This is a genomic window from Brevundimonas sp. UBA4553, assembly GCF_002387245.1.
Classification (GTDB): domain Bacteria; phylum Pseudomonadota; class Alphaproteobacteria; order Caulobacterales; family Caulobacteraceae; genus Brevundimonas.
The window spans coordinates 53,494-107,273 of record NZ_DGLD01000021.1 but is presented as its reverse complement, the minus strand read 5'-3'; the positions used below and the strand labels follow the sequence as shown (position 1 = coordinate 107,273).

Genomic DNA, 53,780 nt, shown 5'->3' with positions numbered 1-53,780 from the left:
CCTCCATCGCGGAGGTAACGGCGTTGCGGACGGCATCGACGTTGACGCGCTGCTTTTCCAGATCCGGACGCCCGTTCGCGCGCATGGGCATGGGAAACTGGATAACCGCCTCACGCTTGAAATCCTTCAGGCGCAGGCTGATGCCCAAGCCTTCCCACTTGCCGCCGCCCTTGGGCTGCGGCTGCCGACGAATTTCCCATTCGTAGATTTCGCCGTCGACCTCGACGGTCCCGCTGGCATCGCGTGTGTACTGCATGACCGCCTGATAGCACAAAGCTCCTGAGAGCCTAGACCCTGCGCTAGCCCATCATCCGCGCTGCAGTATCGTCCTTCCAGATGAAACGGTGGACCAGAACCATCAGGACATGCCCCGCGATCGCGGCCAGAAGCACCCAGGCGGCCAGACCGTGAAAGGCGTTGGCCGGCGCCGTCATCCAGGCGGTTTCGACCCCGCTGCCGGCAATGAACGGCAGACCGAACAGGTCCATGGGCTTGCCAGAGCCATACTGGCGCAGCAGGGCCGACGCGGGCACGATCAACATCAGGGCGTAGAGCACCAGATGCCCGGTCAGGGCCGCTCGCCCCCAGAAGCCGCCGCCATGGGCCGGGCGCACCTTCAGGTTATAGAGCCCCCACCCCGCGCGAAGGATCAGCAGGATCAGAAGCGCCACGCCAATGCTCTTGTGCGTACCGACCCAGAAGGCGGTGATGGGCGCCTTGCCCACGATCAGCTTCACGCCCATGCCAGCGAACTGCCAGACGAGCAGCGCCACCATGGCCCAGTGCAGCAATCTGGTCATGAGACCGTACTTGAACCCGCTGTCGCCCATTTGAACGGCCATGACTGTCTGCTCCTGTCCAGCTTCAGGTCGTCAAACACGATTCGAGGCGGGATCCGTCGCCGGACCCCGCCTCGCAAATTGTCGCAGTTACGATTCGCTGGCTCTTAGGGAGCCTTCACGCCGTCGTCATCGGCTTGGGTGCGCTTGTCATAGACGTGGTCGACGATGCCCCAGGCCTTGGCTTCCTCGGCGGTCATGAAGTGGTCGCGGTCCAGAGTGCGCTCGACTTCCTCATAGGTCCGGCCGGTATGCTGGACGTAGATTTCGTTCAGGCGACGCTTGGTGGCGATGATGTCCTCGGCGTGGCGCTCGATGTCCGAGGCCGTGCCGCGGAAGCCGCCCGAGGGCTGGTGCACCATGACCCGCGCGTTCGGCAGGGCGATGCGCTGGCCCGCTTCACCGGCCGTCAGGATCAGCGAACCGGCCGAGGCGGCCATGCCCATGACCACGGTCGAGACCGGCGACTTGATGTATTGCATGGTGTCGTAGATCGCGAGCGCCGAGGTCACCTGACCGCCGGGGCTGTTGATGTACATGCTGATTTCCTTCTTCGGATTTTCCGATTCCAGGAACAGCAGCTGGGCGCAGATCAGCGACGCCATGCCGTCCTCGAACGGTCCGGTCAGGAAGATGATCCGCTCGCGCAGCAGGCGCGAAAAGATGTCGAACGACCGTTCGCCGCGGCTGGATTGCTCCACCACCATCGGCACCAGGTTGCTGGAGATGTAGTCGATCGGATCGCGCATGAAAGCCTTCTCGAATGCTTGAGGGGCGCGACTCACCGAGCGCGCGCCTGTTTCCCAGATATCGCGTCGCTGAAGGCCGTACGCAAGCCGTCCGAGGTCAATCGGGAGCCGTAGCCGCCAGACGTTGCTCCTCGCGGCGGAGTCTATTCGTAACGCCTGTCGCCTGATCAGCCCGGTCAATGCGCTCCGGGTGGGCTTCATAGAGCGCGGCCAGATAGGCCCTATCCCATTCGGAAAGTCCTGCAACAGCGCCCGGGTTGTTGAAGACATTCAACACGGTGTCGTATCGCTGCATGTCGCTCTCGGGATCAATTTGAGCCAGCGTGACCAGCGCCAGGTAGTCGGCCAGCTGGGGCAGCATGATACCCTCGACCCGGTTCACATCAACGATGATGATGACCTTGTTGAACTGATCCGAAACGGGTCGCCCCCTGTTAACCCGCCCCTCGCCCGGCACCAGGGGCGCCCCCCCCCTCCCCGGCAGAGCAATCGCGGCCTTTCCGTTCCATCCGAGCACCGGAATGCTGACGTGCCACCAACGTACCGGCGCATCCATCTCCTGAAACCGGGACAGGGCTATCGACCCGCGGTCGAGCTGGCGGGTCCATCGAACACGGAACGCCTCTGGCTCAGCCGCCACCAGGGCTTTGGCGAGGTTCGGCGCCTCATCCGTGAAGATGATGACGACGTTGGGGTTGCACCCTGGCTCACGCACCTTCAGCCCATAGGAGGCCCCGACTCGGGCGACGTGATCGATAATCGGCTGCGCCACGGCGCGATCAACGTTTGCCGTGGCGATACACAGGGGATCACGCCATCGCGCCAATCCCCTTTGCGGTGTGGGTGCAGCGACTTCGTCAACGAAGGACTGAACACGATCCCTCAATTTTCTGCCCGAAACCAGAACATCGTCAACAGGCACCGCCACTTCGGGAGCCTGAACTTCCGATGGGGTCTGGACCGCCCCATCCTGCACCGAAGCAGCAAGGGCCAAGGCGATCAGAAGGCCAGACAAGCCAGACATGGCAAACCCCGACGTTGACGAAACGCCGATATAATAACCTTTAACCTCCAAAAAAAAAGGGCGACCGTGAGGCCGCCCTTCCAAGAACTCAGAGATGAAAGGGCAGATCAGCCCTCGTCTTCTTCCTTCAGCAGCTCTTCCTTCGAGATCGGCGTGTCGGTGACATCGGCGACGCCGACGATCAGGTCAACGACCTTCTCTTCATAGATGGGCGCGCGCAGCTGGGCGGCGGCGTTCGGGTTCTGGCGGTAGAAGTCCAGCACCATCTTTTCCTGACCCGGGTAGTTGCGGGCCTCGGTCATGATGGCGTTCGACAGTTCCTGATCCGTCACGCCGACGTTGTTGGCGCGACCGATTTCAGCCAGCACCAGACCCAGGCGCACGCGGCGCTCGGCGATCTTCTTGTACTCGGCCTTCAGTTCGTCTTCCGACTTCTTGGCGTCTTCCTCCGGCAGGCGGCCGGCGTCCTTGTCAGCCGACACCTGGGCCCAGATGCCTTCGAACTCGGCGTCCACCATCTTCGGCGGCAGAGCGAAGTCGTGGGCTTCGTCCAGTTGGTCCAGCAGGGCGCGCTTCAGCTTGAAGCGGGCGGCGCCGGCGTACTGCTGGTCCAGATTGGCCTTCAGCAGCTCTTTCAGCTTGTCCAGCGACTCCAGACCGATGCGGGTGGCGAACTCGTCGTCGATCTTGGCTTCGGCCTCGGCCTTGATAGCCTTGACCTTGATGTCGAACGTCGCGGCTTTGCCGGCCAGGTTCTTGGCTTGGTACTCTTCCGGGAAGGTGACCTCGATGGTCTTCTCTTCGCCGACCTTGGCGCCCTTCAGCTGCTCTTCGAAGCCCGGGATGAAGCGGTTGGAGCCGATCACCAGGTCTGCGTCTTCGGCCGAACCGCCTTCGAACACTTCACCGTCCAGCTTGCCGACGAAGTCGATGGTCAGTTGGTCGCCTTCGGCTGCCTTAACCGACTTGCCGGCTTTATCCTCGTAGGACTTGGCCTGCGAGGCCAGTTCCTTCAGAGCTTCGTCCAGATCCTCGTCCGACGCGGTATAGGTCGGGCGCTCCAGCTTCAGGGTCTTGGGGTCGACCGGCGTGAAGTCGGGCATCACTTCCAGCGACATTTCGTAGGCCAGGTCTTCCTGACCGGCGATGACCTTGTCCATGTCCGAGATCAGCTTCATCTCAGCCGGAGCGGCCGGGCGCAGCTTGGCCTCATCCAGAGCCTTCTGGCTGGTTTCGTTCAGCGAGGCGTTGATGATTTCGCCCATGAAGTCACGGCCGAAGGTCTTCTTGACGTGGGCGGCCGGCACCTTGCCCGGACGGAAGCCCTTGAGCTTCATCTGCGGCGCGACTTCCTTGATGCGCGCTTCGAGCTTTTCGTTCAGCTCGGCGACGGGAATGGTCACCGCGATCACGCGGCTGAGGCCTTCGTTCGACTTTTCGACGACTTGCATGGTCGGGATTCTGACGCTCTGTGGCGACGCCGAACGGCGCGCGCGGTGGATAAAGCAATAGGGCCGCCCTTTTTGGAGCGGCGCCTCGAAGCCCGCCCTTATGTCGAGAAGGGGCCGAAAGGTCAACGCGCGCGGGTTCCTTTGGCGTCATCGCCTCGCTATCTGGGAAGCATGAGCCAGCCCACCTCCCCGATAGGCGTCTTCATCACGCCGGTGACGCCCCTGCAGCAGAACTGCACCACGGTCTGGTGCACGAAGACGAACAAGGCGGCGGTCATCGATCCCGGTGGTTCAACCGATGCGATTCTCGGCGAAATCGCGCGACGAGGTCTGACGCTGGACGCCATCTGGATCACCCACGGCCATCTGGATCACGCCGGGGATGCGGCAGCCATGCAGGAAAAGACCGGCGTCGACATCATCGGCCCTCACGTCGAGGACCAGTTCTGGATCGACCTCATCCCCACCCAGAGTCAGAAATATGGCCTGCCCGAGGCACGCACCTTCACCCCGACGCGTTTCCTTTCGGAAGGCGACGTCCTGTCTCTGGGTGATACCCGCTGGGAGGTTTTCCACTGCCCGGGCCACACGCCGGGACACGTCGTCTTCTTCAATCGCGAGGCCCGCTTCGCCCAGGTCGGCGACGTCCTTTTCCAGGGCTCGATCGGCCGAACGGATTTTCCGCGCAGCGATCATGGGGCTTTGCTCCACGCCATCACGACCAAGCTCTGGCCGCTAGGCGACGACGTGACCTTTGTGCCGGGGCACGGCCCCCACTCCACGTTCGGGGCCGAACGCCGCACCAATCCCTACGTCTCGGATCAGGCGATGGCGCGTGCGCCGCTCGCCCGTCCGGCGTCTGGCCCCGCTTGATCTAGCGAGCAGCCAGCAGGCCGATGATCACGCCGATGCCCAGGGCGTAGAGGCTCGCGCGCACGGGCTCATCGCGAATGGCGTCCCGCGCCCTTTTGACCCGCTGATCCGCCCAGACGCGCGCCTGTGCAGCATCTTCGCGCACGGCCTCGTGGATAGGCAACGGCCGAACGTCCTTGGCGAGAATGGCGTCGGCCTCCTGTTCCAGCCGCTGAGTTTCCGTTGCGGCGCCGTTGATGATGTCCTCTGGCAGGACGGACGTGCGGGGCTCAGCCATGAGCGATCTCCTGAGGTGTCGGGTTGTTTTTGAACCCGTCGATCCGCTGCCGGTTCCTGATCGAACCACCTTCTCTGCCCGGACGTTGGTGTCGTCCAACAGGGAGAACCGCATGACCTATATCGAGCCTGACACGCCGGACGGGGCGCCCGAAATCCAGCCGCCCTCGACGCCAGAACCCGATCTTCGACCCGGAGAAACTCCCGAGGAGTTGCCTCCGCTCGAACCGGGTGGCGGGCGACCCGGCGATTCCCGCCCCCACGACTGACCGCCCACAGAACAAGGAAATCGTTCTTGTTCGGAACCACGGCGGCGGCGCCGGGTTCTTTTCCGCAAGCGCCACCGTCTTTGAAAGGAACAGCCGAATGGCCGAAGGTCAGCCCACCCGCGGGTCCGGTGTTTCCAAACGAGGATTCGCCTCGATGGATCCGGAACGCCAACGCGAGATCGCCCGTAAGGGCGGGGCTAGCGTCCCGAGCGAGAAGCGCAGCTTCTCCCAGGACCGTAGCCTGGCCGCTCAGGCCGGCCGCAAGGGCGGCGAGGCCTCGCACGGCTCCCGCAACAAAACCGACACCGACAAGGACAGCGACACGCCTCCGAAGGGCTGAGCGCTCCAAAGACCACAATATTCAGGCGGCGTGCCGGGCACGCCGCCTTTTTTCTGTCTGAACGGATCAGGACGACAGAAGGGCCAGGGCCACCGAGGGACTGTCGCTGATCTCGAAAGCTTCGAGACGCCACCCCGCCGCCTGGGCCAGCGCCTCGACCGAAGCCTGGTCGAACTTGCGCGAGCTCTCGGTATGGATCGTCTCGCCTTCGGCGAATCGGAACGCCAGCTTGCCCAGATGAACCGTCATGGGTCGCGCCGCTCGCAGGTGCATTTCCATGCGCGAACGCTCGGCGTTCCAGACGGCGACATGTTCAAAGGCGTCGAGCGCAAAGTCCATGCCCAGTTCGCGGTTGGCACGAACCAGCAGGTTCCGGTTGAACGCAGCGGTCACGCCCTGGGCATCATCATAAGCGGCGACCAACAACTCAGGCGCCTTGGCCAGATCGACCCCCAGAACGAACAGACTCCCCTCGCCCAGAACCTGGCGCGCCGACTTCAGCAGCGACACAGCGGCTTCCGGCGTCAGATTGCCGATCGTCGACCCCGGGAAAAACCCAATCCGTCGACCCTGCCCGGCTTCGACCGGCGGCGGCGACAGATGCTCGAAGTCCCCGACCACCGGCAGGACCGTCAAGTTCGGGTAGTCAGCCCGGATACGCTCGGCCGCTTCATTCAAGGCGGTGGCGCTGATGTCGATCGGCACATAGGCCGCCAGATCTTGCGCGGCGTCCAGCACGACACGGGTCTTCTCGCTGGCGCCGGAACCCAGCTCGACCAGAACAGCGCCAAGACCGAACCGCTCGGCCCATTCCGGCATGACCCGCCGCAGCAGCGCCGCTTCCTGACGGGTCGGATAGTATTCAGGCAGTTGCGTGATCTCCTCAAACAACCGCGAACCCTCGGCGTCATAAAACCACTTGGGCGCCAACGTCTTGTCGCGCCGCGACAGGCCCTCGATCATTTCCTGTCGAAAGGCCTCATGCGTGTCCGGGGCATCGACCAGCGCCTTGTCCGTCGCCAACCGGACCCCGGCGAACATCCACCGCTGATGCGGATAATAGAAGTTGCGATAGCTCGGACGGGCGTGTCCCTCTGGCGTGGCGAAGGCGCCTCCGCGAAGGACCATCTGATTGGCCATGAACTTGCCGTTGTATTCCGCGGCTGTTCCTGGAGTCGCTGCAAACGCCGGATAGGGAAGATAGGCGCTGGCCGTCCACTGCCACACTTCGTTTCCCAGATTGGAAAAGCGGGCCGGCTCAAGCTGCGCAGCGCATTCCCATTCGGCCTCGGTCGGCAGACGTCGTCCTGCCCAGCGCGCGTAGGCGTCCGCCTCATAGAAGCTGACGTGTCGCACCGGCATGGCCGGATCTATGGGACGTCGCCCGGTCAGGGTCATGGCGCTCCATCCCTCGGGCTCCTCGCGCCAGTATAGCGGCGCGGTCCACCCCTCCGCTTTCACCTGCGCCCATCCGTCGGACAGCCAGACCTCCGGCCGCCGATAGCCGCCGTCCTCGATGAAGGCGATCCACTCCTGATTGGTCACCAGATCCGCAGCAAGCGAGAAGGGCTCAAGCCAGACACGGTGCCTCGGCTTTTCGTTGTCGAACGCGAATCCGTCATCGCCGGCGCCGATGCTGGTCAATCCGCCTTCACACTGAATCCATCCGCCCTTCGGGTTCTCCACGGGTCCGCCGCGTGGCTCGGTCTCATAGGCCTCGGGATCCAGCGGCGAGCGGGCCATCAGGTTCAACAGATCCATCAGGAACAGCTCCTGATGCTGCTGCTCGTGATTGAGGCCCAGCTCGAACAGGTAGCGCTCCTCCTGATCGCCGAGGCCAGCCAGCAGGCGCGCCTCCATGCGCCGATCGATTTCCTTGCGGTAAGCCATGACCTCGTCGAGCGAAGGGCGGGTCATCAGCCCCCGCTCGCTCCGCGCCACGCGCTGGCCCAGCGCCTCGTAATAGGAGTTGAGCAGCGCCTGGAGACGCTCGTCGACGGTCACGTAGTCCGGCGCTTTCGCGAGAATCATGGCCTCGAAGAACCAGCTCGTATGCCCCAGATGCCATTTGCCGGGACTGGCGTCGGGCATCGCCTGCCCCGCCAGATCCTCGACCGAAAGGTTGGCGGCGAGTTGCGGCAAACTCGCTCTATGCCTTCGATATCGCTCGACATCCTGCTCGACGATCTCGGCAAGCCTGAGGGGTAGGTTCATTCGTCCAGATCTCATCCAACACTCGGTCCACCAACCTTGTGAATGCCCGCTGGTCGATGCCGGTTCCGGCCAGCGCCCCTGTTCTGGGACCACGGAACGGTCGTCGTCGGGACCGCGTTCCTGCCTCACGTCGTCCGATCATGGCCGGCGTCAGAACTTCAGGATCCCCGTTGCATGCCCCATGTTCGCGTGCCCGACGGGCCGCAGGACAAGGGCCCCGTTCGCGTCTCCGCCGCCCCCGACGGCATTGTGGACCCGTCTGATTGGCGCCGGGCCATCAACGGATACCTGCCCTCCTTGCGCGCCTTCGCCTTCACCCTGTCCCGGAACTCGGCCGACGCCGACGATCTGGTGCAGGAGACGCTTACCAAGGCCTGGGCGCACAGGGGTCGGTTCGAGCCTGGCAGCAACCTTCGCGCCTGGCTTTTCACCATCCTGCGCAACAGTTGGTACACGGGCGCGGCCAAGCGACGCCGCGAGGTGGCCGATGAGGAAGGCCGATACGCCGCCGGCCTGACTGCGGAGCCCAGTCAGGAATGGACCGCCGAACTGACGTCCTTGCGCGCGGCTCTGAACGCCCTGCCCCCCGAGCACCGAGAGGCCATCGTCATGGTCGGCGCGGCCGGGCTTTCCTATCAGGAAGCGGCCGACATCTCGGGTTGCGCGGTGGGCACGATCAAGAGCCGCGTCAACCGCGCGCGTCACCGCCTGGCCGCGCTTCTGGACATGGAGGTGCCCCTCGAAGCTGTCCAAAATGTAATCGAGGATGGCAGCTAGGCAGGAGGAACACGGCTCAATCTACCCGGTTTTAGATGCAGACCTGGGAGAATCGACCATGATGAACCCCCTCCACACCCAACCGGGCGCTTCGTCCGATCCGAACGCCCCAGACTCATCCAACAACCCGCCGCAGGCCAGGAAAGTCGGGTTCGCCGACTGGCTGAGGCAGCGTTTCGGCGCCAAACCCCGCACCGCCACAGCGAAAACTTCTTCATAAGCGACGTGACCGAAGGCGGCATCGGCTCGCACCACCGCCAGCAGGTCTTTCGCCAGGAAAAGCGGCACTGATCTTGTCTGATGATTACGCGACGGGTTTCGGCCGGCGGCCGCCCCGTCGCGCAACCTGTCAGCGACGCAGACCGCCATGCTTGGCGTATTCCAGCCGGGCGATAGTCCGATTGTGCACCTCATCCGGACCATCGGCGATCCGCAACGTGCGGACCGTGGCGTAGAGCTCGGCCAGCGGAGTGTCGCCTGATACGCCAGCGCCGCCGAAGGCCTGGATGGCGTCGTCAATGACCTGAAGCGCCATCTTGGGGGCCGCCGTCTTGATCTGCGCGATCTCCGACTTGGCGTTCTTGGCCCCGACCTCGTCCATCATCCACGCCGCCTTCAGCACCAGAAGACGGCACATCTCGATATTGGTCCGCGCCTCGGCCACGCGCTGCTCCCACACCGAATGTTCCGCGATCGCCTTGCGGAAGGCGGTGCGCGTCAACAGCCGCTCGACCATCAGCTCCAGCGCGCGTTCCGCTGCCCCGATGACGCGCATGCAGTGGTGGATACGGCCCGGACCAAGCCGCCCCTGGGCGATCTCGAAGCCCCGCCCCTCGCCTGCGATCAGATTTTCGATCGGCACACGGACGTTCTCCAGCACCACCTCGGCGTGACCGATCGGCGCTTCGTCGTAACCGAAGACCGACAGCATCCGTTCGACGCGGAAACCGGGCGTGTCCGTCGGCACGATGATCTGGCTCTGCTGCTGGTGCGTCGCCGCCTCGGTGTCAGTCTTGCCCATGACAATGGTCATGGCGATGTTCGGGTGCGCCATGTTGGTGGACCACCACTTGCGGCCGTTGATCACATAGTGATCGCCGTCGCGAACGATGCTGGTCTGGATATTGGTGGCGTCGGAGGACGCCACCTCCGGCTCGGTCATCAGGAAGGCCGAGCGAATCTCGCCCGCCATCAGCGGCTTCAGCCACCGCGCTTGCTGCGCGGCGTCGCCGTACATGTGCAGGACTTCCATATTGCCGGTGTCAGGGGCGTTGCAGTTGAACACCTCGGCCGACCACAGCCGCCGCCCCATCAACTCGGCGAGCGGCGCGTATTCCAGATTGGTCAGCCCCGCGCCGTGCTCGCCCGGCAGGAACATGTTCCACAGCCCCGCCTCCCGCGCCTTGGCCTTCAGCGCCTCCATCACCGGGGCCTGGACCTTGGGGTTGGCGTGAACCTGGGCGCGGTATTCCGCCTCGGCCGGCACGACATGGGCGTCGATGAAGTTCGAGAGACGCTCGCGCCACATCAGGCCGCGTTCGGAGGGGGCGAAATCCATGGTCGTGTCCTCAAGTCCTTAACCGCGCTTCTGCGAGCGCCGATAGCAAAACGGCGCGGCCCCGATGGAGCCGCGCCGTCCTTGTTCTGGTTTCCTAGAAACGCATCAGCGTTTCAGCAGCGGCGCCAGCTTCTGGGCGATCATCATGTCGCCCGCGATCTTCAGCTTGCCCTGCATGAAGGCCATCATCGGATCCAGCTTGCCTTCCGACAGAGCCACGAAGTCGTCCCACTTCATCGAGACGGTCGCGTCGGCGGGCTTGTCTTCGTTCGTCACCGAATTCGGCACGGACGCGCCGTCGATGAAGATCTTGCCGACATCGCCGAGGTCCAGCTTGACGGTCTTGCCGAGGCCGGAGTTTTCGCCCACGGCGTTACGGATGTGATCGGTGACGGCGTTGAGGTCCATGTGCGTCTCTCCCAAGAGCAAGTTTGAGGCGCAGGGGTAACCCGCTGCGAAGGCGGCGCCAAGATCACGCAAGGGAAGGCATATGGTCGCCCTCCCTCGCCCGGCTTCAGAAGCCGACCCCCAGCGTCGCCACCAGACGATCATCGCTCAGATCGCCGTCCACGTCGGTGCCCCAATAGCGCAGGTCGAGCGAAATCTTTTCGGTGACCCCAAACTTCACGCCCGCATTCCAGGTCGAATAGTCGTCGCCCACGTCCAGGTATTGCTTCCCGTAGGCCCCGGTCAGGTTGATGTTGTCCCTCAGCGCGTAGCCCAGGTTGCCCTCGACATAGGACGCCTGTTCGTCGGCGCCGAAAAAGTCCGGCGAGTAGTAGATCGCCGCGCCCGCGGTCAGCGGACCGAATCCGCGCGAGACCGCGGCCTTGAACTCGACATTGTCATAGTCGGCACCGTTGGGTGCGCCGACATAGTGATAGGCGATGACCCCGACATTGAAATCGAAACCGCCGCTCGACACGGCGACGCCGCCGTAGATGTCCAGTTCGGCGTCCGTGTCATCGCCGAAGTCCACCTGCGACGCCCAGGCGCCAACGTAAAAAGCCCCCGCCGTAAGATCGATGCCTCCTTGGACCGCCGGACTGGTGTCCGTCTGACTGAACCCGCGGAAGACATAGTCGCTGGTGATGGCCGCGTTGAAGGCGACCTCCGGTGTGACCTGGGCCTGGGCCTGCCCCGTCCCCACAGTCAGCGCCAGCAGTGAAACGCAAGCAAAAGCAACTCTCATGACATATCCCCTCAACGTCTGATTGTTATTGGCTAAGCCTACTCATCCGGCCGCTGGTGGAGCGCGGTCGGGTCTTGGTGAGCGGAGGGTTGGACGCGACGTGCGACCGCCGCGTCCCGCCCCCTCGCCGTCAGACTGCGTCCAGCACTTCGCCGTGAAGGTGCGCGTCCAGACCTTCCGATTCCTGTTCGTCGGTGACGCGCAGGCCGGTGGTGTATTTGCAGATCAGCAGGATGATCAGGGTGCCGACCGCGCTCCACAGGATCGTCCAGACCAGGCCCAGGGCCTGGGCCCCGATATTGGCGCCTTCCGACAGACTGTTGATCGCGGTGGAGGCGAAGACGCCGGTCAGCAGGGCGCCGACCAGACCGCCCGCGCCGTGCAGGCCGAAGGCGTCCAGGCTGTCGTCATACTTGAGCAGCTTCTTCAGCCAGACCGACGAGACATAGCAGGCCGGACCGGCGATTAGGCCGATGACGACCGCGCCCTTGGGATCGACGAAGCCAGCCGCCGGCGTAATAGCGACCAGACCGGCGACAACGCCCGACAAGACCCCGATCAGCGACCACTTCTTCTTGTAGACGACCTCGACGAACTTCCAGGCCAGCGAGGCTGCGGCCGCCGCCAGCAGGGTGTTGATCAGGGCCGCGCCCATCAGACCGTTGGCGGCGCCCGCCGAACCGGCGTTGAATCCGATCCAGCCGACCAGCAGCAGCGAGGCGCCGATCATCGTCAGCACCGGATTGTGCGCCGTGATGGGCTCGACGCCGTAGCCCTTCCTCGGCCCGAGGAACAGGGCGCAGACCAGACCCGCCACGCCTGAGTTGACGTGCACCACCGCGCCGCCGGCGAAGTCCAGAACGCCTTGCGCGCCCAGGAAGCCCCCGCCCCAGACCCAGTGGGCGATCGGGGCGTAGACGATCAGCGACCACAGGGCCGTGAACAACAGCATCCCCGAGTACTTCAGCCGCTCAGCGAAGGCTCCGGTGATCAGCGCCGGCGTGATGATGGCGAAGGTCAACTGGAACGACACCCAGAGGAACTCCGGTATGCCCGGCAACAGGCTATGCGCCGTATCGACCGTCACCCCGTTCAGGAACAGGGCGTCCAGACTGCCGATGTACTGATTGATCCCCTCATCGCCATTGGTGCCGAAGGCGATGGTGTATCCGGCGATGAACCAGGTCAGCGAAACCACCGCAAAGGCGGCGACAGATTGGGTGATGGTGGCGATTACGTTTTTGCGGCGCACCATGCCCCCGTAGAAGAGAGCCAGACCCGGCAGGGTCATCAGCAGGACCAGGGCGGTGGAGGTCCCCAACCACGCCGTGCCCGCCGCATCCAGCTCCAACGGAACCTGATGTGAAAACAGCGCCGGAGCAGGCTCCGACGCTGTTACAGCGGCACTGGCGACATTTGCGACGGCGGCGGCGTCAGGCGCTGCGAGCGCCGCTCCCACCGCGAACAGGCCGCCGGTTAGACAAAGCAGGGCCACAAGCCCCGGTAAGCTGTTCTTGAACTGCGTCATGCGCGTATCCCCTCATGCGTTTCGCAGCTGCGAACTGTTTATTGCAACTGCGAACTCGACAAGAGGGAAAATGCGGCCAGCTGAGAATTTTTAACCCTGGCGTCATGAACCGTGCGAGCGACAAGAGTTCTTTTCTCCTCAGATTTACGAAACGCCACACGGATATCGCCACAACGCCCAACAAGCGGGGCGGTTATCGCAAATCGGCCTGCAGCTCGGCGCATCCTTCATCCCGGCGATAAATTCGGAAATCTTCGCCAGCAGACGCGACAGAACGCCCACAGCCCTCGCCCGGCTTTGCGGGGAAGGCGACTGGCTTTCACGATGGCGGGAAGTTCTGGCGGAGACGGAGGGATTCGAACCCTCGGTACCCCTTACAGGGTACGACGATTTAGCAAACCGTTGCCTTCAGCCACTCGGCCACGTCTCCGGCAGGCGGCGTGGATAGCGAGTCATTTGATCCGGCGCAACGGGGGAGCTGAAATCTATCGCGTTAACGGGGGATAGACGCACAGCATGCAAAGAAATAGCGGTTGGAAAGCTGCTGGATCATACTGTTCGCGTCATGACGTCCGCCGAAAATCTTCTTCCTGCTGCGGACGGCGCCGATCTCGGGGTTAGACGCGTCCGCGATTCCGCCAAAAACGCGCGCGATTCGGCGGCCTCGGCGGGTCGAGCAAGGCGCGGCCCCTTCCGGCCGGACATCTGGCTGAACACGCGCCAGCGCAACGCCGCCCGGCGCAGGGTCTTCTATTTCCGCTCCCTGGATGTTCTGGCTCTCTGCATGGCGGTGATCGCAGGCGTGGCCCTGCTGTCGAACGGCGCCCCGCTGACCGCGCGTTTAATGGACGCCGCGCCGCTGGCCGTAGGCGCCTGGGCGATCCTGAGCCTGCTCCGCTCGCTCGGCCTCTACGGCTTCGACAGGGGCCACGGCTTGCGGTCACATATCGCCGCCATCGTCTGCGTGGTCGCCATCGGCGCCATCGTGACCCTGGCTCTGGGTTTCATCCTTCACGGGCAAGGCGCCACGCCGTGGGACGCCTATGGTCGTTGGCTCGTGGGCGTTCTGATCCTCCTGCTGGCGCTTCACCTCGGCTGGAGCCTTCTGGTGGCGCATTGGCGGCGCAAGGGCGCGCTGACGCCCAACATCGTGTTGGTCGGCGCCACCCGTCACGCCGAGCGGCTGATCCAGGAAGCTCTGCAACGCCGCGACCTCAACGTCCTGGGCGTCTTCGACGACCGGCTGGCGCGTTCGCCTGACGCGGTGGAAGGCGTGCCGGTTCTCGGCGAGGCGGACGCCCTCATGAACCATCGCCTGACTCCTTATGTGGACTGCATCGTCCTCGCCATCGATCCCAAGGCGGAGGCGCGGGTGCGCGACCTGACAGCCCGCCTGAACGCCCTGCCCATTCGCCTGACGCTGCTGGTCGATCCCAAGACGGCTGAACAACGCAACGCGGCGCTGGAAAAGCTGTCGCAAGCGCCGATGGCCCCGCTCGATGGTCCGGTCGATCCGGATCGGCGCGCTTTCAACAAACGGCTGCAGGACCTGGCCCTGGCGGCAACCGGCCTGCTGCTCCTGTCGCCGCTGCTGCTGATCATCGCGGCGCTGGTTCGGCTCGACAGTCCGGGCCCGGCCCTGTTCCGCCAGCGCCGCCACGGCTTCAATCAGGAAGAGATCGTGGTATGGAAGTTCCGCTCCATGCATCACGCCGCCGCTGACGCCACCGCCAGTCGCCAGGTGACGGCCGACGACGACCGCATCACCCGGATCGGCCGTTTCCTGCGGGCGACCAGCCTGGATGAACTGCCGCAACTGCTGAACGTCCTCCGGGGCGAGATGTCCCTGGTCGGCCCCCGCCCCCACGCCATCGGCATGAAGACCGGCGCGGTCGAATCCGCCCGCCTGGTGGCCGACTACGCCCACCGGCACCGCATCAAGCCCGGCATGACGGGTTGGGCGGCCGTAAAGGGATCGCGCGGCCCCATGCACACAGCAGCCGAGGTCCGTCGCCGGGTTCAGCTCGACATCGATTATATCGAACGCCAGTCCTTCTGGCTGGATCTGTGGATCATTGCGGTAACCGTTCCCGTTCTGCTCGGCGACCGGATGTCGGTGCGCTGATGTTCTGGCGCGGGGTGCTGGGCTATCTGCCCGCCAATATTGTTCAGGGCGTCGTCGGTTTCCTGGCGATCATCGTCTATACGCGCCTGCTCAGCCCCGAGGATTTCGGCCGCTACGCCTTGGCCTTCTCGGTCATGACCATGGCCCATGTCGCCACCTTCAGCTGGCTGGAGGCCGCCATGGCCCGCTTCTGGGCGGCCCAGCGCGACGGGGCCGACATGGCCAGCCATTTCGCCAGTCTGTATCGCACCGCCTTCTTCATGATCGGCCTGTTCCTGCCCCTGGCCGGCCTGGCGATCTGGTTATGGCCCATGCCCGAGGGGTTTCGCCTGCCTATCGCCGTGGCCCTGCTCGGCATCCCGGTCCGCTGCCTGACCAAGCTGGCGCAGGAACGCTATCGCGCGGCGGGCGAGGTCCGAAAGGCCGCCAGCCTCGACATCTGGAACACCCTGGCCGGCTTCGGCGTCGGTGCGGCCTTCGCCCTGTCCGGCGGCGGCGCCGCCTCCCCGCTGGCGGGGCTGCTCATCGCCCCCCTATTCGCGCTGCCCTTCATCCTGCCGGCCGAACTGAGCGAGGCCCGCAAGGGGCGCGTCGACCGCGAGCGACTGAAGAGCTACGCCGTCTACGGCTATCCGATCGCCGCATCGCTGGGTCTGGCCCTGGTGCTGGCCTCGACCGATCGCTTTCTGCTGGCCCTCTTCATGAACGAGGCGGCGGTCGGCGCCTATCACGCGGGCTACAGCATCGCCAACCGGACGCTTGACGTCCTGTTCATCTGGCTCGGCACGGCGGGCACGCCGGCCCTCGTCATGGCGCTGGAGCGCGGCGGGCGCGCGCAACTGGCGACGGCCGCGCGTGAACAGGCTTCGACCCTGATCCTGATCGGCCTGCCCGCCGCCGTGGGCGTCGCCCTGGTGGCCCGCCCCCTGGCGGAGTTCATGATCGGCGAGGATCTACGTGACGCCGCGACCCTGGTGACGCCCTGGGTCGCCCTGTCGGCCCTGCTCTCGGGCCTGACGGTCTACTACTTCCATCAGGCCTTCACCCTCGGACGCCGCACAGGCTGGCTGCTGGCGGCCATGAGCGTGCCGGCGCTGTCCAACATCGCGCTCAACATCCTGCTCATTCCGCGCTTCGGCGTTCTGGGCGCAGCCTGGGCCACGGCGGCCAGCTTCGCCATCGGCCTGGTCGCCTCCTGGGCCATGGGCCGCCGCATCCTGCCGCTGCCCCTGCCGTGGAAGACGCTGTTCAAGTGCAGCCTTTGCGCCGGGGTCATGGCGATCGCGGTCTGGTTCCTGCCTCCCATCGGCGGCTTCCCCGAGTTGATGCTGGACGCCTCGGTCGGCGCGACTGTCTACGGTGTCTGCGCTTTCGGCCTGAACGCGGGCGGCGTGCGCGACCTCGCCCGGCGCCTTCGGGGCGTGCTCCAGGCCAGGAGAGCCGCCGCATGAGCCAGTCTCCCGCCATCCACGACAACGCTGCCTGGGCCAACGCCGCCCCCGAACTGTCGGTGCTGATTCCCTTCTACCGCGACGATCCCGAGTCCCTGATCGCCAGCCTCGACCGGGAGGCCGGCGCTCTGAACGGCTCTGTCGAAATCGTCCTGCTCGACGACGGCGCACGAGACACGGCGCTCATTACGCGCCTGGTCGCCCGGATCGAGGCGTGCGACCTGCCCATCCGCCTTATCTCCCTGTCGTCGAACGAAGGCCGCTCCACCGGGCGCAATCGACTGGCGGCCGCAGCGCGCGGGTCCAGCCTGCTGTTCCTGGACAGCGACATGCGTCCTGACCACTACCGCTTTCTGCAGACCTGGTCCGACCTGGCGCGCGCGGGTCAGACCGCTGTGGCGTTCGGCGGCTTCTCCCTGCTTCAGGCCCCAGAAGACGCCCGCTTTGCGGTCCACCGCAGCATGGCGGCGCGATCCGACTGCCTCCCTCGCGAGCAACGCGCCCTACAGCCGGAAAAGCACGTCTTCACTTCCAATCTTCTGGTCCGTCGCGACGTTTTCGAGGCCGAGGCCTTCGATCCCGGCTTCACGGGATGGGGCTGGGAGGACGTCGAATGGGCCATGCGCGTCTCACGCCGGTTCAAGGTCGAGCACATCGACAACCCTGCCACCCACATGGGCCTGGATACGGTCGAAAGCCTCGCCGCCAAGTATGAACAGTCGGCGCCCAACTTCGCGCGCGTGGTCGCGCGGCACCCCGATTTCGTGTCCGCCTATCCCAGCTATCGCGTCGCGCGCCGCCTTCAGACCGTGCCGGGCCTGCGAACGATCCGTCCCCTGTTCAAGCAGGCGGCGCGATCGTCCCTCCTGCCGGTCCGCCTACGCGCCTTCAGCCTGCGCCTCTACCGCGTCGCTCTCTATGCGGAGGCGATATGATCCAGCCCTACACGCCCGACGTCAGCCTGGCGGGCAAACTGCGTCGCCGCGTCGCCCGCCTCACGCACCGTCGTCCGGCGTCGATCGATCTTCGCCGCCCGGTCGTCAGCTTCACCTTCGACGACATCCCCGCCAGCGCCGCCCATGCCGGAGCAGAGGCCCTGGAACGGCATGATGCGCGCGGCACCTTCTACGTCTGCGCCGGACTGTTCGGGCAGGAAGGGCACATGGGACGCTTCGCCGCCGCCGACGAAATCGGCACCTTGGTCCGCAAGGGCCACGAGGTCGCGGGCCACACCCACAACCACGTGGACTGCCATCGCACATCGTCAAACGACCTGAAGGCGGACCTCGACGCCAACGACGACGCGCTGCGCGCGCTGGGCTCTCCGTCGCTTCATTTCGCCTATCCCTATGGCGAGGTTTCGCCTCGATCCAAGAAGCAACTCGCCGCACGCTACGCCTCCCTTCGCGGCGTCCACAAGGCTCTGGTCCACGACGGCGATGACCGGAATCAGTTGCCCGGCGTCGGCATTGAGGGCGCAGACGGCGAGGCCGTCGCTCGCGCCTGGATCGACCGCGCCGTCGCCGAGCAAGCCTGGCTTATCCTCTACACCCACGACGTGCGCGAGGCACCGTCGCCCTGGGGCTGCACTCCGGCCGCCCTGGATCGGCTGATCATCCACGCCCGCGCCCTCGGCTGCGACATCCACACAGTCGGCGAGGTGCTGGGCGCATGAGGCCCGACGTCGCTGTCATCATTCCGACCCTGCGCCGCCCCGAAAGTCTGGAGCGCGCCGTCCGGTCGGTGCTCGCCCAGATCGGCGTCTCTGACCGCCTGAAGGAAATCGTCGTCGTCGACAACGATCCTCAGGCCAGTTCACGTGAACTGACCGCACGCCTCGCCGCCGACGCGTCCATCGCCATCATCTGGCGCCACGCTCCACGTCCCGGCGTGGCTACGGCAAGGAACGAAGGTCTGGCGGCGACGACCGCGCCTTTCATCGCTTTCCTGGACGACGACGAAGCCGCGACTTCGCGCTGGCTGGCCGCGCTTCTTGACGCACAGTCCCGAACCGGAGCCGACGCCGTCTTCGGCCCCATTCGCGGCCGTGTGCCAGAGCAAACCGGGTGGACCCGCCCCTATCTGGAACGTTTCTTCGGCCGCACTGGCCCCTGCGAGACCCGACTGATCGATATTCCCCACGGCTGCGGCAATTCCCTGCTGGTCCGCGCCACTGCCCTGCCGGGCGTCGCTCCCTTCAGCACCGCCGCCGATCAATCGGGGGGCGAGGACGATATCCTCTTCTCCGGCCTCAAGGCGCGCGGCGGTCGCTTCGGGTGGGCCGCTGACGCCTGGGTGGACGAGTTCGCGCCCGCCCATCGCGCGACGCTGCGCTACGCCCTCACACGGGCCTTCGCCTATGGCCAGGGCCCCAGCCAGACCGCCGCCGCCGCGCACGACTGGCCCACGGTCGCCCGCTGGATGATCATCGGCGCAGGACAGACCGTCGTTTGGAGCGTCGCCGCACTGGGCCTGTCGCTGATGGGCGACCCGCGACGCGCGGACATGCTGGATCGCTCCGCGCGCGGACTGGGAAAACTGTTCTGGATGAAGGGCCTGGAGCCCCATTTTTATGGTGAGCGCGAGCTGGCGCGTCTCGAACGCCAGACGTCGTCCTAGCCGGCGAGACGGCTCAGAATCGGCGGCGGCGCCCAGGTGGATCGGTTCATCACCACCCCGGCGATATGCCCGCCGACAGCATCGATCTCGTCGCGCAACACGACCGGCGCCCCGGCCGCGGTGGTCTCGGCGGCCACGACAATGATGGTTGAGTCCACGAACGGGGCCAGCGTGATGGCCGTATCGCTGCGGTCGGCCGCAGGGGTGTCGATGATGACGGTGTCGGCGTGGCCGCGCAGTGCGGACCAGTAGCGCGCCTCGGCCAGCGGCTCCACCCTCTGGCCAGCCCGGGTCAGCTCCATGTGGAAGCGTGTCACGAACAGCCGTCCGCCCAGACAGGCGCGGGCCGTCATCAAACGCGCCGGCGCCACCGGACGGCCGTCCCGCCCCCGCATTGGCGGCGTGACAGCGTAGAAGGCCGAGCCGTCCGGCGACGCCTGGACCGGGGCGGCCAGTCGGCCAAAGCGCTCGGGCTCGGCGGCGATCGCATCCATCTGTCCCTGCTGAGCCAGGTCGCCATCGATCAGCCAGACCGGACGCCTGGCCCTGACCGCCGCCAGCCGCGCGTATTCCCGCGCCACGGTCGAAACGCCTTCTCCCGAGGTGGCCGAGACGAATTGGATCACGCGGCCGCGATGAGCCGACGAGGGCCCCAACGCCGCCCACAGTCCCGCCATTTCCGTCGTCAGATCGACCATCGAATCGGTTACGCGCTCGCCCTCATCCCTTCAGCCTAGCATGGGCCGTGGATCAGACGCGCTTCATCGGGGCCACGGCCAGCACGGGAAGCTGCAACGTCCGGCTGGCGGTCGACGGCATCGAGAAGCCCTTGCGCAGGAAGACCCTCAGCAGACCGACGCACAGCGCCGTGAATCCCGCGAACAGGAAGGCCGCGATCAGCAGCAGCGCCTTCATGCTCTTGCCCTTGGACGGGGGCTGGGCCCGCTCGATGACGGTCACATTGTCCGCGCCGGCCTTGACCAGTTCGTTGTCGGCGCGGCTCTGGGTCTCACGCAACTGGAACTCACGGATCGAGGCCGACAGGACCTCACGATTACCGGACAGCGTGGCGTTGCGCGACTCCAGCTCGGTCAGACGCGCCTGACGCGCCCGCAGATCCACGACCTGCCGGTCCAGCACGGCCAGGCGCGCCGCCAGGGCGTCCCGCTCGGCTGCGGCGTTGATGCGGGTCGTCTCCAGTTCGACCCAGATGGGGTTCGGCCCGGTGCGGACCTCCTTGGCGCCGACCGCCGTGCCGGTGCCGACATAGGCTTGCAACTGGGCGATCTGGCTCTCGATCTCGCGCACCGGAGCCGCATCCGGCTGATAGCGGGCCAGCAGGGTCTCGCGCTGCGTGCGCAACTGCAGGATCTGGTCCTGCGCCGAGATGTTCAAATCCTGCTGCAGGGCGATTTCCGCCGGGGTCCGGTTCTGTTGCGCCACCAGGGTCGTCAGCCGCTGCGCCGCCTGGTTCAGCTGCGCCTGCACGTTCATCCGCTCAGCGAAGACCGACTGATAGGTGCCTGCCAGGGTCGCCTTGGCGGTCGCGAAGTCGCCGATGTCGTTGCTGCGCAGGAAGGATTCGTAGGCCCGGTCGGCGTCCGCCAGTTCGCCTTCGAACGTCTGACGCTGAGTCTGAATCGCCGGGGTCGCCCGGTCCTGAAACACTTCGCGGCGATAGGTCAGATACTGGTCGATGACCGTGTTCAGCACCCGCGCCGACAGGGCCGGATCGTCGCTCTTGTAGGACAGGCCCACGACAGGGCTCAACGGCGCGGCCGTCACGTCCAGACCGGCGTTGACGGCGCGAACGGCCGAGGCTTCCTGTTCCTGAGACGTCCCCGTGGCGGGATGCCCTTCCTGGAAAGTCTCCACGCCCAGGGCGCGGACGACGCGTTGCTTGACCTCCAGGCTGTTCAGGATGGCGGCCTCCGACTGCGCCACCTCCCCCGCAGCCGGCGGCGTCGCCCGGTCGGTCGCGCCCACGCGCGGCTGATAGACGTATTCCTGGCCCACGCCGACAAACAGACTGGCCCCGGCGGTGTAGGTCTTCTTCATCATCAAGGCCGCCGCGGCGCCGATGGTGAACAGGACCGCGAACACCAGAGCCATGATCCACAGCTCACGGAACAGCAGCGCCACGACGTCAACGACGCCGTATCGTGGCCGGGCTGCTGCATAGGCTGTCGAACGCATGAACAGGGCGAATCCATTGAAATCGTCGAAGGCAGCTTTGACGGCGGCGCGTTAACCACGCGTTACCCATAACCGTTCAGCCTTGCAGCATTCTGAATTCCAGCCTGGTCTTCGCCTGCATGATCCTTGATCGCCGCCTCGTCCTGATGGCCCTCGCCGCCGGCCTGAGCGGCTGCGCCGGCTCGCGCACGGGCGACGCCTACGCCACCCAGACTGCTCCGGCCGATCAGTTCCCCGACGTCCCCTTCGCCGACTGGACCGACGTAGAACCCGAATACCTGCTCTATCCCGGCGACGAGATCGAGGTGGCGCTGCCGACCGCCACCGAGCTGACACGCCAGTTGAGGGTGGGGCCGGACGGCCGGGTATCCCTGCCCCTCCTGGGCCACGTCATGGCGGCCGATCGCACCCTCTCTCAGCTGGAGGCGGATATCTCCGCCGGCTACGCCAGCCAGCTGCGCCGCCCCGAAGTCGAGGTCACGCTGCGCCTGGCGGGTCCGCTCAAGGTCTGGGTCGATGGCGAGGTTCGCAATCCGGGCGTCTTCGACATGCCAGGCGACATCGACGCATACCAGGCCGTCGTCATGGCCGGCGGCGTCCTGCCCTCCGCCAAGGCCGAACAGGCCGCCCTGATCCGCAGGGGGCCGGGCAATGTCCGAATGATGCGCGTGGTCGATCTGCGCCCGCGCCAAGGCCAACTGGTCGCCTTGCGCCGTGGCGACATCATCTTCATCCCGCGCACCACCCTGGGCGAACTCGCCGCCTTCTTCACCCAGGTGAGAGCGGCCCTCCCCATCGGCTTCAGCTACTCGCTGAACGGCGGCTACGCCTCGACCTGAACCCGCTTCCGGGGCGGCAAGGATTTCAGCCAAGGGTGTAAAACTGTTGGGGTCGGATCGGCGCGATTTGTACGCCTTGGGGGAGCAATTCCAAATCCCGCTTTCGACCCGTTGCGGACAGTCGGAGCTTCCGCTTTAGAATATAGCGTTTGCAGAGTTTTCCGGTGGAATGATGCCCTCAGCTATCTGGCCGTTGCGCTCCAAGACTTCCTTACGAGAGAAGCTCCGACTGACTTTGTCCGATGGTGACACGGTCGTCCTCGTTGAAGTGCTTCGTAATCGGCGTGGTACCGAAGAAGACAATCGCAACGTTTATCGCCTCACTCCGGCAGGCAACGTTGTCTGGCAGATCCAATCTGGTGCAATACGGGAGGCATTTGAGCCATTCGCCAATGTCTATTACGATGATGCTGGCGAGTTGATGGTCTACTGCTCGAATGGGGTTGAGTATCCGGTTGACCTCAGATCAGGCGCTTTAGGAAAAGGCGAGTTGATCAGGTAGTTGACGAGCGGGGATTCCGCTCCCCACCCATTCCTGACGTCGAGGGCGACTGCTTTCCGACATGGGGGCCGATGCCCGCTTTCGGCGTCGAAGCCCAGGACCGAAATCGACCCGTAGCGGACATCAGCGGCTTGCGGCACACTCCGTCCATGGCTCTGAACGACTACCACGGCGAGTATGTCACCGGCGGCACGTTTCTCTACGACGGACTTGTCGCCAAGCGTGTAACCATCATCGCGAAAGACCATGACGCCTCTTACGCGCTTGGCAAGGCAGAGGACTGGCTAGAACCCGGCGAGACACCGATGCCGGTAGGTCCGGACGGCGTTCTATATTACCAGCTTGGCGAGATCACTCCGCACCAGACGCTGGCCCAAGTGAAGGCTTGGATCGATGGAAAGGCCTATGGACCTATTGAATGGGATGCGCCCGTGAAACCATCGACGGATGCTTCCGGCACCAGCGGTCCGTGGGGACGGCGACCATAGGCGCGATGTCCAAGTTCCACCCCTAAGCGAACTTCGCTTCACGACCCGTAGCGGGCTTTGAACAGACACGGCTCTGAGGTATCGTTGTTCTTAGAGCAATCTTCAGGGCAGGGTCATGGATCGCCGAAACTTCGTCGCGTTCGCCACATTGGGCTCCTTGGTCGCTTCGCCCCCCGGGCTTGCCGCTTCGCCAAGTGATGCCACAGCGGTGTCGGCCTTGCTCGTCGAGTATCAGGCCGCCTGGAACGCGGGCGACGCCGCTCGAATGTTCCGCTTGGCAACGGATGACGTTCACTGGGTTAATATCGTCGGCATGCATTGGCAGGGCAAGGCGCAGGCAGAGTTGGCCCACAGGATCTACCTGGAGATGATGTTCAAGGACGTGCCCCTGACACTGGAACAAGTCGAGAGTGTCGTGCCCATTGGAGCGGACGCGCTGGCTGTCGTGGCGCGATGGAATATGGGGGCGTTCACCACACCGGACGGCAATGCCGTGCCACCGTCAAAAGACCGGATGAGCCTCGTGCTTCAGCGAACCGCAGACGGACTTAGGATCGCGCATGGGGCCAACGTGCAGATTGACCAAGTTGCCCAGCAGTTCGACCCGGCTAAAGGACCTCCGCCGGCTCAACGCTAGGCTCGAACCCCCGCACCCCAAGAGCAACGTCTGCTTTCCCCCTTTAGCGGACGTTCAACAGGTCTGCTTTTAGGGAGCAATGACCAGTGCCGATCAACGGAACCGACCGAACGGCGACTTTTCCGCTTTTGGACGAGTGTAAAACTCGTCCAGCCCAAACGGGCTAACCCATGGTCGGGGCGAGAGGATTCGAACCTCCGACCCTCTGGTCCCAAACCAGATGCGCTACCAGGCTGCGCTACACCCCGAACCGATGGAGCGCCCTCATGGCACGGGGCGCGGCGCGCCGCAACGTATTGAATGGCTTAAAGGCGCCTAGGGACGAAAGAAGCTGTGGCGAACTTCATCGCCAGGCTTGGCGCCGATCTCCGCCGCGCGGCCGGCGCGCAGTTCCAGCACCCCGTTCGCGGCGCCGTTCGACGGCAGCGGTGTTTCCGAATAGGGCGTGGCGTGGCTGGCGATCGAGACGATCCGGCCTTGCGGGTCGATGTAGATGATGTCCAGAGAACTGGGCGTGTTCTTCATCCAGAAGCTCTGCTCGGTCGCCGTCGGGAACTGGAACAGCATCCCCCGGTCGTCATCCAGCGGCGGTCGATACATCAGGCCGCGCTCGCGCTCCGCTTCGTCGTCGGCGATCTCGACCATGAAGTTGTGCTCGCCCGAGGCTGTCACAATGCTCAACGGCTCGAGGGCGCGTCCGGCGGCGTCCACCGGCCCCTTGGGCGCACAGGCCGACGCCAGACCCACGACGGCCAGAGCGCCTGCCAGCAATACACGACGCGAGAAATCCATGACTTCGCCCCTTGAGGGCGAATCTAGTCACCCGGCCTGATCTCGGCGACCACCAGGCCCTTGGGACCATCGGCGAACCGCACCTGCACCACGTCGCCGGGGACCAGATCATCCAGCCCGCAACGACGCAGCGTTTCGACATGGACGAAGATATCGCCGGCCGCGCCGTCGCGCACCACGAATCCATAGCCCTTGGTGCGATTGAACCATTTGACGACCGCCGTCTCCAGCGGGCCGCTGTCGCCCAGGTCGAGCGTGGCGCGCGGCGAAGGCGAGCGCGGCGCCTCGCGGCGGATCGGCATGGGCGCGCCTTCACCCAGATCGATGACGCGCACGACTTGCCACCCCTTGGGACGGCGGGCGCATTCACAGGTGATGGCTGCACCTTCAGCCGCGGCCTCGTGGCCGCCGTCGCGCAGGCTGCTCACGTGCAGCAGCACATCCTTCAACTCGGTCAGGTCGGGCTCATCAGGCACGATGAAGCCATAACCCTTGCCCGGGTCGAACCATTTCACCGTGCCGGCGATCAGGACAATGTCCGGCGCTTCCATCTCGTCGTAGTCCGACAACTCATAACCCCCGCCTGCAAAGCGTGCAGGGGCCATGATTAACACGGTTCTGTGAACCACGGGAAAACAAAAATGACGATTTTAAGCCCCCACGGCCGCAAAAATGAAGCCTTCTGAAACAGGGCGGCGGCTATCGATGTGGGGGATAGCTCCGCGTGGCAGTCCCTAGGGGAATCGAACCCCTCTTTTCAGGTTGAAAACCTGACGTCCTAACCGATAGACGAAGGGACCGCTGCGCGGAGGAGCGGCCTGATAGCCCTCCCTTTCGGACGACGCAAGCCTGTTTTTCGACTTTACGAACAAAGACATCGCACGCCACGCATCCGCGCGACAAACCCTGCGCGAAGCAGGCGAACTCGATACCGATGTCGGGGGGAGGAAAACTCCGCGTGGCAGTCCCTAGGGGAATCGAACCCCTCTTTTCAGGTTGAAAACCTGACGTCCTAACCGATAGACGAAGGGACCGCTGCGCGGAGGACCGGGGTAATAGCCGCCGATTCCGCCGCTTGCAAGCGCTTGCTGCGCAGTTTGTGTGACTTTTTCAAAGACCTGCGCTCGTCCAGGCCTGAACCTCAGGCCATGCGCGGGTCGGCCACGTCCTCGATCTCGAATTGCACGCCGCGACGGCCGTTCCAGTCGTCTGCCTTCAACCGCCCGACCAGGTTCAGCCCCCCCTGCCCCGCCAGCAGCGCCTTGCCGCCAGGCAGGTCGGCGCAGCGCCAGGCGATGGCCCGCACCGAAGCCCCGTCCGCACCGACCAGACGGCACCGCACATGGCCGCCGTTCATGGCCACCGGCTCGCGCGCCTGCACGCCCTGCAGCGCGAACAGGGGCTCCGGATTAGCCGGCCCATAGGGAGCCAGTTGTTCAAACGCCTCGAACAGGTCACGCGTCGCCGCCCGCGGGTCGATCAGGGCGTCGATCTCCACCCAGTCCTGGGCCACGGCTTCGGCCCGCTCGCCGGACAGTCGCTCGTTGAGGAAGGCCCGTAGTTCGTCAATCCGGTCCGCCGCCACCGTCAGGCCCGCCGCCATGGCGTGCCCGCCCCCGGCGATCAGCACGCCCTCGTTCCACGCCGCCTGCACCGCCCGCCCCAGGTTCATGCCCGGCTGCGACCGGCCCGAGCCCTTGCCCACCCCGTTTATGGCGTCCACGCCGATGACGATGACCGGCTTTCTCCACCGCTCGCGCAGACGCCCCGCGACGATGCCGACCACCCCGGGATGCCAGTCCTCGCCCGATACGACGATCAGGGCAGACTCGTCATTGTGCGCGCCGGTCGCCTCAACCCGGCGCACGGCCTGTTCGGTCACCTGGGCCTCGACCTCGCGACGGGCGATGTTCAGGGCGTCCAGCTCCTGAGCCAGCATCTTCGCCTCGTCGGCGTCGTCGGTGGACAGGAGGCGCGCCCCCAGATCCGACTTGCCGATCCGCCCGCCTGCATTGATGCGCGGCCCGAGGATGAAGCCCGCGTGGTTGGACTTGGCTGGCCCCGGCTCGGCCCCGGCGGCGGCCAGCAGAGCGCGCAGCCCCGGGTTGTTCCAGTCCGACATGACCTTGAGACCCAGGCTGGTCAGGGCTCGATTAAAGCCGGTCAGGCCCGTCACGTCGCAGATGGCGCCCATGGCCGCCAGATCCAGCCACTGTCGGATGTCGGGTTCGGCGCGCCCCTCGAACAGGCCCCTCGCCCGCGCCTCGCGGTTCAGCGCCGCCAGCAGGACGAAGACCACCCCTGCCGCCGCCAGATTGCCCTGCCCCGAGCCGCAGCCCGGCCGGTTCGGATTGACCACGGCCAGACAGGCCGGCGGCTCCTCGCGCATCATGTGGTGGTCGATGACCACGACCTTCAGGCCAATGGCGGCGGCATGGGCCACGGCCTCGTTGGCCGCCGCCCCGCAGTCCACGGTGACGACCAGATCGGCGCCGCGGCTCTTCAAGGTGTCGAACGCCCGCGCGCTGGGTCCATAGCCCTCGGTCAGCCGATCGGGGACATAGATGGGCAGGTCCGCGCCGAAGGTGCGGAACCAGCGCACCAGCAGCGCCGCGCTGGACGCCCCGTCCACGTCGTAGTCAGCGAAGATGTGAATGCTGGCGCCCGCCTGCAGCGCATCGATGATCGCCGTCGCCGCCTTGTCCATGTCCATGAAGCTGGAGGGATCGGGAAACAGCGCCCGTAGAGTCGGCGTCAGGAAGTTTCGCCCCTGATCCGCCGCTACGCCGCGCGCCGCCAGCGCCCGCGCCATCAGTTCATCAAGGTCCAGCGCCTGCATATGGGCCCGGATGGTTGCCGCCTCGGCCGGGCGCTGTCGCCACGCGCGCCCGGACAGGGAACGCGAAACGCCGAGGAAGGCGGGACTGTGTCCACCGTCAGCCATGAGAAATCCTTGTCAGTCCCGCATCATTCCGGGATTCTGTCGGTCCGGCGACAGGACGGATCAGGAGCGCGGCCGGTCGATCGGCGGCGGCGCGGCGGCGCGACGGCGCAGGGTCTCGGCGAAGGCCTCGACCTGCTCCGGCGTCTGGGCCCCGATGGGCGCCATGCGGGCGGGATCAAAGCGACGGTTGATCGATTCGACGAAGGCGGTCGGATCACTGTCCAAGACCCAGTCGATGCCCGCCACCTGGCTCGCCAGGGCGCCGCTCTGGACGCCCAGCGCACTAACGTTCGCCGCCACCTGCGCCGGCTGCGGCAGGTCGGTCGGTTCCGCCGGAAAATCGGCCCAGCGCGGATAGTCGCGGTTGGCGTCCACCAGTTCCTGGATACGTGGCGCCAGCGGCGAGGTCGCGTCCGTCTGGGGGTCGAACGAGCCGACACAGCCGCCCGTGGCCAGCAGCAGGCCGGTCATCGCCGGCAGGATCGTCTTTTTCGACAGGAACACGTTCATCTCACCCCCGGTCATATGCCATCATCGATCCCGGAGGAAGGCTCGCGGCCGCACGCGAGACCGGTTCCGGAGGTTCGCCCATGGCCAAGCGCCCGACCAAGGCTCCCCCCGCCCCGCTGCCGGCCGCCGCCGCGCCGCGGAAGTCCGGCCGTCCCACCTCGGCCAAGCCTCGCGCGAAGAAGGCCCCGCCGCCTGACGCCGCCTCCGAATCGCCACCCAAGGCGGAGCCCCAGCCGCAGACGCCGCCTCAACCCGAGGCCGCCGTCGATCCCTTCGCGTTTGGGGCCGATCAGCGCCACTTGCTGGAAACCCTGTCGCTGAATCTGGCCAAGGCGGCCATGACGGCCCAGTCGGCCATCGCCGAGGCCGCCCTCAGCCAGGCCGACCGCCCTGCCGCCCTGTCGCCGGATCCATTCAACGTAGCCCCGGCCATGACCTCGATCATGACCAGCCTGGCGGCACGCCCCGAGAAGCTGTTTCAGGCCCAGGCCGACCTGTTCGGCCGCTATATGGATCTGTGGTCCTCCACCGCCCGTCGCGCCATGGGCGAGGAGGCGGCGCCCGCCCCGTCAACCGACAAGCGCTTCCGCGACCCGGCCTGGAGCGAAAATCCGGTCTTCGACGTCATGCGCCAGTCCTATCTGGTCACGTCCGACTGGATGAACGGCTTGGTCGCCAGCGTCGACGACGTCGATCCGCGCGTGAAACGCCGCGCCGAGTTCTTCACCAAGCTGCTGACCGACGCCTTCTCGCCGTCCAACTTCCTCGCTTCCAACCCTGCGGCGCTCAAGGCCCTGGCCGACACCGGCGGCGAGTCTTTGGTCAAGGGCATGCAGAACTTCGCCGCCGACCTGGAGCGCGGCGCCGGCAAGCTGAAGATCAGCCAGGCTGACTATGGTCAGTTCACGGTCGGCGAGAACGTCGCCACCGCCCCCGGTCAGGTGGTCTGGCGCGACGAACTGTTCGAACTGATCCAGTTCGACGCCGCGACCGACGCCCAGCACGCCGTCCCCCTGCTGATCTTCCCGCCGTGGATCAACAAGTTCTACATCATGGATCTTCAGCCGGCGAACTCGCTGATACGCTGGTTGTCGGCCCAGGGCTTCACCGTCTTCGTCTGCTCCTGGGTCAATCCGGATAAGGACAAGGCCGGGTTCGGCTTTGACGAATACCTGCATAAGGGCGTCTATCGCGCCGTCGAGAAAACCCTGGAGCAGACCGGCCAGAAGCAGTTGAACGCCGTCGGCTACTGCATCGGCGGCACCCTGTTGGGCGCGGCCCTCGCCCATATGGCGGCCAACAAGGATGCTCGCGTCGCCTCCGCCACCTTCTTCGCCGCCCAGCACGACTTCGCCGAGGCCGGCGACCTGCTGCTGTTCACCGACGAGCACTGGCTAGCCGAGATCGAGCAACAGATGGACGCCGCCGGCGGGGTCCTTCCCGGCAGCGCCATGGCCGAGACCTTCAACGCCCTGCGCGCCAACGACCTGATCTGGTCCTTCTTCGTGTCCAACTATCTGATGGGCAAGGCGCCGCCAGCCTTCGATCTTCTGTTCTGGAACGCCGACCAGACCCGGATGCCGAAACGCCTGCACCTCGACTACCTGCGTCAGATGTACGGTCGGAACGCGCTGGCCCAGGGCCAGTTCGAGATTGGCGGCCAGCGGATCGACCTGTCGACGGTCCAGACGCCCCTCTACTTCCTGGCCAGCCGCGAGGACCACATCGCGCCGATGAACTCGGTCTATCGTTCGGCGCGCCTGTTCGGCGGCCCTGTGACCTACACCCTGGCCGGATCAGGCCACATCGCCGGCGTCATCAACCCGCCCGCCGCCAACAAATACCAGCACTGGACCAACCCCGCCCTTCCCGAGACGCTCTCGGAATGGCAAGCGGAAGCACAACAACACCCGGGCAGCTGGTGGATCCACTGGGCTACCTGGCTGCACGAGAAATCAGGCGAACAGATTCCCGCCCGCGACCCGAAGACCGGCCCGCTGAAGCCCATCGAGCCTGCGCCCGGCGCCTATGTGAAAGTGAAGTCTTGAAGCGTATCGAACCCAACCTGCTGCTGGCGCTCGCCACCGCCGTCCCTCTCGCTCTTCTGGTCGCGACCGCCAGCCTGTTTGGCGAACCGGGCCAGATGCTGAAGTATGTTCTTCTGGCCGTGGTCTGCTCAGTCCTGTTCGTCGTCTTCAACGGCGTCCTGGCCAGGCGGTCGGGATCGCAGCGCCCGCCGATGATCCACCCCGAGGCCGCCGCCACCGCGGTCTGGGCCAGCCTTTTTCCGCTGATCCTTATCTTCTGCGCCGCCATCCCGGTCTTCTTTCCGGGCCACGACTACGGTCTGCTCGTCATCATCGCCGCTATCCTGTTCGGCGGGACGGTGGAATCCGCGCTGAAGGCCCGAAAGGGTCAATGAAGTCGGTCCTTTTCGGAGCCTTGACGCTGGCTATGGCGGCCAGCCCGGCGGCCGCCCAGGACGCTCCCATCCAGGCTGACAAGATCATCCTCGTGGGCGATTCCACGACGGCGGTCGGCAGCGGCTGGGGCGGCGCCTTCTGCGACCGTCACGTCCTGTCGGCCCTGGCCTGCGTCAACCTGGGCCGACAGGGACGCAGCACCTCGACCTATCGAACCGAAGGCTCCTGGGATCTGGCGCTGAACGAGATGGCGACGCCGGGTTATCAGACCGTCTGGGTGATGATCCAGTTCGGTCACAACGACCAGCCCGGCAAGCGCAGCTCCACCGATCTGGCGACCCAGTTCTCCGCCAACCTGCGCGCCTATGTGGCAGAGGCCCGCGCCCGCGGCGCCCGCCCTGTTTTGCTGACGCCCCTGACCCGTCGCCATTTCAAGGACGGCCAGCTTCAGAACACGCTGCTCCCCTGGGCCGAAGCCATCCGCGCGGTCGCGGTCGAGACGAACACGCCCCTGATCGATTTGAACGCCGCCAGCGCCGAGCTGGTCCAGCGCCTTGGCGCGTCTGAGGCCGCGCGCCTGTCGCCGGGCGCGCCTCCGCCGGATTTCGAAGCGGCCCTGCGCGCAGGAAACACCCCGCCGACTCCGCCCGCCGCGACGCCGCCCGCGACCGCACACGGTCGCCATGTCGATGATTTCGACTACACCCACCTCGGCCCCGAAGGCGCCGCTGTCATCGCCAGCCTGGTGGCGCGCGACTTGATCGCAGTCGCGCCGGACCTGGCCCCTCGCCTCGTCCCCTGAACCATGTCAGGCGGGCCGAAAGCTCAGCGCCACCCCGTTGTTGCAATAACGTCGCCCCGTGGGCGCCGGTCCATCCATGAACAGATGCCCTTGATGCCCCAGACAGCGGGCGCAGTGGTATTCAGTGCGGGCGATGCCGATCAGGCGGTCGGTCTTGGTCCCGATATTGTCCTGCATGACCCGCGTGAAACTGGGCCAGCCGGTGCCGCTGTCGTACTTCCACCCCGACTGAAACAGCGGCAGGGCGCAGCCCTTGCAGACAAAGACTCCCCGCCGATGCTCGTCGTTCAGGGGGCTGCTGAACGGGCGCTCCGTCCCCTCATGACGCAGCACACGCCATGAGGCGTCACCCAGCCGCCGCTTCCAGTCCGCATCACTGATCCGGCGAAAGGGCGAGCCGCCCCACTGGCCCTCCGAGGCGTCCGCCGCCTCCGGCGCACAGCCCGACAGGGCGACGGCGACGCCGCCCAGCAGCACGGACCTTCGATCAAATACGGCGTCCATGCCCCCCTATACGGCGGCCGGCCGTCTTTGGTTCAGATCAGGCCGGTCGCTTCGTCCAGACCCAGCATGATGTTGAGGTTCTGCACCGCCGCACCCGAGGCGCCCTTGCCCAGATTGTCGAGCATAGCGACCAGACGCGCCTGCTCCCCGCCCCGATCACCAAAGACGTGCAGACGCATCCGGTTGGTGCCGTTCAGGGCCTCGGGCTCGATGCCCGTCATGGCCTCGGTCTCGTCCAGATCGGCGACCTCGACGAAGCGCTGGCCGTCATAGGCCTCCAGCAGCGCGCCGTGCAGCCGCTCGACCGAGGGCGTCTCCGGTAGAACGGACAGGTGCAGCGGAACCTCGACCAGCATCCCCTGGCGATAATTGCCCACGGCGGGCGCGAACAGGACGTTGCGCGACAGGCCCGTATGCTGGGTCATTTCCGGCACGTGCTTGTGCTTCAGCGTCAGGCCATAGGCACGATAGGCGGTCGACGCGCCCTCGGCCTCGAACTCGGCGATCATGGCCTTGCCGCCGCCGGAATAGCCCGACACCGCATTGACCGTGACCGGATGCCCGGCCGGCACCAGACCCGCCCGCACCAGCGGCCGCATCAGGCCGATGAACCCGGTCGGATAGCAGCCGGGGTTCGACACCCGCGTCGAGGCGGCGATGGCCGCGCGCTGGCCCGCATCCATCTCGGCGAAACCATAGGTCCAGGCCGGATCGACCCGGAACGCCGTCGAGGCGTCGATGACCCGCACGCTGGGGTTCTCGATCATCGACACGGCTTCTTTCGCTGCATCGTCAGGCAGACACAGGATGACCGCATCAGCGCTGTTCAGCGCCTCGCGCCGCGCCGCGACATCGCGCCGACGCTCGCCCAACAGGATCAGCTCCAGATCCGTGCGCGCCTCCAGACGCTCGCGGATCTCCAGCCCCGTGGTCCCGGCCTCGCCGTCGATGAAGATGGTGTGGGTCATCTTACGCTCCTGATCCTTCTCCCCTTGCGGGAGAAGGTGGCCCGCGCAGCGGGTCGGATGAGGGGTCTTGCTGACCCGACAATCTGGCGACTTTCAGACGACGACTTCAAACGAGGGCGAAACCCCTCATCCGTCGACCTGCGGTCGCCACCTTCTCCCGCAAGGGGAGAAGGAAAAAGCCAAGAAAAAGGGCGCTCCGGGTTTCCCCGAAGCGCCCCAAATCCAAATCGCCAGAAAGCGATTAGCGCTTCGAGAACTGGAAGCTGCGGCGTGCCTTGGCGCGGCCGTACTTCTTACGCTCGACGACGCGGCTGTCGCGGGTCAGGAAGCCGTGCGGCTTCAGGACCTTGCGCAGTTCCGGCTCGAAGTGCGTCAGAGCGTGCGACAGGCCGTGGCGGATAGCGCCGGCCTGGCCCGACAGGCCCGAACCTTCGACGGTGCAGATCACGTCGTATTGCGTGGCGCGGTCCGAAACGGTCAGCGGCTGAGCGATCATCATGCGCAGGACGGGACGAGCGAAGTAAACTTCCTGGTCGCGGCCATTGATGGTGATCTTGCCGGTGCCCGGCTTGATCCAGACGCGAGCGATCGCGTTCTTGCGCTTGCCAGTCGAGTAGGCGCGGCCCTGGGCGTCCAGCTTTTGCTCGTAGACGGGCGCGTCGTTCTCGGCCGAGGCGGTCAGGCCCTTCAGGGCGTCGAAGCCGGTGGCTTCAGCAGTCACGTCGGTCATGCTCAGACGCTCCGGGTGTTCTTGGCCGAGGCCGACTTGAAGTCGATGGTCTGCGGCTGTTGGGCTTCGTGGTCGTGCGCGGCGCCGGCGAACAGACGCAGGTGCGTCATCTGCTTGCGGGCCAGCGGGCTTTCCTTCGGCAGCATGCGCTCAACGGCCTTCTCGAGCACGCGCTCGGGGAAGCGGCCGTTCAGGACCTTCTCCGGGGTCGTCTGCTTGATGCCGCCCGGGTGACCGGTGTGGCGGTAGTAGACCTTGTCGGTGTTCTTCTTGCCGGTGAACACCACCTTGTCGACGTTGGTGACGACGACGTAGTCGCCCATGTCAACGTGCGGGGTGTAGGTCGGCAGGTGCTTGCCGCGCAGACGGTTGGCGATGAAGGTCGCGAGGCGGCCCACCACGACGCCTTCGGCGTCGATGTGGATCCACTTCTTTTCGACCTCTGCCGGCTTCATCGAAGCCGTAGTGCTCTTCAGCATATTGAGGGTCCTAAAGACGAACGGTGCGGCCCACCCCAAGACAGGGATGAGCGGAAGGCGTGCTGATAGAGGGTCATCCACAGGAGGTCAACACCCGATAGCGACACACTTTCAGGACATATCTTTGATTTAAAACGATTTATCGTAAACGGTATTAAAATACCCAACTCTCGCATCCGCAATCCCTCCCTTACTCCTCTTGCGGGAGAAGGTGGCTCGCAAAGCGAGACGGATGAGGGCTCGCTTTCCCGGATGGATTAAAGGAACACCGCAGCCCTCGCGGAACACGGTTCCCGTTACGCTCCGAACCATGCCACGCTCGCGGCCATCCCGCCGCCTCGCAAGGATCACGAGATGCGCCGCCTCGCCCTACTCCTGTCGACCCTGGCTCTCATCGGATGCGCGCCGAGGCCGCCCGTCGCGGCGACCGCATCTACGCAAAGAAGCCCGTGCACGAACGGCATTCTCGCCCTTTACTTCAACGAAGAGGCCCCGACCCTGCGGCCCACAGTTTCGATGGAGTGGCCAGCGCGCGCGACGAAAGAATGCCCCGGCGTCGCCTTCAAGGTGATCGGTCTGCCTGAGCCGTCCACCACCAACCTGCAGGGCCGCCGCGCTGAGTCCGTTGCTCTGGCCCTGCGCGCCTTTGGCGTCCCTCAGCCGACCTTTGAACCGGGCGACGCGAACGATCAGGCGCGTCCGGTCCTGGAAATCCTCGCCCGTCCTGACCGATAGACGCTCGAGTTTTTGTTCTTGCTTTGTTCCAATCCTGTGCCATCCTCGTCTCATGAAGACGGCGATGAAAGGACGCGGCGCACGCTCCAACAACTCGGGCCGGTATGAAGCCGACCGGCGCGAGGAATTCGACGACGGCTGGACGGATCAGGACGAAGCGGCCGCGCCGCTGCGCACCACCCTCTCACCGGAACACGCGCGCACCATCATCGCCAGGAACACCAGTCCCGACGTCGGCTTCGATCGCTCCATCAACCCCTACAAGGGCTGCGAACATGGTTGCATCTACTGCTACGCCCGTCCGTCCCATGCCTGGATGGGCCTATCCCCGGGTCTGGATTTCGAGAGCCGGATCTTCTTCAAGCCCCACGCGGCGAGTCTGCTGGAACAGGAGCTCGCCAAGCCCCGATACGTCTGCAAGCGCATCCACATAGGCGGCAACACCGATCCCTATCAGCCGATCGAGCGTGAGACCCAATCGACGCGCTCGATCCTGCAGGTCATGCAGCGCTTCAACCACCCGTTCAGCATCATCACCAAGTCGGTGCTGATCGCCCGCGACGCCGACATTCTGGGTCCCATGGGCCGCGAAGGCCTGGCCTCGGCCTTCGTGTCGATCACCACCCTGGATCGCGGCCTGGCGCGAGCGATGGAGCCGCGCGCCTCCACTCCCGCCAAGCGTCTGGAGGCGATCAGCCGACTGGCCGAGGCCGGCTGCCCGGTCGGCGTCGGCTTCGCCCCCGTCATTCCCGGCCTCAACGACCACGAGATGGAAGCCATCCTCGAAGCGGCGCAGAAGGCCGGCGCGAGCTCGGCCATGTATGTGACCCTGCGCCTTCCGCTGGAAATCAAGGACCTGTTCCGCGAATGGCTGGCCGACGCCCGGCCCGAGCGCGCGGCCCGCGTCATGTCCCTGATCCGCCAGACGCGCGGCGGCAAGGACTACGACCCCGACTGGGCCCAGCGCATGAAGGGAACCGGCCCCGTCGCCGACCTGATCGCCGCCCGGTTCAAGGCCGCGATCAAGCGCTACGGTCTCGATGCGCCCCGCACACCGCTTGATGTGACGCAGTTCCGCGTCCCCGCCGAGATGAGACCCCAGTTGGAGCTGTTCGGCTAGACGCCGAACGGATCATCCAGGCTGTGCGACGGCAGGGTGAACCACGCCGGTCCCTGTTCCGTCAGGTAGAAGTGATCCTCCAACCGCACGCCGAACTGGCCCGGGATCACCAGCATGGGCTCGTTCGAGAAGCACATCCCGGCCTGAAGCACCGTCCGGTCGCCTCGCACCAGATTGGGCGCTTCGTGGATATCCAGGCCGATGCCGTGTCCGGTCCGATGCGGCAGGCCCGGCAGACGATAGTCGGGGCCATAACCCTGCGCGGTCAGATAATCGCGCGCCGCAGCGTCTACGCTCTCGCAGCTGGCGCCGAGCTGCGCGGCCTCGAAAGCCAGGGCCTGCGCCTGCTTTTCGTGCTCCCAGACCCGCCGGAACTCGGCCGTGGGCTCGCCGAACACATAGGTCCGCGTGATGTCCGAGTGATAGCCGTCCACCAGCGTGCCGGTGTCGATCAGCACCACGTCGTCGGCCTTCAGCGCCCGATCCCCCTCGCCCCCGTGCGGCAGACAGGTGTCGTCGCCGAACGAGACCAGGCAAAACCACGAGCCGCCCTCTCCGCCCAGCCTGCGGTGTTCGGCGTCAATGAAGCCCTTCACCTCGGACGTCAGGACGCCCTCCTGCAACCAGTCGCGCGTCCGACGCTGAACCTCCAGCGTAATGGCCTTGGCGCGCGTCAGCAGCGCGATTTCCGCGCTCGACTTGATGCTGCGCAACCGTGTGGTCAGCGGGCCGCCATCAACCAGGCGCTCCTGACCCAGGGTCCGCGCCAGACCCAGCCAGACAAAGGCCCCGACCAGTTCGTCCACCGCCAGTCGTCCGCCCGAGGAGAGGCGCCCGCCGACGAGAGCGTAAGGGTTCTCATCTTCCTGCCACGTCAGAATCTTACCGGGAACGGCGCCGTCGGCCATTGTCAGACCCATGACCTTGTCCAGCTCGAAACGCGGGCAGACATACTCCACCCGCCCGTCGGCGTGGATCAGCGCGCCCAGCAGCCGCTCGGACGGATGCCAGTCCAGACCGGTGAAATAGCGTAGCGACGTAGTGGAGCCGAGCAGCAGCGCCTCGAGCCCCTGCGCCTCGAGCACACCCGCCAGGGCTTCGATGCGGCTGCGCCGCTCATTGCGGCTGATGGGCATGGCGGCGGGCGCGATAAAGGACATGGCTACACTCTAGCGGCGGAACAGACCGACCAGTTCGACATGGGTGGACCACAGGAACTGGTCAATCGGCGTGACCTTTTCCAGCCTGAAGCCGGCGTCGATCAGGATGCGCGCGTCACGCGCGAAGGTCTGCGGATTGCACGACACGCCGACGACTAGGCCCGCCTTCGTGCCCGGCAGTTGCTCGGTCTGCTCTCGCGCGCCCGCTCGCGGCGGGTCGATCACAATGGCCTCGCAGCCCTTGAGATCATAGGGCGACAGGGGACGGCGGAACAGGTCGCGCGCCTGGGCCTCGATGGTCTTGAGGCCCTGGGCGGTCGACACGCCGGCCTTCAGCGCCGCGATGGAGGCCGCCGACGAATCCGCCGCCACGACGCTGGCCACCTCTCCCAGAGGGAAGGTGAAGGTGCCGGCGCCGCAGAACAGGTCGGCGACCTTCTTGGCCCCCCTAACCGCGTCCACCGCCCGGCTGACCATGGCGGCTTCGGCGGCTGGCGCGGCCTGCAGAAATGCGCCGGGCGGCAGGGGCACGGTGGCCCGGCCAAAGGTGACGCGAGGCTGTCGCGCCATCACCAGGGTGTCCCCGTCCAGGCTGAGACGCGCCAGATCGGCCTCGGCCGCCGCCGCGATCGCGCGCGCGGTCACGTCGGCGGTCAACCCGCCCGACTTCTTCTCGACGCCTGTCACATCCACATCCAGCCCGGTGTCCGTCAGGGTGACATGAAGGGTCGGCGCCGACTTGGGATGGCCCAGGAAGGGGGCCGCCACCCTGGCCAGGGCCGGCAACGCCGCCGTCAGCGCCGGGTGCGATACGGGGCAGTCCGTCAGCTCGACCAGCCGCCACGAGCGCCGCGCCTTGAACCCCAGAAGGACGCGTCCGCCCGGTCCGCTGCGCGCGTGAAGGGCCAGACGGCGGCGGCTGGCCTGGGGCACGGCGACCGTCGCCTCGACCTCGGTCTCGATCCCTTCCCGCGCCAGCGTCTGGATCACGATGTCCCGCTTCCACGCCAGATAGGGTTCGTCCGCCCAGTGCTGCATCGGCGCGACGCCGCACTCGGCATAGGTCTCGGAATGGATGGGGCGGCGATCCGGACTAGCCTCGATCAGGTCGAACTGTTCGGCCCGTCCGTCCTTCACCTCGGCCGAGACCGTTTCTCCCGGCAGGGCGCCGGGCACGAATACGAGGCCATGGGGCGTGTCGGCGATCCCGTCGCCCTGATGGCCCATGCGGGCGATGGTCAGCGTCTGCGTCATGGCGCGGCTTCTAGCCGGTCCTGTCCGAAATCTGAAACCTGAACGAAGATGAACGACGCGATCAAAAGCCGTTCAGCTTCGCCCGCCTATCTCTGGATGCAACAGACAGCGCGCCGCAGCCGTTCAGCTCAGGGTTCTGTCGCAGGGATACGAATGATGATCGGTCATCTGTCAAAATGGGCTTCCGCCACGGCCGTCGCCGCCCTGGCGGTGACAGGGTCGCTTATGGTTCCGGGCGTCGTCAGCGCCCAGACCTATGGCTATGGCTACCCGCCCGCCTACAACAACTACGGCTCGCAAGGCGGCTACTACGACCCCTGCGTCAGTGATCAACGGACGCGGACCGCCACCGGCGGTCTGGTCGGCGCCACCATCGGCGCCGTGGTCGGCTCCCAGCTCGCGGCGCGTGGACGTCGGACCGAAGGCAGCGTTCTGGGCGGCGTCCTCGGCGCGGCGATCGGCGCCGGAGTCGGCAATAATTCCGCGGCCAACTGCGACCCGCGTTACCGGTCGTCGAGCTATGGCTACAACAGCTACAGCCAGCCATACGGCCAGACCTACATCCCGCCCGCCTACGGCTATGACAACTCCGGCTACGACAACCGGTATTACGCGTACGGCCGCAACGACGGGCAGTACGACCAGGGCTACAGTCAGCCCGCCCCGGACTATCGCTATCAGAACAGCAACGACGGATGCCGCCTCGCCGAGAGCGTCATTCGCCTGCCCGACGGTCGCAGCGAGACGCGCTACGTGCGCACCTGCCCCGACCAGGACGGCCGCTATCGCGTCGTGGATTAAGTTTCAGCCCCCCTGTCGATCCACGACGTGAAGAGGGCCGCCGGATCACCGGCGGCCCTCTGCATTTTTACTCAACCCGTCGCTGCGCCCACATCAGGAACTCGACGTTGCCGTCGCCGCCCGTGATCGGGCTCTCCACCGTCTCCCTCACAGACCAGCCGGCGCTTTCCAGCCAGGCGCGCACGCCTTCGACCGCCGCGACATGGGCCTCGGGATCCTTGACCACGCCCTTCTTGCCGGCGTCTTTTGGGCCCGCGCCCTCGAACTGCGGCTTGACCAGGGTAATCAGGTCCGCGTCCGGCGCCGCCAGATCCAGAGCGACGGGCAGCACCTTCGACAAGCCGATGAAGCTGGCGTCGCAGACGACCAGCGACGGTGCCTCGGTGATGATCGCCGACGTCAGCTCACGCGCGTCCGTCCGCTCCAGATTGATCACGCGCGGATCGGCGGCGACCTTCGGATGCATCTGGCCGAAACCGACATCGACGGCGAAGACCCGGGCCGCCCCCCGATCCAGACAGACCTCGGTGAAGCCGCCGGTCGAGGCGCCGACGTCCAGCACCGTCCGGCCCTCGACTGCAACCGGCCACAGATCCAACGCCCGTTCCAGCTTCAGCGCCCCGCGCCCGACCCACCGGTGGGCGGCCGCGTAACCGATCTCCGCGTCTTCATTGACCGTCTGCGAGGCCGCCTTGGCGGGCGCGCCGTCCACGGTGACGCCGCCCGCCTCCACCGCCGCCTTGGCCTTGGCCCGGCTTTCCGCCAGACCAAGCGTGACCAGAAGCTGATCCAGACGGACCTTCCTCACGCGCCCGCCATCGCGTCCAGACGCGCCAAAGCGGCTTGCAGCTTGACCTTGCCCTCTTCGGCCTCGGCCAGCTTGGCGCGCTGTTCGTCCACGACTTCCGGCGCGGCGCGCGACACGAAGTTGGGATTGCCCAGCTTCTTGTTCACGTGACCGATGTCGCTCTCGAAGACGGCGATCTCCTTCTCCAGACGCGCGCGTTCAGCGGTCAGGTCGATGATCCCGGCCAGCGACAGCGCCGCCGTCGTCCCGCCCGAAACGAAGGTCACGGCTCCCGCGGGCGCGGCCTCGGCCACGGCGATTTCCGACACGCGGCCCAGGGTCAGCAGCAGTTCGCGGTGGCGCGCGATGCGCTCTGCGGTCACGGCGTCGGGCGCGACAAAGGCCAGCGGCGGCTTGGCCGACGGCGGCACGTTCATCTCGGCCCTCAGGGCGCGGATTTCACCGACCAGATCAACCAGCCAGCCGATCTCGGCCTCGGCCGAGGCGTCGATAAAGGCGTCCGGCAGGGCCGGCCATTCGGCCCCGATCAGCAGGCTCTCGCGTGCCGGACCTTCCTTGCCCAGTTCGGCCCACAGCTCTTCGGTGATGAAGGGCATGACCGGATGCAGCAGCTTCAACGTCTGGTCGATGGTCCAGGCCGTCATGGCGCGCGTCTCGGCCTTGGCGGCTTCATCGGCGCCGTTGAACACCGGCTTGGCCAGTTCCAGATACCAGTCGCAGAAGACGTTCCAGACGAAGCGGTACAGAGCGCCCGCCGCGTCGTCGAAACGACCGCCTTCGATGGCTTCCGACACGGCGCGCTCGGCCTTGGTCAACTCACCGCGGATCCAGCGGTTGATGGTCTGCTCGACCGTCGCGGGATCAAAGCCCTCGACGCGCTTGGCCTCGTTCATCTGGCTGAAGCGGGCGGCGTTCCACAGCTTGGTGCCGAAATTGCGATAACCTTCAATGCGCTGCTTCGACAACTTGATGTCGCGCGTGCCCGACAGGATGGCCATGGTGAAGCGCAGCGGGTCGGCGCCCAGCTCATCGATGATGCCCAGCGGGTCGATGACGTTGCCCTTGGATTTCGACATCTTCTGGCCCTTCTCGTCGCGGACCAGACCATTGATGATGACGCGCTTGAACGGCGCCTCGCCGTCCATGAAGTGCAGGCCCATCATCATCATCCGGGCGACCCAGAAGAAGATGATGTCCGCCGCCGTGACCAGATCGCTGGTCGGGTAGAAGCGCTCCAGATCCTCGGTCTTCTCGGGCCAGCCCATGGTCGAGAAGGGCCACAGGGCCGAGCTGAACCAGGTGTCCAGAACGTCCTCGTCCTGCGTCAGCACGACCTCGGAGTCGTAGTCGGCCAGCGCCTGTTCGCGGGCGTCCTCTTCCGTTTCGGCGACATAGATCTCGCCGTTCGGACCGTACCAGGCCGGAATGCGGTGACCCCACCACAGCTGGCGCGAAATGCACCAGGGCTCGATGTTGCGCAGCCACTCGAAGTAGATCTTCTCGTAGGACTTGGGTTCGAAGACCGTCGCCCCCTCCTCGACCGCCTTAAGCGCCGGTTGAGCGAGCGTGTGTGCGTCGACGTACCATTGATCCGTCAGCCACGGCTCGATGACCACGCCCGAGCGGTCGCCGTGCGGGACGACGTGTTTGGTCTTCTCGATCTCGCGCAGCCACTTCTCTTCCTCGGCGCGGGCGACGATGGCCTTGCGCGCGGCGAAGCGGTCCAGGCCCACCAGATCGGCGGGGATTTCCAGCACGTCTTCATTGGTGATGCGCGCGAAGGCGTCCATCACGTTCAGCGCAGCCAGACCGGCGCGCTTGCCGACGCCGAAGTCGTTGAAGTCGTGCGCCGGGGTGATCTTCACCGCGCCGGACCCCTTGGTCGGATCGGCATAGTCGTCGGCGACGATGGGAATGCGACGCCCGGTGATCGGCAGGATCACGTCCTTGCCGACCAGACCCGCGTAACGCTCGTCCTCGGGGTGAACCGCCACGCCCGTATCGCCCAGCATGGTTTCCGGCCGCGTCGTGGCCACGACGATGAAGTCGCGGGTCTCGAACTCGGTCGCCTTGCCGTCCTCGTCGAAGGCGATCGGATGCTCATAGGTGACGCCGTCGGCCAGGGGATAGGCGAAGTGCCAGTAGTGGCCGTCCTGCTCGCGCTGTTCGACCTCCAGGTCGGAGATGGCCGTCTGGAAATGCGGGTCCCAGTTCACCAGACGCTTGTCGCGATAGATCAGGCCGTCCTGATGCAGCTTGACGAAGACCTTGCGGACAGCGGCGTTCAGCCCCTCGTCCAGGGTGAAACGCTCGCGCGACCAGTCACAGGAAGAGCCCAGACGGCGCAGCTGGCGCACGATGGTCCCGCCCGATTCCGCCTTCCACTCCCAGACCTTGTCCATGAAGGCCTCGCGGCCCATGTCGCGCCGCCCGACGTTCCCCGCCGCTGCCAGCTGACGCTCGACCACCATCTGCGTCGCGATGCCGGCGTGGTCGGTGCCGGGCAGCCACAGCACGGCCTTGCCCTTCATCCGGTGATAGCGCGCCAGGATGTCCTGCAGCGTATTGTTCAGGGCGTGGCCGATGTGCAGCGAGCCCGTCACGTTCGGCGGCGGGATGACGATCGAATAGGCGTCGGCAGCCCCGTCCGTGGCCTTGGCGGCGCGCGGCGCAAACAGGCCGCTCTCTTCCCACTGGGCGTAGAGGCGCGGTTCGGCGGCCTGGGGTTCGAAAGTCTTCTCAAGCATAGGAATGTCGTTTCGTGAAATGCGAAAGGGCGGCCCCGCCGGAGCCGCCCTCAATGACTTAGTGTCTGGTGAAGCGAAGGGCTAGCCGGCGTTGCGGGCGATGCGTTCGACTTCCTTGCGTACCTGGGCCTCGACGATGCCCGGCAGGTTGGCGTCCAGCCAGTCCTTCAGCATCGGACGCAGCATGTTCTGAACCATGGCCTCGACCGTATTGCCGCTGACGAAGGGCAGGTCCTGCGGCGCGGACCCGACGGGCGCTTCCGGCTTCTGGAAGGTGGCGGCCAGACCGGCGAAGGCAGATGCGGCGCTGGCGGCGGCGCTTTCGCCGACGAGGGAATCATAATCCGGCGCGGCGACAGGCTCCGGCGCGGGCTCCGGCTGGGCGGCTGGGAACGGCGCCACGTCGGCGACGTCCAGATCGCCGATCGATTCGGCCGCCGGCGCCTCATAACGTTCGGTCAGTTCCAGAACCTCGTCCTCGGCCGGGGTCGGCGCAGGAGCTTCAGCCGCAATCTCGACCACCGGCTCAGGGGCGACCTCGACAGCGGGTTCCGGCGCAGCAGCAGCGGTTTCCGCCGGCGCGTCGTCTTCAGAGATGATCCGGCGAATCGACGCCAGAATCTCTTCCATCGTCGGTTCCTGGGCGGTCTGGTCGGTCATGGCAGAACCTTGGGGCGAAGCGGGGCTGAACCTGATAGGGACCGCCGACAGGCGCCGGGCGGCGCGCGACGATCAGGGCCGGACAAACAGACTCGCCCTCCCCTTGTCTCTGTCGTCGCACCAACGCCCGTCAGAATCAACGAACGTTTTTCCCCTGTGACGCTAATCCGACGTCAATTTCCCGGAGCGGTGCGAACGACTTCGCTCTTCAACTGGGCGTCGATCGGCGCGTCCTCGACGTCGGTCGCGGGGGTGATTCCCGGCGCTGCGACGCGATCCAGGGTCTCGACCACGCCGTCCCACGGCAGGCCGCCGCGATTGCGCACGGCGTTATAGTTGGCCTCGGCGTCATAGGCGTCGATCGACGGATCAAGGTTGGGTCCGCCCAGGCGTCCCATGGCGGCCAGCAGTTGGGCCTGGGCCACGTACTGGTTGCGGTTGGCGCTGGCCAGGGTGACCTGGGCCGAGCGCAGCTCCAGCTCCTGGTTCAGCACGTCCAGCGTGGTGCGCAGTCCGACCTGGGCTTCCTGACGCACGCCCTCGGCCGCGACCGAGGCTGCACGAACAGCCTGTTCACCGGCTTGCAGGGTCGATTTGGCGGCCACGGTCTGGGCGTAGGCCGAGCTGACGCTCTGCAGCACGCCGCGACGCTCGCCCTCGACGCTGATCTGGGCGGCGTTGGCGCGCTCCAGCGCCTGCGCCACGCGCGACCGGTTCAGGCCGCCCGTGAACAGGGGCACGGAGACGCTTGCGCCGGCGGTGAAGCTGGTGCGATCGCTCAGGTCGAAGCCGGACAGGTCGTTCGCCGTGCCGCCATAGGAGGCTTGCAGGCGCGCCGACGGCAGGTATTCGGAGCGCGCAGCCGCCACATTGGCCTCGGCCGCCTGCAGGGCGTAGGTCGCCGCCCGCACGCCGGGGTTCTCGATCAGCGCCACATCCAGGGCGCCGTCGAAATCAGCCGGCAGGCCCGGCAGAACCGGCAGGGTTTCCATATTGGTCGGCGCCTGGCCGACGACGGCGGCGTAGGCGGCGCGCGACACCGACAGCTGCGCCTGGGCGTTGGCCAGATCGGCGTCCGACTGGGCCAAACGAGCTTCGGATTGAGCCACGTCGGTGCGGGTGATCTCGCCCACTTCGAAGCGGGCGTTGGATTCGTCCAGCTGACGACGCAGGACCGTGATGTTCTCCTGCCGGATGCGCAGGATCTCCATGTCGCGCACGACGTCCGCATAGGCCTGAACGACCGAGGCCATCACCTGCTGCTCGATGTCGCGCAGATTCTCGCGACCGGCGCGGACGTTGGCTTCCGCCGCGTCGATGCCGCGCGCCGTGCGTCCCGCCGTCCAGATGTTCTGGGACAGGCTCACGCTGGCGGTGGCGCCGTCGTCTTCCGTCGTCCCCGTGCGGGCGACCTCGTCCGGAATGCCGTCGCCGTCCGTGTCGATCAGCTGGCCGCCCTGCACGCGAGTGCGAACATAATCCACCCCGGCCGAGGCGCTGATGGTCGGACGCAGGCCCGCGCGCGCCTGGACAATGGTCTCGTCCAGCGCGCGTTGAGTGGCGCGCTGCGCCAGCAGCGTGGGATTGGTGCGATAGGCCAGGCCGATGGCTTCCTGCAGGGTCTCAGCCGCCGCCGGAGCCGCAGCGCCCCCCACAGCAAGGGCGACCAGACCAACCGAAGCGAGCGCGCGCGAGCGTTTCAACATGAACCTATTCCTGCCTGACGCCCCCGACGGCGCGCCCCGTAATGCCTGAATGGCGTAGTTGGAGACTCCGCTCGTCCTGCGCCAGTTAAGTTTTTTTCACGCTGGCGACGATGATGTCCGTCGCCGACCGCGACTAGAGCGCAAAGGCGGGCGCCGGGATCAGTTCGGCCAGAACCGGCGGCATGGCGTCGAACAGCTCCCGACGCGAAACCCCTTCACGGCCGCGCACATAAAGCACCGCCTTGCCGACTGCGCCCGAACGCTCGACCACGGCCAGACGACCGCCCGGACGCAGGGCGGCGATCCAGGCTTCGGGACGCGCCGGCACGGCGGCCTCGCTGACGATCAGGTCATAACCCTCGCCCTGCGGCTGGCTCAGCGGCGCGACGACCGTCGAAACGCCTTCATCAGCCAGGGCGGCGCCGGTCACCTCGAACACGGCCGCGTCCGAATCCTGCGCCGTCACCGACAGCCCCATGCGCGCCAGAACGGCGGCGGCGTAGGGACCGGCCATGACCAGCGCCTTCTCGCCGGCGCGCGCGTCCAGCGCCTGCATCAGCTTGCCCAGATCGCGCGGCAGCATCAGGCGGCGATCGCCCGTGACCTCCGGCTCAATGTCGGCATAGGCGGAGAAGGCGCGGTCCGCGGCGCAGAATCGCTCGCGTTCAACAGCGCCGAAAGCAGCCTGCAGGTCACGGTCCGTGACGTCGTTCACACGGACCTGCGAGTCCAGCATGACCTTGCGTGCAGCGGCGAAATCCATGGTTCCGTGGTCCTTTAGGTCGGCGTAAGCGAAGAAATCTGCGGCGCTTATAGGTCCGTGCGTTGCAGCCGACAATCCGATCTGATAGCTGACGCCCCTCGCGATGGTTCGGGCCCCTGATTTGGGGTCCAGATGGCCTGATGGCGGAGTGGTGACGCAGAGGACTGCAAATCCTTGCACCCGGGTTCGATTCCCGGTCAGGCCTCCATCGCGATTACAAACAGTTAGCCGCCCTTCTGGGCGGCTTTCTTGTTTCTGGTTTGCAGATCAGTTTGCAGGGCTTGTTCACTGTCTGGCCCATAGCATCGTGCCCAGAGCCGCTCGGCATTGGCGATCGCGACCGTCTGGCGGTCTACGTAGGACGACTGAGCGCCCTGCTCGCCGGCCACCTTGTGACCTGTCGTCAGCGCCGTTTCCTCGGCCGTCCAGCCCATCGCTCGGCGGCGCGTCACATAGGTCCCGCGCTGGTCGTGGAAGGTCAGGCCGGCGATCTTCGCCAGGGCGCATGCATCACGGAAGGCCGAGCGAATACCGTTGCCCTTGGCGTCCCATGGCTTGCCGTCAGGCTTGTTCAGGACATGCCCCGAATCGCTCTGCGGCAGCTCGTTGATGACGTTGGCCAGGCGAGGCGAAATCGGGATCGCAACATCGGTGCCGTTCTTTAAGCGCCGGGTCACGATGACATTGCCGCGAATCGCCGTCTTCGGGAGGGCCAGCAAGTCCTGCTGTGCTAGGCCGGTTTCAATGGCGAACACGGCAATGTGGCGCAGCGAGTCATGGGCGTGCTTGTGAAGCGCCTCTTCGTCGGCGGGCGACCAGACTTTGCCGCGGCGATTGCTGCTGTAGGTGTCTCCCACCCCGCTCGCTCGGTTCTCGGCGATCAGGCCGCGGCGTTTGCACCACGTGAGCATCGCCCCGAGAACGGAGACGGCATAGTCCGCTTGGCGCGGCGAGGTCTTCGCCATCTCATCGCGCCAACGGAAAATGTGGTCGCTGATCTGTGGCGCTGCCATCGCCTGGATGCGAAGCCCGCCGACCGGCCCTATGTCCAGGCGTCGACGTCGACGGCTTCCGGCCTCTACCAGTTCATTCTCAAAAGCTGGGTCGGAGAAGGCGGCGCTTGGGGCAAGGATGCGAAAGGCGAATACATCCGTCGTCCGGCGTTCGGCGGCCTGAAGCCTTCTCCCGCCGAGCAGTTGCAGAGACCGTTTAGAATGCTTGCTGGGGAATGGCTGTGTACGGTGCCCGAGTGCACTGGCCTGACAACGTCCAAATCATACCGAGCTTTCTTGAGGGTGTTGTCTCCAACAGCCCGGTGATCCGATTGATCCTTATGCCGTCGGTCAGTGGGTTCAGCAGGTGAATTTGCGAGCTGGTGACATCCCCCACATCAGACACGTTAGGACATTCATCAGTGCACCAAACCTTTCGTGAAAGGTCTATCCGCAGCCGCCACTTCCTCAGGACGGGTTCAACCTCTCGGGATCCTCCGAGAACCCGCTGCGTGATGTCACACTGGAGGTCAAACCGGGTTGCCGTCTGGGCATGAGCGGCTGACATCGAAGCCAGCGAAAGCAGGCCAGCCAAGAGTAGGCGTGACATAAATCCCTCCAACCTGCCGGCGGAATACATTACGAAGACCGGCGCAGTCGTGAGCTAAACCATTGGCGTCGTGGGGTGAAGGCCCAGAAGCCCGCTAGATGTTTTTGGGTCCCCGGCCAAAGGGGCCGGTTCGCCGGGGCCGGCTTTCTCGCCTTTAGGCGGCGGCCCTCCCAGTGCCGTCGTCATCGCCGGCCGCCGCGCGTCCCAACAGACTGCCGCCCACAAGGAGAGGCTTATCCTCATCAGGGCATGGTGGAAGGCAAATGAACCGGGCGGCCTTTTCGCCATTGCGCAGAAATAGCTTAATTTCGACGGTATCACCTGCTGCGGCCAGGGACTCGGCGAGATTTCTCGCGGCCTCTTCGGCCGCTCTTCCCCGCATGAAGAGTTGGGGCTCAACGTCATCCACGCTGACGGACCAGACATCGTCAGCAGGTTCTACGACGATGGTTCGCATCGAAGCATCTCCAAGGAAGATTGAAGGCGGCGGATATTTGGAATGCGGCTCAGCTACGTCAAGGGTCTGCGCCAAGTCCCTGCTGCCTCGATCTCGTGCAGGATGGGTCCCGCGTCGCCCGGCCGTCCGTCTTGGTTAAAAGTCTAAGCTCATCAGTCGAAGCATAGACCCGCTCCGGTTCGCCGGGGCGGGCTTTCGTCGTTTCAGGCGACCTACGCCCCCTCAAGCTGACCGATCTCGTCGTGCCTAGGCGCTGCGGTTGTCGCGGGACCGCTTCACGACAGTTCGATCTCTTAGGGCCGCGAGAGGTTCTCTACCCATGGACCGAGTATATAACTTCAGCATCGTCATCGACGGCCGCTCGTTTCTGTCGAAGCTATACGCCGCTGATGATGGCGCGGCCCGTGGTCAGGCCCTGATGGCCACGTCGGAAGCTCTTAGGGACTACGCCTTCCAAGGGCGCCTCCTGACGACTCTCACCGTCGGCGTTGCAGCCACCAACGGGGAATGCATTTTCGAAGCGCGGGTCGCTGTTGCCTAAGATCGGGGACATAAGTGGATGACTGGTCGCGGGTGAACCCGCCCGATTAACTCCGACTGCGAACCGGCAGGCCTTTAGCCTTCGCGAGCATCTCGTTCCAATAGACAGCCTTGCCTAACAGCCTGGCGCGGGCGGCGAGATCACGCTCGGCCAAGGCGGCTTTAAGAAACGCATCGACCTTGTGAAAAAGTTGGTCAGTCGCGCTCCCGGACATTCGAACCTCCACGTATCCGTCATGAGTGGGCAGTGCGAATAAAACGGCCCATCCTGTGTCCGGTTCCTGACACTTTCATGTCCGCGCCGACAGCAGGGCCGGGCTTTTTGCGCTGAGGTGAGGGTGTATTTGTCGTTTCAAAGCATCAGTTCTTCGACGCACTGCCTTCCGCATTAGCGGCCAGTTCTAGGTAGATGTTATCGGCCATGGCGGACACTAAGTCCTCAACGACCTTCCGCTCGATCGAGGGGTACGCCTCCGGGGCGGTCTGCATTAACGCCGTCACGAATAGATCCACGACTTCAACATCGGTGAGGTCGGACCATTCCTGGCCGCGCTCTCTTAACCGTCGCTCGATGGTCGCCCCCACCGCGCGCAACGCCGTTCCCAGCGGACCCTCCAATCGGTCCGCAAAAGCTTCCACGTCGTCGAGGGTGCGCTTTTTACGCTGCAACTCGTCAGCCCCCGTTTGGCGCTTCGATAAGCCGTCAGCCCCCGTGCGCTGACATTGCGAAGCCAGCCCATACTATCAGAGCCAGGGCAGCTAAAAGCGCGCTCACCCCAAGACCAATGACCACCTTGAGAGAAATCGACTTCATTTGCATTCTCCTTCTCAGGAAAGCGCATTGGTTCTCAAATGGCGTAGCACGGCCATGTGACCCAAGGCCGCGCCCGGCTGCCTACCTCTGGGCCGCCATCACACCAATGCGCTCATGACCCGCTGCTTGAACGCTGTCGCATCGGCCTGCTTCTCGAACGCGTAGTTGTCGCCCTTCACGTAGAACCAGCCGTCGCCGTTCCTCTGCTCCAGCCAAGCCAGATTACCGGCGCGGGCTTCAGGACCACGATCGGGCAGGCTCATCGTGATGATCTTGCCCTTGGCCCGGGCGTGTTCGATCGGCGTCAGTCGTTTCATGGGCGCCGGTAAAAGCTGGTTCGGCCACTGCGTCGAGGCGCTCGGGCGGGTTCTCAACAGCCGCCGCTCAGATGACCACAAGCGCGTCGTCAGGAAGAGCGCGCTGCAGCTCCTTCGCGATCTCCCACGGCGCCGTCATCCACGTCTCGATGTCATCGGGCTCGGTCAGGATCACCGGCATGGCCTTGGGGTGGACCGACTTCACCGGCTCGCTGGGTTCGGTTGTCAAAAAGGCCATAAGATCGATGGTCTCGCGCCCTGTCTTGGCTCTCCGCACGCCAGTCCAGTCCAGGCGGTGGATGCCGGCGAAAAAGGCGAGAGGGTCGGGGTCGTCGACGTTGAGCTTGAACCAGATGGGCTGGTACTTGCCATCACCGTCACGCCCAGGCTCGCTGAAGGCGGTGAACGGCACGAGGCAGCGATTTGCGGGTGTAAGATCGGGTTGCCAGTGGCGACTGTCCGTGCGTCGCACATTGGTGATGCCAGTATCGGGCTCCAGTTCCAGCATCGAGGCGAACTCGGCAGGATCAATGATCCTGCCCTTGGCCCTCAGTTTGTCAGCGCGCTTGCCCGTTTTCTCCATCAGGATGTTCCGAGGCGACGGCATTCCCCAACGGGCTTCGACCAACTCCCGCACGCCGTCCGCGCCGGTCCTCACGATGGGCGCCGCGTAGTCAGGGTAGATGTCCCGCGGCTCCAAATTGCCGACGTTCGAGCGCAAGGCCTGCGCCAGATCCATAATTGTCTGGGGACCGCTGCGCTGGCGGTAAAGGTTGCACATGGCTCAGATGCAGGCGGTGCAGATCGGGTATTCGACCGATGTCACCTCGGCCGCTGGCACCGTCCTCTGGCAGTGGAGGCAGGTGACCAACAGCGGTGGGGCGTGCATCGGCTGGCGCTGCCGTCGCCGCAGCTCTTTTTCTCGATCTTCGTCGGTGAAGCTGGACATCTTCGTTTCTCCCGGGTGTGAAGCCTGTCACACGGATTGCCGTTTGGGGAGTCGCGGAACCTCTGCCGTTGCGCGTCGTTCGAGCACGGCAGTGCCGGCTGTGCGAGCGGTGGCCCGGCAAGAAGCGCCGCTCATTCTTCTTCGATGATGCGCACCTGAGCCCCCGCCTGATCAGCGGGGGCCTTTTGTATTGGATGCCGCGCGGCTGCTCAGAACATCTCTACGGCCTTCCCTCCGGCCTGAGGCGGGAAGGTCCAGAAGTACATACGCCCCTGACATCGACGGCTGCGGCAGTGCGCGGATCGCCCCCATAGGGAGAAGTCGGGCCCGCGTTCGCGCTGCAGGACGTCGAGACGAACATCCATTTCCAGCTGGCAGGTCAGGCATCGCGCCACGACGGGCCAACCTTGAGCCCGCAACTCCGTCACGGTGCCCGCCCTGTTCATCCACTGCGCCGACGACCAGGTCTGAAAGCGAGGATTGCCGCCCATCCCTCACGCTTTAGGCCAGCGCCACAGTTCACGCATCTGGCCGCCTTGCCCATAGCCGTTGATGCGGATCGTCGGTGAGCGACGTCCGCACTGCCGGCACGTCATGCGCTCTGCGACCTGGCGCAGGGGCGCCCGCTTCATCTGTTGGGGCCACAGACCCCATGCGGGACCGGACTTCCGGCCGCACTCGCAGACGACCTCAAGCTGGTCACTAGAGATCTTGTCGTTGATCGTGACATCGTCGTTGTAGGGCTGCATGGCTCAGGCGTCCGGCCGTCCTTCAGCCAGCAGCGAAGCCCCTGCCCGTTGCAGCGCCAGCCCCGCCTGCATTCTGGCGATCGACCCCGGCGCCAAGGCTTCAATCTCGCGCAGGATGCCCCCTGCCCCAGCGCGCCCGTCGGCGCTGGCCAGGTCGAGGCCGACGAGCTGTAGCATCAGGTCTGCCAGGTAGGCGTCGTTGTCGGCGGTCATCGTGCCGGCCTCCCGACGTGCGTCATGCCAGCGATCAATCCGGCCAGCAGGCTGACGGTCTTCTCAGGCATCTGGGGATCGGTGCGAGCTTCAAGCTCGCGGTCCAGTTCGGCCAGGTCGCGGGCAAACGCTTCGTCTGGGCCACGTGATTGCCTGTCCATATTCATCCTCCGAGGTTGCCGACCCGGGCGGACTCCTACGGCGTCGTGAACGAAAAGAGAACAAACAGTTTGCAGCCGCCTCTACAATCCTGTGTGCGCGTGGGGATAAGTCAGGTCGGTTTGCGCCCCGCGCTTTGAATTTCCACAACAAGTCACGGCCTGCAAATCCTTGCACCCGGGTTCGATTCCCGGTCAGGCCTCCATCGCGACAAATAGTCAGCCGCCCTTCAGGGCGGCTTTCTTGTTTCTGGCCGTCAGCTGCAGCTACGCCCGATCCGGCTCCCGAACGCAGTAGCCCGCGCCACGATCTGCGACTTGATCAGCACACAACAATGTTACTTCAAATTCCACAGCCTTGGCCGTCAACCTCCAGTTGTCAAAAACACCCAGGAGGGGAAAAAGTGGTCAAGAAAATCATGGGCGTCACATCTGCGGCCTTCACGCTGGCCGCTTCGATGAGCATCGCCGCACCGATACCCGCCGCCGCCGCAATGCAGGAGGATCCGGAGGGCTACTACTGCTTCGGCGGAGGCTACGATAGCTGCAAGCCCATCGCATACTCGTACGAAGTCTACGCTGACGAAACGATGACGACCCTGATTGGAAGCGGCTCCGATACCTGCAACGGCGGGCCGTTTGTAACATCGCCCTCGTTGCCCACCGGCTACACCGTCAAGACCCGCATGTTTGTCTGCTCAGACATGGGACCATATCTGCCCTGGGACTGGTGAGCGCAAGCTGACTTGAAACATCCAGCGGGGCGGATGGATCAATCCGCCCCGCTTCATCGCCTGTTGCACGTCTAGCCATCACCCGGCCGTGGTCAGATGGTGCAGCGCCACCGCGCTGGTCGTCGCCACATTGAGGGAATCAAAACCGCCCGACATGCGGATCGCCAGACCTCGGCAGCGCGCGATCACGTCGGCCGGCAGCCCCGGCCCCTCGGATCCCAACAGGATGGCGGTGCGCGGCGCGGGCTTCAGCTGGGCCAGCGTTTCCGCCGCCGAAGGCGTCAGTGCCAGAACCTCGAAGCCCCTCGCCTGCAAGGCGGCGACCATGACGTCGGCAGACGCGCCCTCGACAAAGGGCGTCCGCAGCACGGCCCCCACGGAGACCCTGATGGCCTTTCGATAGAAGGGGTCGCAGCACGTCTCGTCCAGCAACAGTCCCGCCGCCCCGAACGCCGCCGCATTGCGGAACAGGCCGCCCATGTTGTCGTGATTGCCGATGCCGCAGGCCCCGACCACCACCGCCTGCTCGGGCAACGCATCCAGCCAGCCCTCCAGACCGAGCGGCTCTGGCTTTCGGCCCAACGCCAGTATGCCCCGATGCAAATGAAACCCTGCGATGGCGTCCAGCACCGGCTGCGGGGCCAGAAAGACGCGCGTCCCCTCCGGCAGTTGCTCCAGGGCGTCGTGCAAGGCCTCCAGACGCTTTTCCGCGATCAGGACCGCGACTGGCGCGCAACGCGAAGCCGACGAGGCCAGCACGCGCAGCACCACCTCGCCTTCGGCGACGAACAGCCCTTGACGCCCGGTCAGGTCGCGCTCCTTCACGTCGCGAAAGGCGGAAATGCCGGGATCGAATGGGTCGGAGACACGGATCAAATTCATGCCAAGCCTTCTAGCCCAGGCCGTCGAATAAATTTCGGCGTTTTCTGCACTTTATCCGTTGCATGAATCAAAAAGGCGCTGCTATACGGCGGCCTCCCCCGAGGGGATGTTCCGCGGTAGCTCAGTGGTAGAGCAGCCGACTGTTAATCGGCTGGTCGTAGGTTCGAATCCTACCCGCGGAGCCACTCGGGGGATTAAAGCGCTGTTTCAGACACGCTTGTGACGCCTTCTGATCCCGCGCCATGCTCGAACTCGCTCCGGACGTTCTCGCCTTTCTCTTTGTCGTCGCCGTCGCGGCAGGCTTCATCGACGCGATAGCCGGCGGGGGCGGCCTGATCACCGTTCCCGCCCTCCTCGCCGTCGGTGTTCCTCCGGTCGCCGCCATCGCCACCAACAAGGTCCAGGGCAGCTTCGGCACCGCCGCCGCCACCTGGACCTTTTGGCGCAAGGGTCGAATCGACTTCGCGCTCCTGAAATGGCCTCTGTTGGCCACCGTAGCTGGTGCGATTCTG

General features: G+C 65.5%; 59 protein-coding genes and 6 tRNA genes (2 of these 65 only partly in view). 23 read left to right on the top strand and 42 right to left on the bottom strand.

The window, feature by feature from the left end; genetic code table 11:
- From B4A39_RS15675 to tig, 5 genes are all read right to left on the bottom strand, one after another.
- Window positions 1-256, bottom strand: the 5' portion of a protein-coding gene (locus B4A39_RS15675; protein ID WP_292037517.1) for a hypothetical protein. 65 nt of this gene lie to the left of the window's left edge; 256 of the gene's 321 nt are visible here — the first part of the coding sequence; its start codon is at window positions 254-256; its stop codon lies off the left edge, out of view.
- A 43-nt stretch (window positions 257-299) separates the two neighbouring features.
- The gene (locus tag B4A39_RS15670) at window positions 300-842 is read right to left on the bottom strand and encodes a cytochrome b (protein ID WP_292037516.1); all 543 of its coding nucleotides are present in this window, start codon (window positions 840-842) and stop codon (window positions 300-302) included.
- Between the two features lie 104 nt (window positions 843-946).
- The gene (locus tag B4A39_RS15665; RefSeq protein WP_292037515.1) at window positions 947-1,588 is read right to left on the bottom strand and encodes an ATP-dependent Clp protease proteolytic subunit; all 642 of its coding nucleotides are present in this window, start codon (window positions 1,586-1,588) and stop codon (window positions 947-949) included.
- A gap of 97 nt (window positions 1,589-1,685) precedes the next feature.
- On the bottom strand, window positions 1,686-2,612 hold the full coding sequence (locus B4A39_RS15660) for a hypothetical protein (RefSeq protein WP_292037513.1): 927 nt from the start codon (window positions 2,610-2,612) through the stop codon (window positions 1,686-1,688).
- 107 nt (window positions 2,613-2,719) lie between these two features.
- Window positions 2,720-4,063, bottom strand: a complete 1,344-nt coding sequence (gene tig, locus B4A39_RS15655) for a trigger factor (RefSeq protein WP_292037512.1) — start codon at window positions 4,061-4,063, stop codon at window positions 2,720-2,722.
- 171 nt (window positions 4,064-4,234) lie between these two features.
- On the opposite strand from tig, the gene B4A39_RS15650 reads away from it, so the two are divergent.
- Entirely contained in the window at window positions 4,235-4,936 is a 702-nt protein-coding gene (locus B4A39_RS15650) for an MBL fold metallo-hydrolase (RefSeq protein ID WP_292037511.1), read from the top strand.
- A 1-nt stretch (window position 4,937) separates the two neighbouring features.
- Here the strand turns inward: B4A39_RS15650 and B4A39_RS15645 are convergent, their stop codons facing one another.
- Window positions 4,938-5,213, bottom strand: a complete 276-nt coding sequence (locus tag B4A39_RS15645; RefSeq protein WP_292037510.1) for a hypothetical protein — start codon at window positions 5,211-5,213, stop codon at window positions 4,938-4,940.
- Between B4A39_RS15645 and B4A39_RS15640 the strand changes: the two genes are divergently transcribed.
- Window positions 5,212-5,481: a hypothetical protein gene (locus tag B4A39_RS15640; RefSeq protein ID WP_292037509.1), complete on the top strand. Its 270-nt coding sequence runs from the start codon at window positions 5,212-5,214 to the stop codon at window positions 5,479-5,481. The genes B4A39_RS15645 and B4A39_RS15640 overlap by 2 nt on opposite strands.
- Before the next feature lie 97 nt (window positions 5,482-5,578).
- The gene (locus B4A39_RS15635) at window positions 5,579-5,821 is read left to right on the top strand and encodes a general stress protein (RefSeq protein ID WP_292037508.1); all 243 of its coding nucleotides are present in this window, start codon (window positions 5,579-5,581) and stop codon (window positions 5,819-5,821) included.
- A gap of 66 nt (window positions 5,822-5,887) precedes the next feature.
- Here the strand turns inward: B4A39_RS15635 and egtB are convergent, their stop codons facing one another.
- Window positions 5,888-8,035, bottom strand: coding sequence for an ergothioneine biosynthesis protein EgtB (gene egtB / locus B4A39_RS15630; protein WP_292037507.1), 2,148 nt, complete (start codon window positions 8,033-8,035; stop codon window positions 5,888-5,890).
- A gap of 174 nt (window positions 8,036-8,209) precedes the next feature.
- Here egtB and B4A39_RS15625 point away from each other — a divergent pair, with 174 nt between their 5' ends.
- The gene (locus tag B4A39_RS15625; RefSeq protein ID WP_292037506.1) at window positions 8,210-8,812 is read left to right on the top strand and encodes a sigma-70 family RNA polymerase sigma factor; all 603 of its coding nucleotides are present in this window, start codon (window positions 8,210-8,212) and stop codon (window positions 8,810-8,812) included.
- A gap of 349 nt (window positions 8,813-9,161) precedes the next feature.
- On the opposite strand, the gene B4A39_RS15620 is transcribed toward B4A39_RS15625, so the two are convergent.
- The 5 genes from B4A39_RS15620 to B4A39_RS15600 form a co-directional block, all read right to left on the bottom strand.
- A complete protein-coding gene (locus B4A39_RS15620) occupies window positions 9,162-10,370 on the bottom strand; it encodes an acyl-CoA dehydrogenase family protein (RefSeq protein WP_292037505.1) in 1,209 nt (402 codons plus the stop codon).
- A 105-nt stretch (window positions 10,371-10,475) separates the two neighbouring features.
- Window positions 10,476-10,778, bottom strand: coding sequence for an SCP2 sterol-binding domain-containing protein (locus B4A39_RS15615; RefSeq protein WP_292037504.1), 303 nt, complete (start codon window positions 10,776-10,778; stop codon window positions 10,476-10,478).
- Window positions 10,779-10,884: 106 nt separating this feature from the next.
- Window positions 10,885-11,562 carry a TorF family putative porin gene (locus B4A39_RS15610; RefSeq protein WP_292037503.1) on the bottom strand — a complete coding sequence of 226 codons (678 nt, stop codon included), beginning with the start codon at window positions 11,560-11,562 and terminating at the stop codon, window positions 10,885-10,887.
- A 130-nt stretch (window positions 11,563-11,692) separates the two neighbouring features.
- The gene (locus B4A39_RS15605) at window positions 11,693-13,090 is read right to left on the bottom strand and encodes an ammonium transporter (RefSeq protein ID WP_292037502.1); all 1,398 of its coding nucleotides are present in this window, start codon (window positions 13,088-13,090) and stop codon (window positions 11,693-11,695) included.
- 338 nt (window positions 13,091-13,428) lie between these two features.
- Window positions 13,429-13,520: transfer RNA gene (locus B4A39_RS15600), tRNA-Ser, on the bottom strand.
- Window positions 13,521-13,655: 135 nt separating this feature from the next.
- On the opposite strand from B4A39_RS15600, the gene B4A39_RS15595 reads away from it, so the two are divergent.
- From B4A39_RS15595 to B4A39_RS15575, 5 genes are read left to right on the top strand one after another with little or no spacing between them, the layout of a single operon-like run.
- Window positions 13,656-15,215, top strand: a complete 1,560-nt coding sequence (locus tag B4A39_RS15595) for an exopolysaccharide biosynthesis polyprenyl glycosylphosphotransferase (protein WP_292037501.1) — start codon at window positions 13,656-13,658, stop codon at window positions 15,213-15,215.
- On the top strand, window positions 15,215-16,666 hold the full coding sequence (locus B4A39_RS15590) for a lipopolysaccharide biosynthesis protein (protein ID WP_292037500.1): 1,452 nt from the start codon (window positions 15,215-15,217) through the stop codon (window positions 16,664-16,666). The genes B4A39_RS15595 and B4A39_RS15590 overlap by 1 nt, the downstream gene beginning before the upstream one ends.
- Window positions 16,663-17,601 (top strand): glycosyltransferase family 2 protein, encoded by a 939-nt coding sequence (locus B4A39_RS15585; RefSeq protein ID WP_292037498.1) that lies wholly within the window; start codon window positions 16,663-16,665, stop codon window positions 17,599-17,601. Before B4A39_RS15590 ends, B4A39_RS15585 begins: the two co-directional genes overlap by 4 nt.
- Window positions 17,598-18,341 (top strand): polysaccharide deacetylase family protein, encoded by a 744-nt coding sequence (locus B4A39_RS15580; protein ID WP_292037497.1) that lies wholly within the window; start codon window positions 17,598-17,600, stop codon window positions 18,339-18,341. Before B4A39_RS15585 ends, B4A39_RS15580 begins: the two co-directional genes overlap by 4 nt.
- Window positions 18,338-19,285, top strand: a complete 948-nt coding sequence (locus B4A39_RS15575) for a glycosyltransferase family 2 protein (RefSeq protein WP_292037496.1) — start codon at window positions 18,338-18,340, stop codon at window positions 19,283-19,285. Before B4A39_RS15580 ends, B4A39_RS15575 begins: the two co-directional genes overlap by 4 nt.
- Here the strand turns inward: B4A39_RS15575 and B4A39_RS15570 are convergent.
- A complete protein-coding gene (locus tag B4A39_RS15570; RefSeq protein WP_292037495.1) occupies window positions 19,282-19,983 on the bottom strand; it encodes a hfsB in 702 nt (233 codons plus the stop codon). The genes B4A39_RS15575 and B4A39_RS15570 overlap by 4 nt on opposite strands.
- Window positions 19,984-20,035: 52 nt before the next feature.
- Window positions 20,036-21,481: a GumC family protein gene (locus tag B4A39_RS15565; protein WP_292037494.1), complete on the bottom strand. Its 1,446-nt coding sequence runs from the start codon at window positions 21,479-21,481 to the stop codon at window positions 20,036-20,038.
- A 119-nt stretch (window positions 21,482-21,600) separates the two neighbouring features.
- Between B4A39_RS15565 and B4A39_RS15560 the strand changes: the two genes are divergently transcribed.
- The 3 genes from B4A39_RS15560 (at window position 21,601) to B4A39_RS15550 (ending at window position 23,947) form a co-directional block, all read left to right on the top strand.
- Window positions 21,601-22,320 (top strand): polysaccharide biosynthesis/export family protein, encoded by a 720-nt coding sequence (locus B4A39_RS15560; protein WP_292037492.1) that lies wholly within the window; start codon window positions 21,601-21,603, stop codon window positions 22,318-22,320.
- 651 nt (window positions 22,321-22,971) lie between these two features.
- Window positions 22,972-23,310, top strand: coding sequence for a hypothetical protein (locus tag B4A39_RS15555; protein WP_292037491.1), 339 nt, complete (start codon window positions 22,972-22,974; stop codon window positions 23,308-23,310).
- 115 nt (window positions 23,311-23,425) lie between these two features.
- Entirely contained in the window at window positions 23,426-23,947 is a 522-nt protein-coding gene (locus tag B4A39_RS15550; RefSeq protein ID WP_292037489.1) for an SgcJ/EcaC family oxidoreductase, read from the top strand.
- A gap of 171 nt (window positions 23,948-24,118) precedes the next feature.
- Here the strand turns inward: B4A39_RS15550 and B4A39_RS15545 are convergent.
- The 7 genes from B4A39_RS15545 to B4A39_RS15515 all read right to left on the bottom strand — a co-directional run bounded on the left by B4A39_RS15545 (window position 24,119) and on the right by B4A39_RS15515 (window position 28,208).
- Window positions 24,119-24,195 (bottom strand) — tRNA-Pro (locus B4A39_RS15545).
- A 67-nt stretch (window positions 24,196-24,262) separates the two neighbouring features.
- Window positions 24,263-24,739, bottom strand: a complete 477-nt coding sequence (locus B4A39_RS15540; RefSeq protein ID WP_292037488.1) for a DUF192 domain-containing protein — start codon at window positions 24,737-24,739, stop codon at window positions 24,263-24,265.
- A 23-nt stretch (window positions 24,740-24,762) separates the two neighbouring features.
- A complete protein-coding gene (locus B4A39_RS15535; RefSeq protein WP_409449555.1) occupies window positions 24,763-25,344 on the bottom strand; it encodes a cold-shock protein in 582 nt (193 codons plus the stop codon).
- A gap of 120 nt (window positions 25,345-25,464) precedes the next feature.
- Window positions 25,465-25,539 (bottom strand) — tRNA-Glu (locus B4A39_RS15530).
- 159 nt (window positions 25,540-25,698) lie between these two features.
- Window positions 25,699-25,773 (bottom strand) — tRNA-Glu (locus B4A39_RS15525).
- Window positions 25,774-25,880: 107 nt separating this feature from the next.
- A complete protein-coding gene (gene recJ, locus B4A39_RS15520) occupies window positions 25,881-27,683 on the bottom strand; it encodes a single-stranded-DNA-specific exonuclease RecJ (protein WP_292037487.1) in 1,803 nt (600 codons plus the stop codon).
- Between the two features lie 60 nt (window positions 27,684-27,743).
- A complete protein-coding gene (locus B4A39_RS15515; protein ID WP_292037486.1) occupies window positions 27,744-28,208 on the bottom strand; it encodes a hypothetical protein in 465 nt (154 codons plus the stop codon).
- Between the two features lie 65 nt (window positions 28,209-28,273).
- Here B4A39_RS15515 and phaC point away from each other — a divergent pair, with 65 nt between their 5' ends.
- Genes phaC through B4A39_RS15500 form a run of 3 tightly spaced genes read left to right on the top strand, consistent with a single transcriptional unit; the run spans window position 28,274 to window position 31,418 of the window.
- The gene (gene phaC, locus B4A39_RS15510) at window positions 28,274-30,241 is read left to right on the top strand and encodes a class I poly(R)-hydroxyalkanoic acid synthase (protein WP_292037485.1); all 1,968 of its coding nucleotides are present in this window, start codon (window positions 28,274-28,276) and stop codon (window positions 30,239-30,241) included.
- The gene (locus tag B4A39_RS15505; protein WP_292037484.1) at window positions 30,238-30,615 is read left to right on the top strand and encodes a hypothetical protein; all 378 of its coding nucleotides are present in this window, start codon (window positions 30,238-30,240) and stop codon (window positions 30,613-30,615) included. Before phaC ends, B4A39_RS15505 begins: the two co-directional genes overlap by 4 nt.
- On the top strand, window positions 30,612-31,418 hold the full coding sequence (locus B4A39_RS15500) for a rhamnogalacturonan acetylesterase (RefSeq protein WP_292037482.1): 807 nt from the start codon (window positions 30,612-30,614) through the stop codon (window positions 31,416-31,418). The genes B4A39_RS15505 and B4A39_RS15500 overlap by 4 nt, the downstream gene beginning before the upstream one ends.
- A gap of 6 nt (window positions 31,419-31,424) precedes the next feature.
- Here the strand turns inward: B4A39_RS15500 and msrB are convergent, their stop codons facing one another.
- From msrB to rplM, 4 genes are all read right to left on the bottom strand, one after another.
- A complete protein-coding gene (gene msrB / locus B4A39_RS15495; protein ID WP_292037481.1) occupies window positions 31,425-31,922 on the bottom strand; it encodes a peptide-methionine (R)-S-oxide reductase MsrB in 498 nt (165 codons plus the stop codon).
- Between the two features lie 32 nt (window positions 31,923-31,954).
- Window positions 31,955-32,890 (bottom strand): N-acetyl-gamma-glutamyl-phosphate reductase, encoded by a 936-nt coding sequence (gene argC / locus B4A39_RS15490; RefSeq protein WP_292037480.1) that lies wholly within the window; start codon window positions 32,888-32,890, stop codon window positions 31,955-31,957.
- Between the two features lie 241 nt (window positions 32,891-33,131).
- Window positions 33,132-33,620, bottom strand: coding sequence for a 30S ribosomal protein S9 (rpsI, locus tag B4A39_RS15485; protein WP_292037479.1), 489 nt, complete (start codon window positions 33,618-33,620; stop codon window positions 33,132-33,134).
- A 2-nt stretch (window positions 33,621-33,622) separates the two neighbouring features.
- Window positions 33,623-34,099, bottom strand: a complete 477-nt coding sequence (rplM, locus tag B4A39_RS15480; RefSeq protein ID WP_292037478.1) for a 50S ribosomal protein L13 — start codon at window positions 34,097-34,099, stop codon at window positions 33,623-33,625.
- Window positions 34,100-34,453: 354 nt separating this feature from the next.
- Here rplM and B4A39_RS15475 point away from each other — a divergent pair, with 354 nt between their 5' ends.
- Window positions 34,454-34,834, top strand: a complete 381-nt coding sequence (locus B4A39_RS15475; protein ID WP_292037477.1) for a hypothetical protein — start codon at window positions 34,454-34,456, stop codon at window positions 34,832-34,834.
- 52 nt (window positions 34,835-34,886) lie between these two features.
- Complete coding sequence (locus B4A39_RS15470; RefSeq protein WP_292037475.1) at window positions 34,887-35,954, top strand: PA0069 family radical SAM protein; 1,068 nt, start codon at window positions 34,887-34,889, stop codon at window positions 35,952-35,954.
- Here B4A39_RS15470 and B4A39_RS15465 read toward each other — a convergent pair.
- Window positions 35,951-37,114 (bottom strand): M24 family metallopeptidase, encoded by a 1,164-nt coding sequence (locus B4A39_RS15465; protein ID WP_292037473.1) that lies wholly within the window; start codon window positions 37,112-37,114, stop codon window positions 35,951-35,953. The genes B4A39_RS15470 and B4A39_RS15465 overlap by 4 nt on opposite strands.
- A gap of 9 nt (window positions 37,115-37,123) precedes the next feature.
- A complete protein-coding gene (locus B4A39_RS15460; protein ID WP_292037472.1) occupies window positions 37,124-38,368 on the bottom strand; it encodes a class I SAM-dependent RNA methyltransferase in 1,245 nt (414 codons plus the stop codon).
- A 156-nt stretch (window positions 38,369-38,524) separates the two neighbouring features.
- Here B4A39_RS15460 and B4A39_RS15455 point away from each other — a divergent pair, with 156 nt between their 5' ends.
- Complete coding sequence (locus B4A39_RS15455; RefSeq protein ID WP_292037471.1) at window positions 38,525-39,169, top strand: glycine zipper 2TM domain-containing protein; 645 nt, start codon at window positions 38,525-38,527, stop codon at window positions 39,167-39,169.
- A 67-nt stretch (window positions 39,170-39,236) separates the two neighbouring features.
- Here the strand turns inward: B4A39_RS15455 and B4A39_RS15450 are convergent, their stop codons facing one another.
- From B4A39_RS15450 to B4A39_RS15430, 5 genes are all read right to left on the bottom strand, one after another.
- Window positions 39,237-39,977 (bottom strand): TlyA family RNA methyltransferase, encoded by a 741-nt coding sequence (locus B4A39_RS15450; RefSeq protein ID WP_292037470.1) that lies wholly within the window; start codon window positions 39,975-39,977, stop codon window positions 39,237-39,239.
- Window positions 39,974-42,724 (bottom strand): valine--tRNA ligase, encoded by a 2,751-nt coding sequence (locus B4A39_RS15445; protein ID WP_292037469.1) that lies wholly within the window; start codon window positions 42,722-42,724, stop codon window positions 39,974-39,976. The genes B4A39_RS15450 and B4A39_RS15445 overlap by 4 nt, the downstream gene beginning before the upstream one ends.
- An 81-nt stretch (window positions 42,725-42,805) precedes the next feature.
- On the bottom strand, window positions 42,806-43,384 hold the full coding sequence (locus B4A39_RS15440; protein ID WP_292037467.1) for a DUF2497 domain-containing protein: 579 nt from the start codon (window positions 43,382-43,384) through the stop codon (window positions 42,806-42,808).
- Between the two features lie 173 nt (window positions 43,385-43,557).
- The gene (locus tag B4A39_RS15435; RefSeq protein WP_292037466.1) at window positions 43,558-45,090 is read right to left on the bottom strand and encodes a TolC family outer membrane protein; all 1,533 of its coding nucleotides are present in this window, start codon (window positions 45,088-45,090) and stop codon (window positions 43,558-43,560) included.
- A 133-nt stretch (window positions 45,091-45,223) separates the two neighbouring features.
- Window positions 45,224-45,853, bottom strand: a complete 630-nt coding sequence (locus tag B4A39_RS15430; RefSeq protein WP_292037464.1) for a protein-L-isoaspartate O-methyltransferase family protein — start codon at window positions 45,851-45,853, stop codon at window positions 45,224-45,226.
- A gap of 134 nt (window positions 45,854-45,987) precedes the next feature.
- Here B4A39_RS15430 and B4A39_RS15425 point away from each other — a divergent pair.
- Window positions 45,988-46,061 (top strand) — tRNA-Cys (locus tag B4A39_RS15425).
- Window positions 46,062-46,077: 16 nt separating this feature from the next.
- Here B4A39_RS15425 and B4A39_RS15420 read toward each other — a convergent pair.
- Window positions 46,078-46,818: a hypothetical protein gene (locus B4A39_RS15420; protein WP_292037463.1), complete on the bottom strand. Its 741-nt coding sequence runs from the start codon at window positions 46,816-46,818 to the stop codon at window positions 46,078-46,080.
- 791 nt (window positions 46,819-47,609) lie between these two features.
- Window positions 47,610-47,987 (bottom strand): hypothetical protein, encoded by a 378-nt coding sequence (locus tag B4A39_RS15415; RefSeq protein ID WP_292037462.1) that lies wholly within the window; start codon window positions 47,985-47,987, stop codon window positions 47,610-47,612.
- A 244-nt stretch (window positions 47,988-48,231) separates the two neighbouring features.
- On the opposite strand from B4A39_RS15415, the gene B4A39_RS15410 reads away from it, so the two are divergent.
- The gene (locus B4A39_RS15410; RefSeq protein WP_292037461.1) at window positions 48,232-48,453 is read left to right on the top strand and encodes a hypothetical protein; all 222 of its coding nucleotides are present in this window, start codon (window positions 48,232-48,234) and stop codon (window positions 48,451-48,453) included.
- 359 nt (window positions 48,454-48,812) lie between these two features.
- On the opposite strand, the gene B4A39_RS15405 is transcribed toward B4A39_RS15410, so the two are convergent.
- From B4A39_RS15405 to B4A39_RS15375, 7 genes are all read right to left on the bottom strand, one after another.
- Window positions 48,813-49,121 carry a hypothetical protein gene (locus B4A39_RS15405; RefSeq protein ID WP_292037460.1) on the bottom strand — a complete coding sequence of 103 codons (309 nt, stop codon included), beginning with the start codon at window positions 49,119-49,121 and terminating at the stop codon, window positions 48,813-48,815.
- Between the two features lie 243 nt (window positions 49,122-49,364).
- Window positions 49,365-49,583, bottom strand: coding sequence for a hypothetical protein (locus tag B4A39_RS15400; protein WP_292037459.1), 219 nt, complete (start codon window positions 49,581-49,583; stop codon window positions 49,365-49,367).
- A 67-nt stretch (window positions 49,584-49,650) separates the two neighbouring features.
- Window positions 49,651-50,364 carry an SOS response-associated peptidase gene (locus B4A39_RS15395; protein WP_292037458.1) on the bottom strand — a complete coding sequence of 238 codons (714 nt, stop codon included), beginning with the start codon at window positions 50,362-50,364 and terminating at the stop codon, window positions 49,651-49,653.
- Between the two features lie 3 nt (window positions 50,365-50,367).
- Window positions 50,368-50,532: a hypothetical protein gene (locus B4A39_RS15390; RefSeq protein ID WP_292037457.1), complete on the bottom strand. Its 165-nt coding sequence runs from the start codon at window positions 50,530-50,532 to the stop codon at window positions 50,368-50,370.
- A gap of 494 nt (window positions 50,533-51,026) precedes the next feature.
- Entirely contained in the window at window positions 51,027-51,281 is a 255-nt protein-coding gene (locus tag B4A39_RS15385) for a hypothetical protein (RefSeq protein WP_292037456.1), read from the bottom strand.
- Between the two features lie 3 nt (window positions 51,282-51,284).
- Window positions 51,285-51,494, bottom strand: a complete 210-nt coding sequence (locus B4A39_RS15380; protein ID WP_292037455.1) for a hypothetical protein — start codon at window positions 51,492-51,494, stop codon at window positions 51,285-51,287.
- Window positions 51,491-51,655, bottom strand: coding sequence for a hypothetical protein (locus tag B4A39_RS15375; protein WP_292037454.1), 165 nt, complete (start codon window positions 51,653-51,655; stop codon window positions 51,491-51,493). Before B4A39_RS15375 ends, B4A39_RS15380 begins: the two co-directional genes overlap by 4 nt.
- Before the next feature lie 401 nt (window positions 51,656-52,056).
- Here B4A39_RS15375 and B4A39_RS15370 point away from each other — a divergent pair, with 401 nt between their 5' ends.
- On the top strand, window positions 52,057-52,386 hold the full coding sequence (locus B4A39_RS15370) for a hypothetical protein (protein WP_292037453.1): 330 nt from the start codon (window positions 52,057-52,059) through the stop codon (window positions 52,384-52,386).
- Window positions 52,387-52,464: 78 nt separating this feature from the next.
- Here the strand turns inward: B4A39_RS15370 and B4A39_RS15365 are convergent, their stop codons facing one another.
- Complete coding sequence (locus B4A39_RS15365; protein ID WP_292037452.1) at window positions 52,465-53,268, bottom strand: TrmH family RNA methyltransferase; 804 nt, start codon at window positions 53,266-53,268, stop codon at window positions 52,465-52,467.
- 110 nt (window positions 53,269-53,378) lie between these two features.
- Here B4A39_RS15365 and B4A39_RS15360 point away from each other — a divergent pair.
- Window positions 53,379-53,453: transfer RNA gene (locus B4A39_RS15360), tRNA-Asn, on the top strand.
- Between the two features lie 57 nt (window positions 53,454-53,510).
- Window positions 53,511-53,780, top strand: partial view of a TSUP family transporter gene (locus B4A39_RS15355; RefSeq protein ID WP_292037451.1) — the beginning only. It continues 519 nt past the right edge of the window; the window shows 270 of its 789 coding nt (coding positions 1-270); the start codon lies at window positions 53,511-53,513; its stop codon lies off the right edge, out of view.

Excerpts from the sequence above, each read along its gene's own strand:
- B4A39_RS15670 (WP_292037516.1), bottom strand. The coding sequence starts at position 842 with ATGGCCGTTCAAATGGGCGACAGCGGGTTCAAGTACGGTCTCATGACC.
- B4A39_RS15665 (WP_292037515.1), bottom strand. The coding sequence starts at position 1,588 with ATGCGCGATCCGATCGACTACATCTCCAGCAACCTGGTGCCGATGGTG.
- B4A39_RS15660 (WP_292037513.1), bottom strand. The coding sequence starts at position 2,612 with ATGTCTGGCTTGTCTGGCCTTCTGATCGCCTTGGCCCTTGCTGCTTCG.
- tig (WP_292037512.1), bottom strand. The coding sequence starts at position 4,063 with ATGCAAGTCGTCGAAAAGTCGAACGAAGGCCTCAGCCGCGTGATCGCG.
- B4A39_RS15650 (WP_292037511.1), top strand. The coding sequence starts at position 4,235 with ATGAGCCAGCCCACCTCCCCGATAGGCGTCTTCATCACGCCGGTGACG.
- B4A39_RS15640 (WP_292037509.1), top strand. The coding sequence starts at position 5,212 with ATGAGCGATCTCCTGAGGTGTCGGGTTGTTTTTGAACCCGTCGATCCG.
- B4A39_RS15645 (WP_292037510.1), bottom strand. The coding sequence starts at position 5,213 with ATGGCTGAGCCCCGCACGTCCGTCCTGCCAGAGGACATCATCAACGGC.
- B4A39_RS15635 (WP_292037508.1), top strand. The coding sequence starts at position 5,579 with ATGGCCGAAGGTCAGCCCACCCGCGGGTCCGGTGTTTCCAAACGAGGA.
- egtB (WP_292037507.1), bottom strand. The coding sequence starts at position 8,035 with ATGAACCTACCCCTCAGGCTTGCCGAGATCGTCGAGCAGGATGTCGAG.
- B4A39_RS15625 (WP_292037506.1), top strand. The coding sequence starts at position 8,210 with ATGCCCCATGTTCGCGTGCCCGACGGGCCGCAGGACAAGGGCCCCGTT.
- B4A39_RS15620 (WP_292037505.1), bottom strand. The coding sequence starts at position 10,370 with ATGGATTTCGCCCCCTCCGAACGCGGCCTGATGTGGCGCGAGCGTCTC.
- B4A39_RS15615 (WP_292037504.1), bottom strand. The coding sequence starts at position 10,778 with ATGGACCTCAACGCCGTCACCGATCACATCCGTAACGCCGTGGGCGAA.
- B4A39_RS15610 (WP_292037503.1), bottom strand. The coding sequence starts at position 11,562 with ATGAGAGTTGCTTTTGCTTGCGTTTCACTGCTGGCGCTGACTGTGGGG.
- B4A39_RS15605 (WP_292037502.1), bottom strand. The coding sequence starts at position 13,090 with ATGACGCAGTTCAAGAACAGCTTACCGGGGCTTGTGGCCCTGCTTTGT.
- B4A39_RS15595 (WP_292037501.1), top strand. The coding sequence starts at position 13,656 with ATGACGTCCGCCGAAAATCTTCTTCCTGCTGCGGACGGCGCCGATCTC.
- B4A39_RS15590 (WP_292037500.1), top strand. The coding sequence starts at position 15,215 with ATGTTCTGGCGCGGGGTGCTGGGCTATCTGCCCGCCAATATTGTTCAG.
- B4A39_RS15585 (WP_292037498.1), top strand. The coding sequence starts at position 16,663 with ATGAGCCAGTCTCCCGCCATCCACGACAACGCTGCCTGGGCCAACGCC.
- B4A39_RS15580 (WP_292037497.1), top strand. The coding sequence starts at position 17,598 with ATGATCCAGCCCTACACGCCCGACGTCAGCCTGGCGGGCAAACTGCGT.
- B4A39_RS15575 (WP_292037496.1), top strand. The coding sequence starts at position 18,338 with ATGAGGCCCGACGTCGCTGTCATCATTCCGACCCTGCGCCGCCCCGAA.
- B4A39_RS15570 (WP_292037495.1), bottom strand. The coding sequence starts at position 19,983 with ATGGTCGATCTGACGACGGAAATGGCGGGACTGTGGGCGGCGTTGGGG.
- B4A39_RS15565 (WP_292037494.1), bottom strand. The coding sequence starts at position 21,481 with ATGCGTTCGACAGCCTATGCAGCAGCCCGGCCACGATACGGCGTCGTT.
- B4A39_RS15560 (WP_292037492.1), top strand. The coding sequence starts at position 21,601 with ATGATCCTTGATCGCCGCCTCGTCCTGATGGCCCTCGCCGCCGGCCTG.
- B4A39_RS15555 (WP_292037491.1), top strand. The coding sequence starts at position 22,972 with ATGGCTCTGAACGACTACCACGGCGAGTATGTCACCGGCGGCACGTTT.
- B4A39_RS15550 (WP_292037489.1), top strand. The coding sequence starts at position 23,426 with ATGGATCGCCGAAACTTCGTCGCGTTCGCCACATTGGGCTCCTTGGTC.
- B4A39_RS15540 (WP_292037488.1), bottom strand. The coding sequence starts at position 24,739 with ATGGATTTCTCGCGTCGTGTATTGCTGGCAGGCGCTCTGGCCGTCGTG.
- B4A39_RS15535 (WP_409449555.1), bottom strand. The coding sequence starts at position 25,344 with ATGGCCCCTGCACGCTTTGCAGGCGGGGGTTATGAGTTGTCGGACTAC.
- recJ (WP_292037487.1), bottom strand. The coding sequence starts at position 27,683 with ATGGCTGACGGTGGACACAGTCCCGCCTTCCTCGGCGTTTCGCGTTCC.
- B4A39_RS15515 (WP_292037486.1), bottom strand. The coding sequence starts at position 28,208 with ATGACCGGGGGTGAGATGAACGTGTTCCTGTCGAAAAAGACGATCCTG.
- phaC (WP_292037485.1), top strand. The coding sequence starts at position 28,274 with ATGGCCAAGCGCCCGACCAAGGCTCCCCCCGCCCCGCTGCCGGCCGCC.
- B4A39_RS15500 (WP_292037482.1), top strand. The coding sequence starts at position 30,612 with ATGAAGTCGGTCCTTTTCGGAGCCTTGACGCTGGCTATGGCGGCCAGC.
- msrB (WP_292037481.1), bottom strand. The coding sequence starts at position 31,922 with ATGGACGCCGTATTTGATCGAAGGTCCGTGCTGCTGGGCGGCGTCGCC.
- argC (WP_292037480.1), bottom strand. The coding sequence starts at position 32,890 with ATGACCCACACCATCTTCATCGACGGCGAGGCCGGGACCACGGGGCTG.
- rpsI (WP_292037479.1), bottom strand. The coding sequence starts at position 33,620 with ATGACCGACGTGACTGCTGAAGCCACCGGCTTCGACGCCCTGAAGGGC.
- rplM (WP_292037478.1), bottom strand. The coding sequence starts at position 34,099 with ATGCTGAAGAGCACTACGGCTTCGATGAAGCCGGCAGAGGTCGAAAAG.
- B4A39_RS15475 (WP_292037477.1), top strand. The coding sequence starts at position 34,454 with ATGCGCCGCCTCGCCCTACTCCTGTCGACCCTGGCTCTCATCGGATGC.
- B4A39_RS15470 (WP_292037475.1), top strand. The coding sequence starts at position 34,887 with ATGAAGACGGCGATGAAAGGACGCGGCGCACGCTCCAACAACTCGGGC.
- B4A39_RS15465 (WP_292037473.1), bottom strand. The coding sequence starts at position 37,114 with ATGTCCTTTATCGCGCCCGCCGCCATGCCCATCAGCCGCAATGAGCGG.
- B4A39_RS15460 (WP_292037472.1), bottom strand. The coding sequence starts at position 38,368 with ATGACGCAGACGCTGACCATCGCCCGCATGGGCCATCAGGGCGACGGG.
- B4A39_RS15455 (WP_292037471.1), top strand. The coding sequence starts at position 38,525 with ATGATCGGTCATCTGTCAAAATGGGCTTCCGCCACGGCCGTCGCCGCC.
- B4A39_RS15445 (WP_292037469.1), bottom strand. The coding sequence starts at position 42,724 with ATGCTTGAGAAGACTTTCGAACCCCAGGCCGCCGAACCGCGCCTCTAC.
- B4A39_RS15440 (WP_292037467.1), bottom strand. The coding sequence starts at position 43,384 with ATGACCGACCAGACCGCCCAGGAACCGACGATGGAAGAGATTCTGGCG.
- B4A39_RS15435 (WP_292037466.1), bottom strand. The coding sequence starts at position 45,090 with ATGTTGAAACGCTCGCGCGCGCTCGCTTCGGTTGGTCTGGTCGCCCTT.
- B4A39_RS15430 (WP_292037464.1), bottom strand. The coding sequence starts at position 45,853 with ATGGATTTCGCCGCTGCACGCAAGGTCATGCTGGACTCGCAGGTCCGT.
- B4A39_RS15420 (WP_292037463.1), bottom strand. The coding sequence starts at position 46,818 with ATGGCGAAGACCTCGCCGCGCCAAGCGGACTATGCCGTCTCCGTTCTC.
- B4A39_RS15410 (WP_292037461.1), top strand. The coding sequence starts at position 48,232 with ATGGACCGAGTATATAACTTCAGCATCGTCATCGACGGCCGCTCGTTT.
- B4A39_RS15400 (WP_292037459.1), bottom strand. The coding sequence starts at position 49,583 with ATGAAACGACTGACGCCGATCGAACACGCCCGGGCCAAGGGCAAGATC.
- B4A39_RS15395 (WP_292037458.1), bottom strand. The coding sequence starts at position 50,364 with ATGTGCAACCTTTACCGCCAGCGCAGCGGTCCCCAGACAATTATGGAT.
- B4A39_RS15390 (WP_292037457.1), bottom strand. The coding sequence starts at position 50,532 with ATGTCCAGCTTCACCGACGAAGATCGAGAAAAAGAGCTGCGGCGACGG.
- B4A39_RS15385 (WP_292037456.1), bottom strand. The coding sequence starts at position 51,281 with ATGCAGCCCTACAACGACGATGTCACGATCAACGACAAGATCTCTAGT.
- B4A39_RS15380 (WP_292037455.1), bottom strand. The coding sequence starts at position 51,494 with ATGACCGCCGACAACGACGCCTACCTGGCAGACCTGATGCTACAGCTC.
- B4A39_RS15375 (WP_292037454.1), bottom strand. The coding sequence starts at position 51,655 with ATGGACAGGCAATCACGTGGCCCAGACGAAGCGTTTGCCCGCGACCTG.
- B4A39_RS15365 (WP_292037452.1), bottom strand. The coding sequence starts at position 53,268 with ATGAATTTGATCCGTGTCTCCGACCCATTCGATCCCGGCATTTCCGCC.